Annotated in this window: 40 protein-coding genes and 1 riboswitch; of the genes, 31 read left to right on the top strand and 9 right to left on the bottom strand. The window is 72.4% G+C overall.

Going from position 1 to position 47,692, the window contains the following annotated elements; genetic code table 11:
* Positions 1-172: 172 nt before the first annotated feature.
* From ACIQU6_RS35860 to gcvT, 4 genes are all read right to left on the bottom strand, one after another.
* Entirely contained in the window at positions 173-1,555 is a 1,383-nt protein-coding gene (locus ACIQU6_RS35860) for an L-serine ammonia-lyase (protein ID WP_403485914.1), read from the bottom strand.
* 338 nt (positions 1,556-1,893) lie between these two features.
* On the bottom strand, positions 1,894-3,153 hold the full coding sequence (gene glyA, locus ACIQU6_RS35855) for a serine hydroxymethyltransferase (RefSeq protein ID WP_403485913.1): 1,260 nt from the start codon (positions 3,151-3,153) through the stop codon (positions 1,894-1,896).
* A 75-nt stretch (positions 3,154-3,228) separates the two neighbouring features.
* Positions 3,229-3,606: a glycine cleavage system protein GcvH gene (gcvH, locus tag ACIQU6_RS35850; protein WP_403485912.1), complete on the bottom strand. Its 378-nt coding sequence runs from the start codon at positions 3,604-3,606 to the stop codon at positions 3,229-3,231.
* Between the two features lie 122 nt (positions 3,607-3,728).
* A complete protein-coding gene (gene gcvT, locus ACIQU6_RS35845; protein WP_403485911.1) occupies positions 3,729-4,847 on the bottom strand; it encodes a glycine cleavage system aminomethyltransferase GcvT in 1,119 nt (372 codons plus the stop codon).
* 152 nt (positions 4,848-4,999) lie between these two features.
* Positions 5,000-5,095, bottom strand: a riboswitch (glycine riboswitch).
* A gap of 282 nt (positions 5,096-5,377) precedes the next feature.
* On the opposite strand from gcvT, the gene ACIQU6_RS35840 reads away from it, so the two are divergent.
* The 9 genes from ACIQU6_RS35840 (at position 5,378) to ACIQU6_RS35800 (ending at position 15,983) form a co-directional block, all read left to right on the top strand.
* A complete protein-coding gene (locus ACIQU6_RS35840) occupies positions 5,378-6,088 on the top strand; it encodes an AAA family ATPase (protein WP_403485910.1) in 711 nt (236 codons plus the stop codon).
* A gap of 128 nt (positions 6,089-6,216) precedes the next feature.
* Complete coding sequence (locus tag ACIQU6_RS35835; protein WP_403485909.1) at positions 6,217-7,062, top strand: enhanced serine sensitivity protein SseB C-terminal domain-containing protein; 846 nt, start codon at positions 6,217-6,219, stop codon at positions 7,060-7,062.
* A 53-nt stretch (positions 7,063-7,115) separates the two neighbouring features.
* Positions 7,116-7,904: an enhanced serine sensitivity protein SseB C-terminal domain-containing protein gene (locus ACIQU6_RS35830; RefSeq protein WP_403485908.1), complete on the top strand. Its 789-nt coding sequence runs from the start codon at positions 7,116-7,118 to the stop codon at positions 7,902-7,904.
* 408 nt (positions 7,905-8,312) lie between these two features.
* Positions 8,313-9,311 (top strand): ABC transporter permease, encoded by a 999-nt coding sequence (locus tag ACIQU6_RS35825; RefSeq protein WP_403485907.1) that lies wholly within the window; start codon positions 8,313-8,315, stop codon positions 9,309-9,311.
* Positions 9,312-9,403: 92 nt separating this feature from the next.
* Positions 9,404-11,152, top strand: a complete 1,749-nt coding sequence (locus ACIQU6_RS35820) for an ABC transporter substrate-binding protein (RefSeq protein WP_403485906.1) — start codon at positions 9,404-9,406, stop codon at positions 11,150-11,152.
* A 78-nt stretch (positions 11,153-11,230) separates the two neighbouring features.
* The gene (locus tag ACIQU6_RS35815) at positions 11,231-12,241 is read left to right on the top strand and encodes an ABC transporter permease (protein WP_403485905.1); all 1,011 of its coding nucleotides are present in this window, start codon (positions 11,231-11,233) and stop codon (positions 12,239-12,241) included.
* Entirely contained in the window at positions 12,238-13,344 is a 1,107-nt protein-coding gene (locus ACIQU6_RS35810; RefSeq protein WP_403485904.1) for an ABC transporter ATP-binding protein, read from the top strand. The genes ACIQU6_RS35815 and ACIQU6_RS35810 overlap by 4 nt, the downstream gene beginning before the upstream one ends.
* Positions 13,341-14,453 (top strand): ABC transporter ATP-binding protein, encoded by a 1,113-nt coding sequence (locus tag ACIQU6_RS35805; protein ID WP_403485903.1) that lies wholly within the window; start codon positions 13,341-13,343, stop codon positions 14,451-14,453. Before ACIQU6_RS35810 ends, ACIQU6_RS35805 begins: the two co-directional genes overlap by 4 nt.
* Positions 14,454-14,552: 99 nt before the next feature.
* Entirely contained in the window at positions 14,553-15,983 is a 1,431-nt protein-coding gene (locus tag ACIQU6_RS35800; protein WP_403485902.1) for a M1 family metallopeptidase, read from the top strand.
* Positions 15,984-15,987: 4 nt separating this feature from the next.
* Here ACIQU6_RS35800 and ACIQU6_RS35795 read toward each other — a convergent pair whose 3' ends face one another.
* Positions 15,988-16,623, bottom strand: coding sequence for a trimeric intracellular cation channel family protein (locus ACIQU6_RS35795; protein WP_403485901.1), 636 nt, complete (start codon positions 16,621-16,623; stop codon positions 15,988-15,990).
* A gap of 117 nt (positions 16,624-16,740) precedes the next feature.
* Between ACIQU6_RS35795 and ACIQU6_RS35790 the strand changes: the two genes are divergently transcribed.
* Positions 16,741-17,589, top strand: coding sequence for a thioesterase family protein (locus ACIQU6_RS35790; RefSeq protein ID WP_403485900.1), 849 nt, complete (start codon positions 16,741-16,743; stop codon positions 17,587-17,589).
* A 119-nt stretch (positions 17,590-17,708) separates the two neighbouring features.
* Positions 17,709-18,878 (top strand): cysteine desulfurase family protein, encoded by a 1,170-nt coding sequence (locus ACIQU6_RS35785; RefSeq protein WP_403485899.1) that lies wholly within the window; start codon positions 17,709-17,711, stop codon positions 18,876-18,878.
* Between the two features lie 30 nt (positions 18,879-18,908).
* Here ACIQU6_RS35785 and ACIQU6_RS35780 read toward each other — a convergent pair whose 3' ends face one another.
* Complete coding sequence (locus ACIQU6_RS35780; RefSeq protein WP_403485898.1) at positions 18,909-19,634, bottom strand: N-acetylmuramoyl-L-alanine amidase; 726 nt, start codon at positions 19,632-19,634, stop codon at positions 18,909-18,911.
* Positions 19,635-19,688: 54 nt separating this feature from the next.
* Between ACIQU6_RS35780 and mnmA the strand changes: the two genes are divergently transcribed.
* From mnmA to ACIQU6_RS35705, 15 genes are all read left to right on the top strand, one after another.
* Complete coding sequence (gene mnmA, locus ACIQU6_RS35775; RefSeq protein WP_403485897.1) at positions 19,689-20,846, top strand: tRNA 2-thiouridine(34) synthase MnmA; 1,158 nt, start codon at positions 19,689-19,691, stop codon at positions 20,844-20,846.
* Positions 20,847-21,042: 196 nt separating this feature from the next.
* Complete coding sequence (locus ACIQU6_RS35770; protein WP_403485896.1) at positions 21,043-21,777, top strand: VC0807 family protein; 735 nt, start codon at positions 21,043-21,045, stop codon at positions 21,775-21,777.
* A gap of 186 nt (positions 21,778-21,963) precedes the next feature.
* Positions 21,964-23,340 carry an NADP-specific glutamate dehydrogenase gene (gdhA, locus tag ACIQU6_RS35765; RefSeq protein ID WP_403485895.1) on the top strand — a complete coding sequence of 459 codons (1,377 nt, stop codon included), beginning with the start codon at positions 21,964-21,966 and terminating at the stop codon, positions 23,338-23,340.
* Positions 23,341-23,440: 100 nt separating this feature from the next.
* Positions 23,441-23,983, top strand: coding sequence for a TIGR00730 family Rossman fold protein (locus ACIQU6_RS35760; protein ID WP_403485894.1), 543 nt, complete (start codon positions 23,441-23,443; stop codon positions 23,981-23,983).
* 45 nt (positions 23,984-24,028) lie between these two features.
* The gene (locus ACIQU6_RS35755; RefSeq protein ID WP_403485893.1) at positions 24,029-24,718 is read left to right on the top strand and encodes an SDR family oxidoreductase; all 690 of its coding nucleotides are present in this window, start codon (positions 24,029-24,031) and stop codon (positions 24,716-24,718) included.
* Between the two features lie 60 nt (positions 24,719-24,778).
* Positions 24,779-25,237, top strand: coding sequence for a MarR family winged helix-turn-helix transcriptional regulator (locus tag ACIQU6_RS35750; protein ID WP_403485892.1), 459 nt, complete (start codon positions 24,779-24,781; stop codon positions 25,235-25,237).
* Positions 25,238-25,422: 185 nt separating this feature from the next.
* Positions 25,423-26,811: an MFS transporter gene (locus ACIQU6_RS35745; RefSeq protein ID WP_403485915.1), complete on the top strand. Its 1,389-nt coding sequence runs from the start codon at positions 25,423-25,425 to the stop codon at positions 26,809-26,811.
* Between the two features lie 74 nt (positions 26,812-26,885).
* The gene (locus tag ACIQU6_RS35740) at positions 26,886-27,899 is read left to right on the top strand and encodes a methionine synthase (protein WP_403485891.1); all 1,014 of its coding nucleotides are present in this window, start codon (positions 26,886-26,888) and stop codon (positions 27,897-27,899) included.
* Positions 27,900-27,931: 32 nt separating this feature from the next.
* Positions 27,932-30,148 (top strand): NAD-dependent DNA ligase LigA, encoded by a 2,217-nt coding sequence (ligA, locus tag ACIQU6_RS35735; protein WP_403485890.1) that lies wholly within the window; start codon positions 27,932-27,934, stop codon positions 30,146-30,148.
* 156 nt (positions 30,149-30,304) lie between these two features.
* Positions 30,305-32,413, top strand: coding sequence for a putative bifunctional diguanylate cyclase/phosphodiesterase (locus tag ACIQU6_RS35730; protein ID WP_403485889.1), 2,109 nt, complete (start codon positions 30,305-30,307; stop codon positions 32,411-32,413).
* An 843-nt stretch (positions 32,414-33,256) separates the two neighbouring features.
* The gene (gene gatC, locus ACIQU6_RS35725; protein WP_274913123.1) at positions 33,257-33,553 is read left to right on the top strand and encodes an Asp-tRNA(Asn)/Glu-tRNA(Gln) amidotransferase subunit GatC; all 297 of its coding nucleotides are present in this window, start codon (positions 33,257-33,259) and stop codon (positions 33,551-33,553) included.
* Between the two features lie 5 nt (positions 33,554-33,558).
* Positions 33,559-35,052: an Asp-tRNA(Asn)/Glu-tRNA(Gln) amidotransferase subunit GatA gene (gene gatA / locus ACIQU6_RS35720; RefSeq protein ID WP_403485888.1), complete on the top strand. Its 1,494-nt coding sequence runs from the start codon at positions 33,559-33,561 to the stop codon at positions 35,050-35,052.
* Positions 35,053-35,090: 38 nt separating this feature from the next.
* Positions 35,091-35,333, top strand: a complete 243-nt coding sequence (locus ACIQU6_RS35715) for a hypothetical protein (RefSeq protein WP_274918991.1) — start codon at positions 35,091-35,093, stop codon at positions 35,331-35,333.
* A gap of 31 nt (positions 35,334-35,364) precedes the next feature.
* On the top strand, positions 35,365-36,873 hold the full coding sequence (gatB, locus tag ACIQU6_RS35710) for an Asp-tRNA(Asn)/Glu-tRNA(Gln) amidotransferase subunit GatB (RefSeq protein WP_403485887.1): 1,509 nt from the start codon (positions 35,365-35,367) through the stop codon (positions 36,871-36,873).
* Positions 36,874-37,135: 262 nt separating this feature from the next.
* Positions 37,136-38,062: an LLM class F420-dependent oxidoreductase gene (locus ACIQU6_RS35705; RefSeq protein ID WP_403485886.1), complete on the top strand. Its 927-nt coding sequence runs from the start codon at positions 37,136-37,138 to the stop codon at positions 38,060-38,062.
* An 18-nt stretch (positions 38,063-38,080) separates the two neighbouring features.
* Here ACIQU6_RS35705 and ACIQU6_RS35700 read toward each other — a convergent pair whose 3' ends face one another.
* Genes ACIQU6_RS35700 through ACIQU6_RS35690 form a run of 3 tightly spaced genes read right to left on the bottom strand, consistent with a single transcriptional unit; the run spans position 38,081 to position 40,217 of the window.
* Positions 38,081-39,085: an aldo/keto reductase gene (locus ACIQU6_RS35700; protein WP_403485885.1), complete on the bottom strand. Its 1,005-nt coding sequence runs from the start codon at positions 39,083-39,085 to the stop codon at positions 38,081-38,083.
* On the bottom strand, positions 39,082-39,399 hold the full coding sequence (locus ACIQU6_RS35695; RefSeq protein ID WP_403485884.1) for a DUF397 domain-containing protein: 318 nt from the start codon (positions 39,397-39,399) through the stop codon (positions 39,082-39,084). The genes ACIQU6_RS35700 and ACIQU6_RS35695 overlap by 4 nt, the downstream gene beginning before the upstream one ends.
* Positions 39,396-40,217, bottom strand: coding sequence for a Scr1 family TA system antitoxin-like transcriptional regulator (locus ACIQU6_RS35690; protein WP_403485883.1), 822 nt, complete (start codon positions 40,215-40,217; stop codon positions 39,396-39,398). Before ACIQU6_RS35690 ends, ACIQU6_RS35695 begins: the two co-directional genes overlap by 4 nt.
* 112 nt (positions 40,218-40,329) lie before the next feature.
* Between ACIQU6_RS35690 and ACIQU6_RS35685 the strand changes: the two genes are divergently transcribed.
* From ACIQU6_RS35685 to ACIQU6_RS35665, 5 genes are all read left to right on the top strand, one after another.
* Entirely contained in the window at positions 40,330-40,782 is a 453-nt protein-coding gene (locus ACIQU6_RS35685) for an ATP-binding protein (RefSeq protein ID WP_403485882.1), read from the top strand.
* Positions 40,783-41,004: 222 nt separating this feature from the next.
* Complete coding sequence (locus ACIQU6_RS35680; RefSeq protein WP_403485881.1) at positions 41,005-43,200, top strand: MMPL family transporter; 2,196 nt, start codon at positions 41,005-41,007, stop codon at positions 43,198-43,200.
* A 66-nt stretch (positions 43,201-43,266) separates the two neighbouring features.
* Positions 43,267-43,947, top strand: a complete 681-nt coding sequence (locus ACIQU6_RS35675; RefSeq protein ID WP_403485880.1) for a hypothetical protein — start codon at positions 43,267-43,269, stop codon at positions 43,945-43,947.
* A 257-nt stretch (positions 43,948-44,204) separates the two neighbouring features.
* Positions 44,205-44,393: a hypothetical protein gene (locus ACIQU6_RS35670; protein ID WP_403485879.1), complete on the top strand. Its 189-nt coding sequence runs from the start codon at positions 44,205-44,207 to the stop codon at positions 44,391-44,393.
* Between the two features lie 108 nt (positions 44,394-44,501).
* A complete protein-coding gene (locus ACIQU6_RS35665; RefSeq protein ID WP_403485878.1) occupies positions 44,502-47,558 on the top strand; it encodes an AAA family ATPase in 3,057 nt (1,018 codons plus the stop codon).
* The last annotated feature ends 134 nt before the right edge of the window (positions 47,559-47,692 follow it).

Genomic DNA, 47,692 nt, shown 5'->3' with positions numbered 1-47,692 from the left:
CATAGCTCCGCTATGAAGACATCCCGGCGCCTTGCGATCGCACGCACCAGACGCCGCTCCTTCCTCCACGGAGATCCGTCAGAAGCGCCCTAGGGCGGCGGCCCGGCGCAAACGCCCCGGGCGCCGACGGGGAGGAACTCCCGCCGGCGCCCGGGGCGCGCTGTGCCGTGGGTCAGCACTCGATGATGTTCACCGCGAGGCCGCCGCGGGCGGTCTCCTTGTACTTGACGCTCATGTCGGCGCCGGTCTCCTTCATGGTCTTGATGACCTTGTCGAGGGAGACGTGGTGGCGGCCGTCGCCACGCAGCGACATCCGGGCCGCGGTGACGGCCTTCACGGCGGCCATGCCGTTGCGCTCGATGCACGGGATCTGGACCAGGCCGCCGACCGGGTCGCAGGTCAGCCCGAGGTTGTGCTCCATGCCGATCTCGGCGGCGTTCTCCACCTGCTCGGGGCTGCCGCCCAGGACCTCGGCCAGGCCGCCGGCCGCCATCGAGCAGGCCGAGCCGACCTCGCCCTGGCAGCCGACCTCGGCGCCGGAGATCGAGGCGTTCTCCTTGAAGAGCATGCCGATCGCGCCGGCGGCGAGCAGGAAGCGGACCACGCCGTCCTCGTTCGCCCCGGGGACGAAGTTGACGTAGTAGTGCAGCACGGCGGGGATGATGCCGGCCGCGCCGTTGGTGGGGGCGGTCACCACCCGGCCGCCGGCGGCGTTCTCCTCGTTGACGGCCATGGCGTAGAGGGTGACCCACTCCATGGCGCGGGCCGCCTCGTCGCCCTCGGAGCGCAGCGCGCGGGCGGCGTTGGCGGCCCGGCGGCGGACCTTCAGCCCGCCGGGGAGGATGCCCTCGCGGGACATCCCGCGCTCGACGCAGCCCTGCATGACCCGCCAGATCTCCAGCAGGCCGGCGCGGATCTCGTCCTCGGTGCGCCACGCCTTCTCGTTCTCCAGCATCAGCGCGGAGATGGACAGGCCGGTCTCCCGGGAGAGCCGCAGCAGTTCGTCGCCGGTGCGGAAGGGGTGGGTCAGGACGGTGTCGTCCAGCTTGATCCGGTCCTCGCCGACCGCGTCCTCGTCGACGACGAAGCCGCCGCCCACGGAGTAGTAGGTCTTCTCCAGCAGCGGGGCGCCGGCGGCGTCGTAGGCGAAGAGGGTCATGCCGTTGGCGTGGTACGGCAGCGACCGGCGGCGGTGCAGGATCAACTCGGTGGACTCGTCGAAGTCGATCTCGTGCGCGCTGCCTATCTCGGCGCCGAGGAGGCGCAGCCGGCCGCTGGTGCGGATGCGTGCCACCTCGTCGTCGGCGGACTCGACGTCGACGGTGCGCGGGGAGTGGCCCTCCAGACCGAGCAGCACCGCCTTGGGGGTGCCGTGGCCGTGGCCGGTGGCGCCGAGCGAGCCGAAGAGTTCGGCGCGCACCGAGACCGTCTGGGCGAGCAGACCGTCCTTCTTGAGCCGCCGGGCGAACATCCGGGCGGCCCGCATCGGGCCGACGGTGTGGGAGCTGGACGGGCCGATGCCGATGGAGAAGAGGTCGAAGACGGAGATGGCCACGGGGGCGGTACTCCCTTGTCTGCTCGGGGTTGGACGGTTGCGCAGATCGGGGCAGGACGGGGTGTTTCCGGCCCGACTGTCGAGCGTAACCCGCCCGCCGGGGATTGCCGCCGGACGGGAGGCGGCGGCCGGGAGAAACCGGGAGGGCGGGTGGGGGAACAGAGGGGGCGAAGCCGGACGGGCGGCGGGGCGCGGGGGGCGTCGGGCCGGCGGTCCGGTGAGGGCAACGGCTGCTCCGGGCCGGGTAGTTCGGCCCGGAGCGCGGTGCGGCGGCGGGCCGCGGAGGGGCGGCCCGCCGCAGGGTCACCGGGGGCCGTGGCGCCCCGGTGACCGGTTCGTCACAGCGACGGGTACAGCGGGTACTTCTCGGCCAGGGCCGTGACCCGGGCCTTGAGGGCCTCGCGGTCGTAGCTGGGCTTGAGCGCCTCGGCGATGATGTCGGCGACCTCGCGGAAGTCCTCGGCCGTGAAGCCGCGGGTGGCCAGGGCCGGGGTGCCGATCCGCAGGCCGGAGGTGACCATCGGGGGCCGCGGGTCGTTCGGGATGGCGTTGCGGTTGACGGTGATGCCGACCTCGTGGAGGCGGTCCTCGGCCTGCTGGCCGTCGAGCTGGGAGTCGCGCAGGTCGACCAGGACGAGGTGGACGTCGGTGCCGCCGGAGAGCACCGAGACGCCGTGCTCCCTGACGTCGTCCTGGACCAGGCGCTCGGCCAGGATCCGGGCGCCGTCCAGGGTGCGCTGCTGGCGCTCCTTGAACTCCTCCGACGCGGCGACCTTGAAGGACACCGCCTTGGCGGCGATCACGTGCTCCAGCGGGCCGCCCTGCTGACCGGGGAAGACCGCGGAGTTGATCTTCTTGGCCAGCTCGGCGGTGGACAGGATGACACCGCCGCGGGGGCCGCCCAGCGTCTTGTGGGTGGTGGTGGTCACCACGTGGGCGTGCGGCACCGGGGAGGGGTGCAGGCCCGCGGCCACCAGGCCGGCGAAGTGCGCCATGTCGACCATCAGGTACGCGCCGACCTCGTCCGCGATCCGGCGGAAGGCGGCGAAGTCGAGCTGGCGCGGGTAGGCGGACCAGCCGGCGACGATCAGCTTCGGGCGGTGCTCCTTGGCGAGGCGCTCGACCTCCTCCATGTCGACCAGGTTGGTCTTCTCGTCGACGTGGTAGGGCACCACGTTGTACAGCTTGCCGGAGAAGTTGATCTTCATGCCGTGGGTGAGGTGCCCACCGTGGGCGAGGTTCAGACCCAGGATGGTGTCGCCCGGCTTGATCAGCGCGAACATCGCGGCGGCGTTGGCCTGCGCGCCGGAGTGCGGCTGGACGTTGGCGGCCTCGGCACCGAAGAGCGCCTTGATCCGGTCGATGGCGATCTGCTCGACCACGTCGACGTGCTCGCAGCCGCCGTAGTAGCGGCGGCCCGGGTAGCCCTCGGCGTACTTGTTGGTGAGGACCGAGCCCTGGGCCTCCATGACGGCGACCGGAGCGAAGTTCTCCGACGCGATCATTTCGAGGGTGGACTGCTGACGGTGGAGCTCGGCGTCGACGGCGGCGGCGACGTCGGGGTCGAGCTCGTGCAGGGAGCTGTTCAGAAGCGACATGAGACTTCCTGGAGAGTGACGGAGCGGGCGGGGCGCCGCGGCCCCGGCCGAGCGGTGGCGGCCGGGGCCGGGGTGTCAGCCGGCGGTGAAGGCGGTGTACGCGTCGGCCGTGAGCAGGTCCTCCGGCTCACCGGTGAGCTTCACCTTGAACAGCCAACCGCCCTCGAACGGGGCGGAGTTCACCAGCGAGGGGTCGGTGACGACGTCCTCGTTCACCTCGGTGATCTCGCCGGTCACGGGCGAGTAGAGGTCGCTGACGGACTTGGTCGACTCCAGCTCACCGCAGGACTCGCCCGCGGTGACGGTGGCCCCGACCTCGGGGAGCTGCACGAAGACGACGTCGCCGAGGGCGTTGGCCGCGTGCTCGGTGATGCCGACCGTCGAGACGCCGTCCTCGGCGGCCGACAGCCACTCGTGCTCCTTGCTGTAGCGCAGCTGCTGGGGGTTGTCCATGGCTCGATTCTCCTGTACGCGGGGGTGTGGTCGTGCATGGGGTCTTGCCCTGTGAGACGGGTGGCGCCGGGCACGGTGGCGCGGGTCCGCGGCGAGCACCGCGGACCGGCCGGCGCCGCCCGCTACTTCTGCCGCTTGTAGAAGGGCAGCGCGATGACCTCGTAGGGCTCGTGCGTGCCGCGGATGTCCACCCGGACGCCCTCGGTGCCGGGCGCGGAGTGCGCCGCGTCGACGTAGGCCATGGCGATCGGCTTGCCGAGGGTGGGGGAGGGCGCCCCCGAGGTGACCTCGCCGATCACCGTGCCGTCGGCGGCGACGACCGGGTAGCCGGCGCGCGGCACCCGGCGGCCCTCGGCGACCAGGCCGACCAGCTTGCGCGGCGGGGACTGCTCGGCCCGCTCGGCGGCCGCGGTGAGCGCCGCCCGCCCGACGAAGTCGCCCTCCTTCTCGAACTTCACGACCCGGCCCAGGCCCGCGTCGAACGGGGTGAGCGCGGTGGTCAGTTCGTGTCCGTACAGCGGCATCCCCGCCTCCAGGCGCAGGGTGTCGCGGCAGGACAGGCCGCACGGGACCAGGCCGACGTCCTGGCCCGCCGCGGTCAGCGCGGTCCAGAGGGCGACCGCGTCCGCGGGCCGGACGAACAGCTCGAAGCCGTCCTCACCGGTGTAACCGGTGCGGGCGATCAGCGCCTCGACGCCGGCGACCGTGCCGGGCAGCCCCGCGTAGTACTTCAGCCCGTCCAGATCGGCGTCGGTGAGCTTCTTGAGGATGCCGGGGGACTCCGGGCCCTGCACCGCCAGCAGCGCGTAGGCGTTCCGGTCGTCGCGGACGGCGGCGTCGAAGCCGGCCTGCCGGTCGATCAGCGCGTCCAGCACCGCCTGGGCGTTGGAGGCGTTGGCGACGACCATGAACTCCGTCTCGCCGAGGCGGTAGACGATCAGGTCGTCGAGGATGCCGCCGTCGGCGGCGCAGATCATGGTGTAGCGGGCCCGACCGACCTTCAGGGCGCCGAGGTTGCCGACCAGCGCGTGGTCGAGGAGGGCGCCGGCCTGCGGGCCGGTGACGGTGAGCTCGCCCATGTGGGAGAGGTCGAAGAGGCCGGCGCGGGTGCGCACCGCGAGGTGTTCCTCGCGCTCGCTGCTGTAACGCAGCGGCATGTCCCAGCCGGCGAAGTCGGTCATGGTCGCGCCGAGCGCGCGGTGGGTTTCGTCCAGCGCGGTGCGGCGGGGGGCTTCGGTCATCGCTTTCGGGCTCCCGGGCATGGGTGACAAGACGGTCTCCCCATCTGTCATCGGAACCTGAGAGGTTCACCGGGATCCCGCGGACGGGCCCGGTTTGCACCTTGGGTGGAGCCGTCCCGTCGGCCGGGCCGCGACTCGCTTTTCAGATCTGCCTCGCCCGCGCGGTATAGGGGCCTGAGAGATTCAAGGGAGGACTTGCTCCTTCGGCGCCCCGCCGTGGCGGCCGGGGACTCTCCCGCGCGGATTCAAGCGGCCGGTATGGAATTGGCTGACTGCCCACGAGTTGACGTTCGAGCCCGCCCGTGGCGGCCACATCATTACACGGGATCGCCCGTTATAGGAGCCCCGGCCGGGGCTCCGTTCCCGGTCATCCCGGTCGCGACGTCCCGCCGGCCTCCCCCGCTCCGGTCGTGTCCCTTGCCGCTCCTTGACCCTCCCTTGCTACGGATTACCTTTTCTTGACACTCTGCACGGGCTGCGGGAGGCCGGGGCGGAACCCGGTCCGGGGCCATCGGGGAGGGGCGCGCACGGTGCACGGCGAGGCGACGGACGTCAGGACGGTGGGGGCCGCGCCCCCGGAAACCCCGGTTCCGGAGCCGGCCCTGCGCGGCCCCAGGGAGCCGCGCCCCCGCCGCCCCGCCGACCGGCCGCCCTGCACCGACCTGCGGGGCCCGGGCCGACCCCCGCACCCCGTGCTCCGCTTCCCGCCCGGCGACCTCGTCGTGGTCTCCGGCCTGCCGGGCAGCGGCAAGAGCACCCTGATGCGACGGGTGGTGCCCGCGCGCGACGACCGCGGCGCCCCGGTGCACCGCGTCGACTCCCAGGACGCCCGCGACCACTGGGAGGACGGCCGGCTGCACCGCCTGCCTTACGCCCTCTACCGACCGCTGGTCCGGGTCGCGCACTACCGCGCGCTGCATCGGGCGCTGCGCTCCGGCGGCAGCGTGGTGGTGCACGACTGCGGGACGTGGCCGTGGGTGCGCCGCTGGCTGGCCCGTGCGGCCCGGCGCGGCGGCCGGGGGCTGCACCTGGTCCTCCTCGACGTGCCGCCCGTGGTGGCCCGCGGTGGCCAACGGGCCCGCGGCCGAGGGGTGTCGCGGTACGCCTTCGCCCGCCACCGCCGGGCGGTGCGCCGCCTGGTGGCCCGGGTCGGGGCGGCCCGGCTCCCGAAGGGCGTGCGCTCCGTGGTGCTGCTGGACCGGCGTTCGGCGGGGGAGTTGGCGCGCGTCACCTTCGGTTGACCGGTCGCACCCCCGCCACCGGCTTCGATGACCCGCAGGTCGCCCGTTAGGGTCTGATCCACTGGGCGGGCCCGCGGACCGCCCCTGCGAAGTCGGCCGGGCAGCGCGGCCAGTAATGGGTGGGTGAGATGAACTATCCGGACAATGAACCGCAGCACGGCGGTCCGGTGCCGGGGAACTTCCCGGACGAGGGAATACCGCACGCGGCCTGGCCGGCCAACGAGTTGGAGGAGGTGCTGGCCGCCTCGGTCGGGCACCCCGAGGCCGGCGGCCGGATCGTCGAGGTGCTGGGCCGCAGCCGGGTGTGGGTGCCGCTGCCCGAGGGCGGCGGCCCGGACCGCGCGGGCCTGGGAGCGCCCGGCCTCGACGTGCCGACCGTCGAGATCGGCGGCGCCGCCTACGTCCCGGTCTTCAGCTCCGAGCAGGAGTTCCGGCGGGTCGTCGGCGCGCACCTGTCCTACACCGTCGCGCCCGCCCGGGAGTTCGCCCGCGGCCTGCCGCCGCTGGTCGGCCTCGCGGTCAACCCGGACGGCACCGTCGGCGTCCCGCTGCCGCCGCCCGCGGTCGCCGAGCTGTGCCGCTCCGGACGGACCGACCTGGACGGCCCGCAGACCGCCGGCGCCCGGGTGCGGCTCTTCGAACCGGACTGGCAGGACGAGCCGGTGGACTTCCTGGCCGCCGCCGGCCTGGAGTTCTCCGCCGCCGGCATCGTGCTGGCCGCCCGCCGCGCGCTGGCCGCCGTCGAGGGCGACACGCCGGCGCTCTTCGTCGGCGTCCAACTCGACGTCGCCCCCGAGCGGCTGCACGACGGCACCGCCCGCGACGAGGCGTTGGCCGCCCTCGGGCAGGCCCTCGGTCAGGTCCCGGTGCCCTGGCCGGTCCAGCTCGTCCTGCTCGACGTCGCCCAGGGCGACCCGGTCGCCGACTGGATGCTGGAGCGCGTGCGGCCCTTCTACACCCGGGACCACTCGTAAGCTGGTGGGACGACGGGCGGGCGGGCGCCCGGCCGGGAGGAGGGACGGACCACGTGAGCGCGGGTGCGCAACAGGGAGCGGCGGCGGCCGACCAGGTCGAGCAGATGCTGCGGCAGGTCTCGCCCGGGCGCTACGACGCCTACGAGGCGATGCTGAGTGCCCTCGCGCACGGGCAGGTCTGGATGCTCCTGTGGCACGGCCGGGCCGGTCAACCCGACGCCCAGTACGGGAACATGGAGGTCGACGGGCTGGGCTACGCCCCCTGCGTCACCTCCGCCGCCGAGCTCGCCGCCTCCGGCTGGACCCGCGACCACGAGGTCGTCACCGGACCCGAGATCGCCGCCTCCCTCTTCCCCGACCGCTGGGGCCTGTGGCTCAACCCGCACGCCCCCGGCGGCGGCGTCGGCGTCCCCTGGCTCGACCTGCGCCGGATCGCCGGTGGCCTGGACCGGCTGCCCGCCGGTCCGCTGCGGATCAGCGAACCGGTCATCGACATCCCCCAGTTCTACGCCCTGCTCGCGCAGCACGCCCACCGCACGCCCCCGGTGCGGTCGTTGCGCCGGGCCTGGGTGCAACCCGCCCTCGGCGCGCCCTATTTGGCGATCGGCCTGGACCTCTACGACACCGGGCAGCCGTCGGTGGACGCCGCCCGGATGCTGATCCAGCAGTCGATGGGCGCGGTGCCGGACGGCCTGCCGGTGTCCACCGTCGCCATGAACGACGAGTACGACCCGGTCGGCATGTGGATGCGGGCCTGCGCCCGCCCGTTCTTCGACCGCGACGGCTACGCCCAGCCGGCTCCCGGACCCGCCTACGGCTACGGCTACCCCCGCGCCTACTGAGCCCGGCGGCGCCCGCGCCCCCGCCGGCGCCCGCCTGCTTCCCTCGGTGAATTGGCCTTATTCCACCGGCAGTTGACGCCTTTTCGGCCATCCGGTGCACCGCTCAAACCGCTCCGTTGTTCGCATGACGGAAGGCTGCGGGTCACATCACAGTTGCGCATCCTTTCCCGACCAGGGCTGGTGAGTGATCGCAACTCGGATGAAGACTCCCGCTCCAAGGACTTCGGTCCTGTGTACGAGCGCCATCCCCACCGGCGTCCCTGCGCCAGTAGACGACCCGTCCGCGACGCCAACTCGCCTGTGTACGGTGCGAGATGGCGGCAGGTGAGCACCAGTGGGGTAACCACCAGGCCGCTACCGCGGCGGGCACAGGCCGGCCACCGTCGGCCGGGAGGGGTTCAAAGCACCGTGACCGCACCGATCGAGACCACCGGCGCGGCTGCGCAGGCGCAGCCGGAAGCGGTGCTGGAAGGCGTCGAGAGCAAGCGCATCGAGGGGCGCTCGCTCGGCCAGATCGCCTGGCTGCGCTTCCGCCGTGACAAGGTCGCCATGGCCGGCGGCATCGTCGTCGTCCTGCTCATCCTGGTCGCCGCCCTCTCCCGCCCGCTCCAGCACCTGTTCGGGCTGGACCCCAACCAGCCCCACCAGGACCTGATCGACCCCAACACCACGCTGCCCAAGGGCGACTTCGGCGGGATGAGCCTTACCCACCTGCTGGGCGTGGACCCCAAGTTCGGCCGCGATCTGCTCGCCCGGATCCTGGAGGGTTCCTGGGTGTCGCTGCTGGTGGCGTTCGGCGCGACGCTGCTGTCGGTGGCCATCGGCACCGTCCTCGGCGTGATCGCCGGCTTCTATCGCGGCCGGGTGGACGCCTTCATCAGCCGCCTGATGGACGTCTTCCTCGCCTTCCCGCTGCTGCTGTTCGCCATCGCGATCTCCGCGTCGCTCCAGGGCGGCGCGTTCGGGCTCTCCGGGCTGCCGCTGCACATCTCGGTGTTGATCTTCGTGATCGGCTTCTTCAACTGGCCCTACATGGGCCGGATCGTGCGGGCCCAGACCCTGTCGCTGCGGGAGCGGGAGTTCGTCTCCGCCGCCCGCGGCCTGGGCGCCCGCGGCCCGTTCATCCTCTTCCGGGAACTCCTGCCCAACCTCGTGGGGCCGGTCATCGTCTACTCGACGCTGCTGATCCCCTCCAACATCCTCTTCGAGGCGGCGCTGAGCTTCCTGGGCGTGGGCATCCAGCCGCCCCAGTCGTCGTGGGGCGGCACCCTCACCCAGGCGGTCAAGTACTACGAGGTCGACCCCCAGTACATGATCGTCCCCGGCCTCGCGATCTTCGTCACCGTGCTCGCCTTCAACCTGCTCGGTGACGGACTGAGGGACGCGCTGGACCCGCGCAGCCGCTGACCGGCGCCGGCCTTCATCCCCCCACCTCTGCACCAGTTTTCGAAGCCGTTTCGATCTGACGTTTCTCGACGAACGAAGGGGACACCGAGCACATGCGAAGGTCACTTCCGGTCGCGACCATCGCGGCCGTCACCAGCGCGGGCCTCCTGCTGGCCGGCTGTAGCGGAAAGGGTTCCCCGGAGAGTTCCGCCGGGGCCAACGCCGCCACCAAGGGCATAGTCAACGCCTCGGACGCGAAGGGGGGCACCGTCACCTACGCGATGAGCGACGCCCCCGAGTCCTTCGACCCGGGCAACACCTACTACGCCTTCGTCTACAACTTCAGCCGCCTGTACGCCCGTCCGCTGACCACCTTCAAGCCGGGCCCCGGTACCAAGGGCGAGCAACTGGTCCCGGACCTCGCCGAGTCGATGGGCAAGTCCGCCGACGGCGGCAAGACCTGGACGTACAAGCTCCGCAAGGGCGTCAAGTTCGAGGACGGCACCCCCGTCACCTCGCAGGACGTCAAGTACGCGGTGGAGCGCAGCAACTTCTCCCGCGACACCCTCTCGCTGGGCCCGAACTATTTCCAGCAGTTCCTCCAGGACAACGACGGCGGTTACAAGGGCCCCTACAAGGACAAGAGCAAGGAAGGGCTCAAGTCCATCGAGACGCCCGATGCGCAGACCATCGTCTTCCACCTGAAGAAACCGTTCGCCGAGTTCGACTACCTGGTCAGCGCCCCGCAGACCGCGCCCGTCCCGCAGGCCAAGGACAAGGGCGCGGACTACACCAAGTCCGTGGTCTCCACCGGCTCCTACAAGTTCGCCAACTACCAGGAGGGCAAGCAGCTCACCCTGGTCCGCAACCCGCAGTGGTCGGCCGCGACCGACCCGCTGCGCAAGCAGCTCCCGGACAAGATCGTGCTCAACCTGAAGGTCGCCCAGTCGACCATCGACAAGGACCTCCAGTCCGGCAACACCCTGGTCGACATGGCCGGCCGCGGCGTCGACGGCCAGACCCAGGCGCAGCTGCTGACCGACCCCAGCCAGAAGGCCAACACCGACAACGCGCTCGGTCAACGCCTGGTCTACACCGCGATCAACACCAAGGTCGCGCCGTTCGACAAGCTGGAGTGCCGCAAGGCCGTTGAGTACGCCATCGACAAGAAGGCCGTGCAGACCGCGCTCGGCGGCCCGATCCGCGGTGACATCGCCTCCACGGTCCTGCCCACCGACATCGCCGGCTACCAGAAGTACGACCTGTACCCGCAGAAGTACAACGGCGACAACCTGGACCTGGCGCAGGCCAAGGCGCACTGGGAGCAGTGCGGCGCCGGCAACGTCTCCACCACCATCCTGGCCCGCAACGACCGCCAGGACGAGGTCGACGCGGCCACCTCGATCATCGGCTCGCTGAAGAAGATCGGCATCAACGCCAAGCTCCAGCAGTACCCGACCAGCAAGTACTTCTCGGACTACGCCGGGGTGCCGGCGTTCGACAAGTCCAACAACGTCGGCCTGATGATGATGCAGTGGGGCGCCGACTTCCCGACCGGCTACGGCTACCTCCAGCAGATCCTGCACGGCAAGGCGATCAGCCAGTCCGGCAACTCCAACCTCTCCCAGTTGGACGACCCGGAGATCAACAACCTGCTCGACACGGCCATCGCCAACACCGACCAGGCCGCCCGCGAGAAGGCGTACGCGGACATCGACCGCAAGGCGATGGAGCAGGCGGCGATCGTCCCGCTGACCTACTTCAAGGTCCTGATGTACCGCTCGCCGAAGGCCACCAACATGGCGTCCAGCTCGGCCTGGAGCGGTGAGTACGACTACCTCAACATCGGCGTCAAGAAGTAGCAGCCCTGGAAGGCAGGTGAAGGCATTGGTGTCCGCGGGCCACCCGCTCCCGGCCCGCGGCACCGGCGCCGCATCCCCGTGTTCTCGTACCTCATCCGCAGGTTGATCAGCGCGGTGATCCTGTTGCTGATCGTCAGCGCGGTCACCTTCGGCATCTTCTTCCTGCTGCCGAAACTGGCCGGGCAGACCACCGACCAGCTTGCCCAGCAGTACATCGGAAAGGCCCCCACACCCGCGGACATCGCCGCGGTCAAGAAGAACCTCGGCCTGGACAAGCCCGTGTACGAGCAGTACTGGGAATTCCTCAGGGGCATCTTCGCCGGCGTCGACTACAAGTTCGGCCCGGAGGCGGCCACGTGCCATGTGCCGTGCTTCGGTTACTCCTTCAAGACCCATATCGAGGTCTGGCCGGAGATCCAGTCGCGGCTCCCGGTGACGCTGTCGCTGGCCGCCGGCGCCGCCGTGCTGTGGGTGGTCTCCGGCGTCGCCACCGGCGTGCTCTCCGCGCTCCGCCCCGGCTCGTTCTTCGACCGGGCGGCGATGGGCGTGGCGCTGGCCGGCGTCTCGCTCCCGATGTTCTTCACCGGCGCCCTGGCCCTGGCCCTGTTCACCTACCAGTGGCCGCTCTTCCAACGCAGCGACTACATACCGCTGTTGACGGACCCGGTGGGCTGGGCCCGGACCATGTTCCTGCCCTGGGTCACCCTGGCGTTCCTCTACTCGGCGCTCTACGCCCGGCTCACCAGGGCCGGCATGCTGGAGACGCTGAGCGAGGACTTCATCCGCACCGCCCGGGCCAAGGGCCTGCGGGAGCGCCGGGTGGTGATCCGGCACGGCCTGCGGGCCGCGCTGACCCCGATCGTCACCGTCTTCGGCATGGACCTGGGCCTGCTGCTCGGCGGTGCGCTCATCACCGAACAGGTCTTCTCGCTCAAGGGAGTCGGCGCCTTCGCGGTCGATTCCATCAACGCCAACGACCTGCCGAACATTCTTGGCGTCACCCTGCTCGCCGCGTTCTTCATCGTCCTGTGCAACCTGGTGGTGGACGTTCTGTACGCCGCCATCGACCCGCGGGTGAGGCTCACGTGACCGACTCCTCCGAGGACCAGACCACGGCGACGGGGGAGGCCGCGACGGCCGCCGGGCCCGCCGCCCCCTCCGCCTTCCTCGAAGTGCGCGACCTCAAGGTGCACTTCCCCACCGACGACGGCCTGGTGAAGTCCGTCGACGGGCTCACCTTCAGCCTGGAGAAGGGCAAGACGCTCGGCATCGTCGGTGAGTCCGGCTCCGGCAAGTCGGTGACCTCGCTGGCCATCATGGGCCTGCACCGGGCCTCCCGGCAGCAGCGCAGCAAGGTCCGGATGTCCGGCGAAATCCACCTGGACGGACGGGAGTTGGTCGCCGCCGACCCCGACGAGGTCCGCCGGCTGCGCGGCCGCCAGATGGCGATGATCTTCCAGGACCCGCTCTCCGCGCTGCACCCCTTCTACAGCGTCGGCAACCAGATCGTGGAGGCGTACCGCGTCCACCACGACGTCGACAGGAAGACCGCGCGCAAGCGGGCCGTGGAGATGCTCGACCGGGTCGGCATACCGCAGCCCGACAAACGGGTCGACGACCACCCGCACCAGTTCTCCGGCGGCATGCGCCAGCGCGCCATGATCGCCATGGCGCTGGTCAACAACCCCGAGCTCCTGATCGCCGACGAGCCGACCACCGCCCTGGACGTCACCGTCCAGGCACAGATCCTGGACCTGATCCGCGACCTGCAGAAGGAGTTCGGCTCGGCGGTCATCATCATCACCCACGACCTCGGCGTGGTCGCCGAGCTCGCCGACGACCTGCTGGTGATGTACGGCGGCCGGTGCGTCGAACGGGGCCCGTCGGACCGGGTGTTCGCGTCCCCGCAGCACCCCTACACCTGGGGCCTGCTCGGCTCCATGCCGCGGATCGACCGCGACCAGTCCGACCGGCTGATCCCGGTCAAGGGCTCCCCGCCCAGCCTGATCAACGTGCCGTCCGGCTGCGCCTTCAACCCCCGCTGCCCGTACGCGGACCTCCCCAAGGACAACCTCACCCGCACGGTGCGCCCCGAACTCCGACAGGTCGACGGCCGGCACTTCTCCGCCTGCCACCTCCCGCAACCGGAACGGGACCGCATCTGGACCGAAGAGATTGCGCCGAAGCTGTGACCGAGACGACCCAGAGCACCGAGACGAGCCGGAGCACCAAGACCACCGGGCCCGCCGGGGCACAGGCGCAGCAGGCGCCGCTGCTCACGGTGCGGGGCCTGGTCCGGCACTTCCCGATCACCAAGGGGATCCTCAAGCGGAAGGTCGGCGCCGTGCAGGCGGTCGACGGGATCGACTTCGACGTCTTCCCCGGGGAGACGCTGGGCGTCGTCGGCGAGTCCGGCTGCGGCAAGTCGACGATGGGTCGGCTGATCACCCGGCTCGACGAACCGACCGGCGGCTCGGTCGAGTTCGAGGGCCGGGACATCACCCATCTGTCGCCGGGCCGGCTGCGGCCGCTGCGCCGCGACGTACAGATGATCTTCCAGGACCCGTACGGCTCGCTGAACCCGCGGCACACCATCGGCGGGATCGTCTCCACCCCCTTCCGGCTCCAGGGCGTCACGCCCGAGGGCGGGGTGAAGAAGGAGGTGCAGCGGCTGCTGGAGCTGGTGGGTCTGAGCCCGGAGCACTACAACCGCTATCCGCACGAGTTCTCCGGCGGGCAGCGGCAACGCATCGGGATCGCCCGGGCGTTGGCCCTCAAGCCCAAGCTGGTGGTGGCCGACGAGCCGGTCTCCGCCCTCGACGTCTCCATCCAGGCGCAGGTCGTCAACCTCATGGACGACCTCCAGGAGGAGCTGGGCCTGACCTACGTCATCATCGCCCACGACCTCTCGGTGATCCGGCATGTCTCGGACCGGATCGCGGTGATGTACCTCGGCAAGATCGTCGAACTGGCCGACCGGGACGCGCTGTACGCCTCGCCGCGGCACCCGTACACCAAGGCGCTGCTGTCGGCCGTGCCGGTGCCCGACCCCAGGCGGCGCACCCAGCGCGAGCGGATCCTGCTCAAGGGCGATGTGCCCTCGCCGATCGATCCGCCGTCCGGCTGCCGGTTCCGGACCCGCTGCTGGAAGGCGACGGAGGTGTGCGCCACCACCGAGCCACCGCTGGTGCGCCTGGACACCGGGCACCAGGTCGCCTGCCACCATCCGGAGGAGGCGGCGGACGTCAACTCCGCTACCGAGGGGCAGGGTTCGCCGGGTAAGGGACCAAGTGGTCAGTAACACCTGACGACTTGGCAAAGTCCCGCGTGGCGGGGGACGGGAGCGTGCAGAGTCGGCGCGGTTGTTCATGTTGCATCCGCGTATTCGAAGGGACGGCTCATGGCACTCTCCCGTTCTGCGCGTCGCACCTCCCGACTGCTGGCCCTGGCCACCGCCGTGGCCGCGGCCGCCTCGCTCGCCGCCGCCCCGGGGGCGGTCGGCGCGGCACCGCACCCGACCCCGGGCGCCCCCGGCATCGGTGACCCGTACTTCCCGAACCTCGGCAACGGTGGCTACACCCCGCTCCATTACGACCTGGGCGTCAGCTACCACCCCGACTCCGGCCGGCTCGACGGTCGCACCACCCTGACCGCCCGGGCCACCCAGGACCTCTCGACGTTCGACCTGGACCTCCAGAAGCTGACCGTCGACCGGGTCAGGGTCAACGGCCGGCCGGCCCACTTCTCCAGAACCGGCGACGAACTGGTCGTCCGTCCGGGCCGCGCCCTGCCGCGCGGCGGGCGGTTCGCGGTGACCGTCGTCTACCACGGCGTCCCCGAGCCGCTGAGCGGCCCGATCGTCTTCGGCTCCAAGTACGGCTGGATGAAGACCAAGGACGGGGTGTTCGTCGCCTGCGAGCCCAACGCGGCCTCGACGTGGTTCCCGTCCAGCGACCACCCGGCAGAGAAGGCCACCTACGACATCCACATCGACGCCCCCAAGGGACTGACCGGGGTCTCCAACGGGCGTCTGGTCGGCTCCGGCGAGCGCGGCGGCCGCGCCTGGTACCACTGGCGGGAGAGCCGCCCGATGGCGCCGTACCTGGCGACCGCCACCATCGGGAAGTTCACGGTGCGCACCGGCACCACCCCGGGCGGCACCCCGATCTACGTGGCCATCGACCCGACCCTGCCCACCGGCAAGGTCGACGTCTACGCCGTCACCGCGGCGGCCACCGACTACTGGTCGAAGCTCTTCGGGCCGTACCCGTTCGAGGAGACCGGGGCGATCGTGGACGACATGCCGGAGGCGGGCTTCTCCCTGGAGGTGCAGTCCAAGCCGGCCTACTCCGCGGTCCGCAACGAGACCACCATCGTCCACGAGTTGGCGCACCAGTGGTTCGGCGACTCGGTCTCGGTCAAGCAGTGGAAGGACATCTGGCTCAACGAGGGCTTCGCCAGCTACGCCCAGTGGCTGTGGGCCGAGCACCGCGGCACCAGCACCGCGCACGACGCGTTCCGCAAGGCGTACCGGTCGGTGCCGGCGGACGACCCGTTCTGGAAGATCACGGTCGCCGACCCGAAGCGGGACACGATGTTCTCCCAGGCGGTCTACCAGCGTGGCGCGATGACCCTCCAGGCGCTGCGCGAACGCATCGGCGACCGGGCGTTCTTCCGGCTGCTGCCGGCCTGGACCGCCCGGCACCGCTACGGCAACGCCGACACCGCCGACTTCGTCGCGCTGGCCGAGAAGGTCTCCGGGCGGCGGCTCGGGGCCTTCTTCCACACCTGGTTGGACACCCCGAGCCGCCCGGCGCTGCCGGGGGAGTGACCGGCTAGCCGGCGTCCCGCTCCGCGCCCCGGCCGCGCAGTTGCCGCGGTCGGGGCAGGTGCAGTCCGAAGTAGACCGCGCCCATCCGCAGGCCGAAGACCAGCGCCGCCGAGACCATCGCGGCGACGGAGGCGCCGGTCCCGAGGCGGTACATCAGGAGGTAGCAACAGGCGCCGGCGAGCGCCGCGATGGCGTAGACGTCCTCGCGCAGCAGCAGTGGCGGGAACTCCCCGCACAGCACGTCGCGGATCACCTCGCCGGTCACGCCGGTGAGCACCGCGAGGACGATCACCGCGAGCGGGGTGACGCCCGCCGAGATCGCCGCGCGGGCGCCGATGACGGTGACGACGGAGAGCCCGATCGCGTCCACCACCAGCAGCGACTTGCGCGGCAGGGACCAGAACCGCAGGTACACGATGGTGCCCACGCCGACGCAGATGATCACCGTCAGCAGTACCCAGTCGTGCGTCCAGTACAGCGGCCGGCGGTCCAGGATCACGTCGCGGAGCGTGCCGCCGGAGATGGAGGCGGCGAACGCGAGGACCAGGCCGCCGAACGGATCCATGTTGGCGCGGTAGGCCGCCAGCACGCCGCTCGCGGCGAAGGCCGAGATCCCGACCAGGTAGAGCACATGAAGCATGCGGTCATGATGGCAGCCGCGGAGTGGAGCACTCCGCTCGCGGGCTCCGCCCGACTCCCGTCCCGGTCCTTGAAATTGACACTACCGGTCGGTAATCAATCCGTGTAGCGTGCCGCCATGGCAACGGTGACCGTAGGAAACAGCGAGTTCGACCGCGACACCGCGGTCACCCGACGCGCCCCCGGCGTCTACGCCGCCGACCTCTCCGCGGGCTGGACGATCATCAACGCGGTCAACGGCGGCTACCTCCTCGCCCTGCTCGGCCGCGCCCTGGGCGACGCGCTCCCGCACCCGGACCCGCTCACCGTCACCGCCCACTACCTGACGGCGTCCGTGCCCGGCCCGGCCACCGTCCGCACCGAGGTGGTCCGCACCGGGCGCACCCTCTCGACCGGCACCGCCACCCTCGTCCAGTACGCCGACGACGGCACCGAGGTCGAGCGGATCCGGGTGCTGGCCACCTACGGCGACCTCGCCGCCCTCCCCGACGACGTCCGCACCACCGCCAAGCCCCCGGCCATCCCGCCCTACGAACACTGCCTTGGCACGGACAGCGCCCCCGACGGGCGGCCGGCCATCCCCGGCAGCACCGCGATCGCCGGGCGGTTGGACATCCGGCTCGACCCGGCCACCGTCGGCTGGGCGGTGGGCGCGCCGTCCGGCAAGGGCGAGATGCGCGGCTGGTTCGGCCTCGCCGACGGCCGCGACCCGGACCCGCTCTCCCTCCTTCTGACCGTGGACGCACTGCCGCCCACCGCCTTCGAGTTGGGACTGCGCGGCTGGGTCCCCACCGTCGAGCTGACCTGTCACGTCCGGCACCGGCCGGCCCCCGGCCCGCTCCGGGTCGCCATCACCACCCGCAACCTGGCCGGCGGCTTCCTGGAGGAGGACGCCGAGGTCTGGGACTCCGCGGACCGCCTGGTGGCCCAGTCCCGCCAACTGGCCCGCACGATCCTGGCGAAGTGAGGCGGGGGCGCGCGACGCTTCCGGTCGGGGCGTGCGCCCTGGCCCGGAGCATGCGCCCCGGGGCGATGCGCCCCCGCGCGGGGTACGCGCCCCGGGGCGGCTCGTAGAATCAGCGCACCATGGTTTACCTCGACCACGCCGCCACCACTCCGATGCTCCCGGAGGCGGTGCAGGCGATGACCGCCCAGTTGACCGTCACCGGCAACGCGTCCTCGCTGCACGCCGCCGGCCGGCGCGCTCGGCGCACCGTCGAGGAGGCGCGGGAATCGCTCGCCGCCTCCTTGGGTGCGCGCCCCAGTGAAGTCGTCTTCACGGCGGGCGGCACCGAGGCCGACAACCTCGCGGTCAAGGGCCTGTACTGGTCCCGCCGGGCGGCCGACCCGGCCCGCACCCGGATCCTGGCCAGCCCCGTCGAACACCACGCCGTCCTGGACGCCGTCGAGTGGCTCGGCGAGCACGAGGGCGCCACCGTCGACTGGCTGCCGGTCGACCCGTACGGCCGGGTGTCCGCCGAGGCGCTGCGGGAGGCCGTCGCCCGCAACCCCGACGACGTCGCGCTGGCCACCGTCATGTGGGCCAACAACGAGATCGGCACCGTCCAGCCGGTCCGCGAACTTGCCGAGGTGGCACGGGAGTTCGAGGTCCCGCTGCACGCCGACGCGGTGCAGGCGGTGGGCCAGCTGGAGGTCGACTTCGCCGCCTCCGGGCTCGCCGCGATGACCGTCTCCGGCCACAAGATCGGCGGCCCGTACGGGATCGGCGCGCTGCTGCTCCGCCGGGAGCACGCCCCGGTGCCGGTGCTGCACGGCGGCGGGCAGGAGCGGCACGTCCGCTCCGGCACCCTCGACACCCCCGCCGTCGCCGCGTTCGCCGCCGCCGGTCGGCACGCGGTGGCGCACCGGGAGGAGTTCGCCCGCGAGATCGGCGCGCTCCGCGACGACCTGATCAAGGCGGTCCGGGCGGCCGCGCCCGACGCCATCCTGGGCGGCGACCCGGACCCGGCCGGCCGCCTCCCGGCCAACGCCCACTTCACCTTCCCCGGCTGCGAGGGCGACTCCCTGCTGCTCCTCCTGGACGCCCAGGGCATCGCCTGCTCCACCGGGTCGGCCTGCACCGCCGGCGTCGCCCAGCCCAGCCACGTCCTGCTGGCGACCGGAATGTCCCAGGACCTCGCCCGCGGCACCCTCCGCTTCTCCCTGGGGCACACCTCCACCGCCGCGGACGTGGCGGCCCTGGCCGAGGTCATCGGCCCGGTGGTGGAGCGCGCCCGGGGAGCGGGGCTCAGCTGAGCCGTCCGCCGGGTCCCGTCGCCGGCGCGGTCAGGCACGCCCCGTAGGGCGGCGCAACTCCGCCCGGACCAGGGCGAGATAGCGCGGCCAGTCCCAGTGGGGGCCGGGGTCGGTGTGGTCCGTGCCGGGGACCTCGACGTGGCCGACCAGGTGCTCCCGGTCGGCCGGGATGTCGTAGCGGCGGCAGATCCCGGCCGCCAGCCGGGCCGAGGCGGCGTACATCTCCGGCGTGAAGGACTCCGGCCGGTCCACGAACCCGGCGTGCTCGATCCCCACGCTGCGCTCGTTGTAACCGCGGTTGCCGGCGTGGAAGGCCACGTCCAGCTCCCGGACGGTCTGCGCGACGTGTCCGTCGCCGCGGACGACGTAGTGCGCCGACGCCGCGTGGAAGGGGTCCCGGAAGACCTTCAGCGCGGTGGCGAAGCTGCCCTGGACGACGTGGACGACGATCCGGTCGACGGGGTAGTCGTCCGGGCGGCTGGCCTGCCGGTAGTTCGCCGGGGACGCCGCCGACCACTGCGCGCCGGCGAAGTCGACCTCGCCCTCCTTACGGGGCCGGCTGTTCCCCGGCAGCCGCCACCACCAGCGCACCAGCTCCTCGCGGCCCGCGACCGCCGCCGCCCCCGCGGCCACCACGGCACCGCCGCCGAGCAGCAGCGCCCGGCGCCGGGACGGCCCGGCGCCGCCCGGCCCGCGCCCCCGCTCCGCGCCCGCGGGCCGCCGCGCCCCGCCACCCGCCCCGTCCGTCGCCGTCATGTCTTCCACAACGCTTTCCGGGCGCTCCAGGGTTCCGTCTACTCTTGAGGGGCTATGACTGATGCCGCCGCCCCCCGCCGCCTCCGCGTCCTCGCCGCCATGTCCGGTGGTGTGGACTCCGCCGTCGCCGCGGCCCGCGCCGCCGAGGCGGGCCACGACGTCACCGGCGTCCACCTCGCGCTCTCCGAGAACCCCAAGTCGTTCCGCACGGGCGCCCGCGGCTGTTGCACCATCGAGGACTCCCACGACGCCCGCCGCGCCGCCGACGTGATCGGCATCCCGTTCTACGTCTGGGATCTGGCCGAGCGCTTCCGCGAGGACGTGGTCGAGGACTTCATCGCCGAGTACGAGGCCGGCCGCACCCCGAACCCCTGCCTCCGCTGCAACGAGAAGATCAAGTTCGCCGCCCTGTTGGACAAGGCGCTCGCCCTCGGCTTCGACGCGGTGTGCACCGGCCACTACGCCAAGGTGATCCTCCGCGAGGACGGTTCCCGCGAGCTGCACCGCGCCGCCGACATGGCCAAGGACCAGTCCTACGTCCTCGGCGTGCTCGACGACCGCCAGTTGGCGCACGCCATGTTCCCGCTCGGCGACACCCCCACCACCAAGGCCGAGATCCGCGAAGAGGCCGCCCGCCGCGGCCTGTTCGTCGCCAAGAAGCCCGACAGCCACGACATCTGCTTCATCGCCGACGGCGACACCCAGGGCTTCCTCGCCAAGCGGCTGGGCGCCGCCGAGGGAGACATCGTCGACGAGTCCGGCGCCAAGCTGGGCACGCACGAGGGCGCGTACGGCTTCACCATCGGCCAGCGCAAGGGTCTGCGCATCGGCACCCCGGCCGCCGACGGCAAGCCGCGCTACGTCCTGGACATCTCGCCGGTGGACAACACCGTCACCGTCGGCCCGGCCGCCGCCCTGGACGTGACCGCGCTCACCGCGATCCGCCCCCGCTGGTGCGGCCGCCCGCCGGAGTCCGGCGAGGCCGTCTACACCGCCCAGCTCCGTGCCCACGGCGGCGAGACCGAGGTGCGGGCCGAGGTGGTCGACGGCGCCGAGCTGCGGGTCTCCTTCGCCGAGCCGGTCCGCGGCGTCGCGCCCGGCCAGGCGATCGTGCTCTACGACGGCACGCGGGTGGTCGGCTCGGCGACGATCGCCACCACCACGCGGCGCAGCACCGCCGCCGCGGGTGCCCCGCGGCAGCAGGCCGGCTGACCCACCACCTCCGGAGCCTCCGCACCGGCTGCGCCCGCGGGTCCGTTCACCGCCGCCGACCCGGGTGCCACCCCTGACAAATGTCACGGTCAAGTCGGGACAGTTGGAACTGCCGGCAGGGCCCCGCGGTGCCCGAGGCTTGGGGTGTCCGGCACGGCGCCGCAGTCGCCGTGCACCGCCCAACTCGGGGGAGTCCGTGGTGAGTCGACAACCGTCCGCCGGCGGCCAGCTCGTCAAGACCCTGGCACCGCTGGTCCTGGACCTCGGCATTCCGCTGGCGTCGTACTACGTCCTCAAGAACGGCTTCGGCCTCGGCGACGTCGCCGCGCTGGCCTGGAGCAGCGTCGTCCCGGCGCTGCGCACCGTCTGGAGCCTGGTCCGCGAGCGGACCGTCAACGGCCTCGCGGTGCTGATACTCCTGGTCAACGTCGCGGGGTTGGCGACGAGCACGATGACCGGCGATCCGCGGCTGATGATGGCCAAGGACAGCGGCGTCAGCAGCGTGATCGGGCTCGCGGTGCTGTTCTCGGTGTGGCGGGGGCGGCCGTTGATGACGGCGGGGCTCAAGCCGTGGGTGACCAAGGGCAGTTCGCAGGGGACGGCCGCATGGGACCGGCTCATGGCGCGCGGGGCGCGGTTCCGGCGGCTGGAGCGGCGGTTCTCGGTCATATGGGGGAGCACGCTGCTGGTCGAGTGCGTGGTCAAGGCCGCCGGCGCCTATCTCGTCCCGGTGCACACCATGGTGTGGTTGGGCACGGTGCTGACGGTGGTGGCGCTGCTGTTCGCCATGGTGGTCGCCGGCGGTGCCGCCGCCGAGCCGATGGAGCGGATGGTCAAGGCGGAGGCCGCGGCCGGGGGCGGCGCGGGCGTGGCCCCGGGCGCCGAGGCGGACGCCGGGAGGGACACCGTCGCCCAGGCGGCCGGCGTCTGATGCGGAGCAGCGTCGGGGAGTTGGGGAAATCGCGTGAGGATCGGCGTGCCGAGCCCCCCGCCCTCGATCCGGCGGGCAGCGGCGCATAAGGTCGGCGATGCGACGGGACAACCAAGCCCGCGTCGACGGTTCAACGGCGATCCGGACGGCACGCGGCTTTCGTCGGCCACGAAGGGAACGGAAGTCATGTCGACTGTTCAACCTGAGGTCACGCCCGGCGGTCTCACCGCCGAGTTGGCGTCCCTGCACGCCGAGCTGATCCGTCGGAATCCCGGTGAGGCGGAGTTCCACCAGGCGGCCCTGGAGGTCCTGGAGACCCTGGCGCCGGTGCTGACGGCCCGCCCCGAGTTCGCGGACGCCAAGGTCCTGGAGCGGCTGGTCGAGCCGGAGCGGCAGATCATGTTCCGGGTGCCCTGGCAGGACGACGCGGGCCGGATCCGGGTCAACCGCGGCTTCCGGGTGGAGTTCAACGGCGCGCTCGGCCCGTACAAGGGCGGCCTGCGCTTCCACTCGTCCGTCAACCTCGGCATCGTGAAGTTCCTCGGCTTCGAGCAGATCTTCAAGAACGCGCTGACCGGGCTGAACATCGGCGGCGGCAAGGGCGGCAGCGACTTCGACCCGCACGGCAGGTCGGACGCCGAAGTGATGCGCTTCTGCCAGTCCTTCATGACCGAGCTGCACCGCCACCTCGGCGAGCACACCGACGTACCGGCCGGCGACATCGGCGTCGGCGGCCGGGAGATCGGCTACCTCTTCGGCCAGTACCGCCGGATCACCAACCGCTGGGAGGCCGGCGTCCTCACCGGCAAGGGCCTGGAGTGGGGCGGTTCCAAGGCCCGTACGGAGGCCACCGGTTACGGCAACGTGCTCTTCACCGAGGAGATGCTCAAGCAGCGCGGCGAGGAGCTGGACGGCCAGCAGGTCGTCGTCTCCGGGTCCGGCAACGTCGCGATCTACACCATCGAGAAGGCCCAGGCGCTCGGCGCCCAGGTGCTGACCGTCTCGGACTCCGGCGGCTACGTCGTCGACGAGAAGGGCATCGACCTCGCGCTGCTCAAGCAGATCAAGGAGGTCGAGCGGGGCCGGGTCGCCGACTACGCCGAGCGGCGCGGCGGTTCGGCCCGGTACGTCGCCGGCGGGCGCGTCTGGGACGTGGCCTGCGACGTGGCGCTGCCGTCGGCCACCCAGAACGAGCTCGACGCGGACGCCGCCCGCATCCTGATCCGGGGCGGCGTCAAGGCGGTCTCCGAGGGCGCCAACATGCCCACCACCCCCGAGGCGGTGGCGCTGCTGAAGGAGGCCGGGGTGGCCTTCGGCCCGGGCAAGGCGGCCAACGCCGGCGGCGTGGCGACCAGCGCGCTGGAGATGCGGCAGAACTCCGGCCGCGAGACCTGGTCGTTCGAGCGCGCGGAGGGCGAACTCGCCGCCATCATGCGCGGGATCCACGACATCTGCTTCCAGACCGCCGAGCGCTTCGGGCTGCCCGGTGACTACGTGGCGGGCGCCAACATCGCCGGCTTCGAGCGGGTCGCGGACGCGATGCTGGACCAGGGCCTGATCTGACGGCCGCGCCGGGCCCGGTGGGAGCGCGCCGCACCGCCGGGCCCGGCGCGCTCCCGTGCGCCCGTGGGGTGCCCGCCCGGCGCCCCGTAGGGTGAGCGGCATGAATATCTGCGTCTTCTGCTCCGCCGCCGACCTCGATGACCGTTATGTCAAGCCCGCCCAGAAGTTCGCCGAGTTGATCGGTAAGGGTGGTCACGCCCTGGTATGGGGTGGTTCGGACACCGGGCTGATGAAGGTCATGGCGGACGGTGTCCAGGAGGCCGGCGGCAAACTCCTCGGTGTCTCCGTGGAGTTCCTGGCGCACAAGGCGCGCGCCGACGCGGACGAGATGGTCGTCACCAAGGACCTCGCCGAGCGCAAGGCGCAGCTGCTGGCGCGCGCCGACGCCGTGGTCGTCATGGTGGGCGGCACCGGCACGCTCGACGAGGCGACCGAGATCCTGGAGCTGCGCAAGCACGGGATGCACGGCAAGCCGGTGGTGCTGCTGAACACCGCCGGGTTCTACGACGGCCTCAAGACCCAGTTCGAGCGGATGGAGGCCGAGGGCTTCCTGCCGATCCCGCTGACCGAGCTGGTCTTCTTCGCCGAGGACGGCGCGGGCGCGCTGGCCTACCTGGAAGAACAGGTCGTCGTCGAGGGCTGACCCGGCCCCGCGTCCCGGGGAAGGGCACGCCGTAGGATCGTCCCCATGGGTACGCACTTGATCACAGGCGCCGGTTCGGGCATCGGAGCGGCGGTCGCGCGGCGGCTGGCCGAGCGCGGCGAGGAGCTGTGGCTGCTGGCGCGGGACGTCGGTCGCGCCAAGGAACTGGCCGAGCGGTTCCCGGGCGCCCGCACCCTCGTCGGCGACCTCGCCAACCCCGAGAAGCTGGACTGGGCCTTCGGGCAGCAGGCGCTGCCGGAGCGGCTCGACTCGCTCCAGCACATCGCGGGCGTCATCGAACTGGGCGCGGTCGGCGACCTGCCGGCCAAGGCGTGGCAGCGGCAGCTCGCCGTCAACCTCGTCGCGCCCGCGGAGATCACCCGCCTGCTGCTGCCGCTGGTGCGGGTGGCCCGCGGCGACGTGGTCTTCGTCAACTCCGGTGCCGGGCTGGCCGCGAACGCCAACTGGGGCGGCTACGCGGCGAGCAAGCACGGCCTGAAGGCGCTGGCCGACTCGCTGCGCGCCGAGGAGCACGACAACGGCGTGCGGGTCACCTCGGTCTACCCGGGGCGCACCGCCACGCCCATGCAGGAGGCCACCCACCAGCAGGAGGGCCTGGACTACGACGCGTCCCGGTGGATCGACCCGGAGTCGGTGGCCACGGCCATCCTCACCGCGATCGACCTCCCGCGGGACGCCGAGCTCAAGGACGTGGTGGTCCGCCCCGGCCGTTGACCGCAGCCCCGGCCGCCCCTCGCCCCCGTGCACCGCACGGGGGCGACGTACGCTTCAGGGGTGACCACGTCGAGGCCGAGCACCGAAGCGAAGAACCCCGCCGCGGCCGGGTGCGGGTTCCGGGAGATCCGGGGCCTCGTCACCGAGCTGGGCCGCCGCATGGACGCCCACCAGCGCGGCCGGATCGCGGAGTTGGACCTGACGCCGACCCAGGCGAAGGCCCTGGAGGAGCTGGGCGAGCCGAGGACCGCGCGCGAGTTGGCCGCGGTGCTGTGCTGTGAGCCGCCCAACGTCACCTATGTCATCTCCAAGTTGGAGAAGCAGGGGATGGTGGTCCGCCGGCCGCATCCCGCGGACGGGCGGGCCAAGCAACTGGTGCTGACCGAGGCCGGCCGGGAGCTGCGGCTGGACCTGCTGCGCCGGATGGGCACCGCGTCGCCGTTGGACCACCTCTCCCACGCGGAGCGCAGCGCGCTCCGCGACGAACTCCTCAGGGCGCTGGACCGGACCGCGTCCTAGGGCGCCGATCCGACCGACCCTTCCTACGGCCCCCGGGCGCAACCCGGGGGCCTTTGGCGTGAGTTGTGCCGCTTGTCCCTGGGGGTCGCCGGCTAGGCACCGGCGCTTGGTATCGCTTCCGTAAAGTTATAGCTGTAACTATCGCCCACGGTGAATAGGTACAGCTATAACTAATTCCATGATCACTGAGACCGCCGCGCCGCACGGCGAGCACCCCGACCCGCCCCGCGCCCGCCCGCGGCGGCGTCCAACTCGTCGTCCTGGCCCTCGGGTTCGTGATGGCGAGCCTGGACACCGGCATCATGAACGTCGCCGCGCACGACCTCCGGGACCGGCTCGGGCTGACCATGTCCGGCCTCACCTGGGTCGTCGACGGCTATGTCCTCGCCTTCGCCGCGCTGTTGCTGCTCGCCGGCTCGCTGGCCAGGCGGTACGGCGCCCGCCGGATCTACCTCGTCGGGCTGGCCGTCTTCACCGCCGCGTCCCTGCTCGGCGCCGCCGCACCGGGCGGCACCGCCCTCACGGCGGCCCGCTTCGCGCAGGGGGCCGGCGCCGCGCTCTTCATGCCGAGCTCGCTGTCGCTGCTGATGAACGCCTTCCCGGAGCCGGCCCGCCGGGCGAAGGTGCTCGGCGTCTGGTCCGCGATCGTCTCCACCTCCGTCGCCCTGGCGCCCACCCTCGGCGGCCTGTTGGTGGGCACCCTGGGCTGGCGCAGCATCTTCCTGGTCAATCTCCCCATCGGGATCGCCGGGCTGCTGCTGACGCGCCGGGTCATCGCGCCCACCCCGGGCGGCGGCGCCCCGCTCGGCGGCGCCGGGCACGTCCTGGGCCTGCTCGCCCTCGGCGCGCTCAGCTACGCCCTCATCGAGGGGCCCGCCGCCGGCTGGACCGCGCCCGGCGTGCTGGCCGCGGCCGCCCTCGCGGTGCTCGCCGCCGCCGCGTTCGTGCTCCGCGAGCGCACCGCCCGCACCCCCGTCCTGCCGGTCGCGCTCTTCGCCGACAGCCGCTTCAGCGCCGCCAACGCGGTCGGCTTCCTCTTCAACTTCGCCTTCTACGGCGCCCTGTTCGTCCTCGGGCTGTTCCTCCAGACCGGGCGCGGCGCGAGCGCGGTGGCGGCCGGCCTGGCGATGCTCCCGGCCGTCCTGGTCATCCCGATCGGCAACGTCCTCTACACCCGGATCGCCCCGCGCACCGGCAACCGGGCCGCGCTCACCGCCTCCCTGGCGCTCTCCGCCGCCGGTTACCTCCTGCTCTTCCTGGTGCTCTCCCCGGCGCTCCCGTACTGGACGATCGCGGCGGTGCTGGCCGTCGTCAACCTCGCCAGCGGCGTCGCCTCCCCGGCGATGACCGGCGTCCTGATGGAGTCCGCCGGCCGCGCACACGCCGACATCGGCAGCGCCACCCTCAACGCCAACCGCCAGGTCGGCTCGCTGGTCGGCATCGCCGGCATGGGCGCCGTGCTCACCGGCGCGGGCGACGCCCACCAAGGGGCCGGCCACGCCTTCGCGTTGACCGCGCTGGCCCTGGTGCTCGCCGCGGCGGTGAGCCGGCTGGGCCTGCGCGCACGGGGCTGACCTGCGGGCGGCCGGCGGTGGGCCGGGTAGGGCCGGCAACCCCCGCCCGGCCCGCCGCCGCATACCCTTCCGTGGTGAGCGAGAACAGCAGGCACAAGTGGACCGCGGGCGCGGCCACCGGCATCGGGTCGATGCCGGGCGGTGACGCGCGCGAAGCGGCGAAGACCGTCACCGGGTCGCTGGAGGACTTCCCCTATCTGCCCGAGCTCCCCGCCCGGGGGCCCGGCGCCGACATGATCGGGCGCACCCTCGGCATGCTCGTCGAGCTCTACGCCCATGTGGAGCCCAGCGGTTGGCGGATCAGCGACCGGCCCGGCCGCGACACCCGCCGGGCCCGCTCCTGGCTCGGCGAGGACCTGGACGCCCTGGAGGAGTTCACCCAGGGGTACACCGGCCCGCTGAAGGTCTCCGCGGTCGGCCCCTGGACGCTGGCCGCCAGCCTGGAACTGCGCAACGGCGAGGCGGCGGTCGGCGACCCCGGCGCCTGCCGGGACCTCGTGGCCTCCCTCGCCGAGGGGCTGCGCGGCCACCTCGCGGAGGTCCGGCGCCGGGTGCCGGGCGCCGACCCCGTCCTCCAACTCGACGAGCCGTCGCTGACCGCGGTGCTCCGGGGGCGGATCAAGACCGCCAGCGGCTACCGCACCCACCGGGCGGTGGACCGGGCGGTCGTCGAGGGCGCGCTGCGCGACCTCGTGTCGGCGGCCGACGGCGCGCCCGTCGTCGTCCACTCCTGCGCCCCCGAGGTGCCGTTCGCGCTGCTGCGGCGGGCCGGCGCGGCGGGCGTCTCGTTCGACGCCGGGCTGCTCACCGAGCGTGAGGACGAGGTGCTGGGCGAGGCGGTCGAGGGCGGTACCGCGCTGTTCGCGGGCGTGGTGCCGGGCGTGGACGGCCCATTGTCAGACCCTGCCGGTAGCGTCATGGGTGTTCGGACGCTGTGGCGCAGGCTGGGGCTGGCGCCGGGGCTCCTCGCGGAGTCCGTGGTGGTCACCCCGTCGTGCGGCCTGGCAGGCGCCTCGCCCGCCTATGCCCGCGCGGTCCTCGCCCACTGCGTCCGGGCGGCGAGGTCACTCGCAGACAACCCAGAGTGACCGTTCACGACAGGACACGGGAGGACAAGACGGTGGCTGGCGAACAGCACGCAGCGGCATCGGAGGTGCCGGCCGCGGCGCGGGAGAAGCACGCCCGGCTCGCTGAGGAGGTCGAGGAGCACCGCTTCCGGTACTACGTGAAGGACGCCCCGGTCGTCAGCGACGCGGAGTTCGACAAGCTGCTGCGCTCCCTTGAGGCCCTGGAGGCGGAGCACCCCCAGCTGCGCACCCCGGACTCCCCGACCCAGAAGGTCGCCGGCTCCTACGCCACGGAGTTCACCGAGGTTGCCCACCGCGAGCGGATGCTCTCGCTGGACAACGCCTTCGACGACGAGGAGTTGTCGGCCTGGGCCGACCGGATCGCCACCGAGCTCGGCGGCGACGCCAAGAGCGCCGGCTACCACTTCCTGTGCGAGCTCAAGGTGGACGGCCTCGCGGTCAACCTCACCTACGAGCACGGCCGGCTCACCCGCGCCGCCACCCGCGGCGACGGCCGCACCGGCGAGGACATCACGCCCAACGTCCGCACCATCGCCGAGATCCCACACCGCCTGGCCGGCGACGAGGTCCCCGACCTCGTCGAGATCCGCGGCGAGGTCTACTTCCCGATGGAGAAGTTCCTCGAACTCAACGAGCGTCTGGTGGCCGACGGCAAGCCCCCGTTCGCCAACCCCCGTAACGCCGCGGCCGGTTCGCTCCGCCAGAAGGACCCCAAGGTCACCGCCACCCGCCCGCTGCACATGGTGGTGCACGGCCTCGGCGCCCGCGACGGCCTGGAGATCGCCCGCCTCTCCGAGGCGTACGACCTCCTCAAGGCATGGGGCCTGCCCACCGCCTCGCACAACCGCGCCGTCCAATCCCTCGCCGCCGTACGGGAGTTCATCGCCCACTACGGCGACCCGGAGACCCGCCGCACCGCCGTCGAGCACGAGATCGACGGCGTGGTGGTCAAGCTGGACGAGATCCCGCTCCAGGGCCGGCTGGGCGCCACCTCGCGCGCCCCGCGCTGGGCGATCGCCTGGAAGTACCCGCCGGAGGAGGTCAACACCAAGCTGGTCGACATCCGCGTCGGCGTCGGCCGCACCGGCCGGGTCACCCCGTACGCCGTCGTCGAGCCGGTCACCGTCGCCGGCTCCGAGGTGGAGTTCGCCACCCTGCACAACCAGGACGTGGTCAAGGCCAAGGGCGTCCTCATCGGCGACACCATCGTCATCCGCAAGGCGGGCGACGTGATCCCCGAGATCCTCGGCCCGGTCGTGGACCTCCGGGACGGCACCGAGCGGGAGTTCGTGATGCCGGCCGAGTGCCCCGAGTGCCAGGCGCCGCTGACGCCCGCCAAGGAGGGCGACATCGACCTGCGGTGTCCCAACGCCCGGTCCTGCCCCGCCCAGATCCGCGAGCGGCTGTTCTACCTCGCCGGCCGCAAGTGCCTGGACATCGAGAACTTCGGCTATGTCGCCGCCACCGCGCTGAGCCAGCCGCTGGAGCCCACCGAGCCGCCGCTGCACGACGAGGGCGGCCTCTTCGACCTCTCCGTCGAGGAGCTGCTGCCCATCAAGTCCCATGTCCTCGACCCGGATACGGGCCTGCCCAAGCGCGACCCGAAGACCGGCGAGGAGAAGGTCGTCACCTTCTTCGCCAACCAGAAAGGCGAGCCGAAGAAGAACACCCTCGCCATGCTGGAGAACATCCAGGCCGCCAAGTCCCGTCCGCTGGCCCGGATCCTGACCGGTCTCTCGATCCGCCACGTCGGTCCGGTGGCCGCCCAGGCACTGGCCCGGGAGTTCCGCTCCATCGACCGCATCCGGGACGCTGGCGAGGAGGAACTGGCGGCCGTGGACGGCGTCGGCGGCACCATCGCGGCCTCGCTCAAGCAGTGGTTCGCGGTGGACTGGCACCAGGAGATCATCGAGCGCTGGCGGGCCGCCGGCGTCCGAATGGAGGAGGAGCAGACGGGCGAGGCGGGCCCGCGGCCATTGGAAGGCGTCACCGTCGTCGTAACGGGCACACTTCAGTCACACACCAGAGATGGCGCGAAAGAAGCGCTGCAGGCTCTCGGTGCAAAGGTGACCGGATCCGTTTCCAAGAAGACCGGATTCGTGGTGGTGGGCGACAACCCCGGTTCGAAGTACGACAAAGCCATGCAGTTGAAGGTCCCCGTGTTGGACGATGATGGCTTCGCTGTGCTGCTGGAGCAGGGTCCTGAGGCAGCAAGAGCGGTAGCTGTCACTCCGCCTGAGGAGGAGTGAGGTGTCACCCCATCGGCGCATACCAGATTGATCCGGGAGGCCGGGTCGCATTCGGGCAACCGCTGCGGATCGCTGCCCGTGTTGGCCTTCCGCGGCCTACTGTTGACGTGTGCGCCTGCCGTGGCGCGGGCACCGCCGGCTGTGAGAGGGATCGGAATGAAACCGACCGACAGCGCCGCTCCGGCGTCGCGGCTCCGCCGGCTTGTGGTGCCCGCGCTGCCCGCGGCCATCGTCATGGCGGCGAGCGTGGCGCTCGCCGCCGGTGTGCTGCACACCCTCGGCGGCGGCGAGCCGCTGTTCCCCGTAGGTGCCGTCGGCTGGGCGCTGGCGATGCTGACCGGCGTCCTCGTCGGCCACTTGGTCGCCCTCGGCCGCGACCGCTGGTGGGGCGGCACCGGCTCCGGGGCGGCCCTCGCCCTCGCCGTACTCCTCCTGTACGGCTGGGTGCCGGCCGTCCTGGTCAGCCTCTCCGTCGTGACCCTGGTCGGCGCCGCCCGGCGGCAGCGCTGGCGACAGGCCGTGGTCCACGGCGCCGCTGACGTCCTCGGCATCGGCGCCGCGGCGCTCGGCCTGGCCGCCTGCGGGGTGCACCCCGACGTCCGCCGGCCCTGGGCGCCCACCGCCTGGGACCTCACCGTCCTGCCCCAGGTGATCGTGATGGCCGGGGCCTATCTCCTGGTCAGCCGGGGGCTGTTGTGGGTCAGCAGGCTGCCGCTCGCCGGCGGCCTGCCGGACATCTCCCGCACGGCACTGGTGCGGCAGGCGCTGGTCGGCCTCGCGCTGCTCGGCATCGCCCCGTTGATCGCGGTGTGCGCGGTGGGCGCCCCCCTGCTCCTCCCCCTGTTCGCGGTCCCGTTGATCGCGCTGGACTCCACGCTGTGGATAGCCCGGGCCCGCGCCGAGGAGCAGTTGCGCGATCCGCTCACCGGCCTGCCCAACCGCCAGTGGCTGCTGGAGCGCACCTGGACGGCCCTGGACGAGGCCGAGCGGGCCAGCACCCGAGCCGCCCTCGTCCTGATCGACCTCGACCGCTTCCGTTCGGTCAACGACACCCTCGGCCACCTCGCCGGCGACCGGTTGCTGCTCCAGATCGCCGACCGGCTGCGGCACGCCCTGCCGCGTGGCGCGGAGGCCGCCCGGCTCGGCGGCGACGAGTTCGCCGTCCTGCTGCCGGCCACCGACTCCCTCACCAGCTCCCAGCGGGTGGCCCGCAACCTCGTCGCCGCCCTCGGCTCCCCGCTGGACCTCGACGGACTGACCCTCGTGCTCGAAGCCAGCGCGGGGGTCGCGGTCTATCCCGAACACGCCCTGGACGCCGAGGGGTTGCTGCGCCGCGCCGACGTGGCGATGTACCAGGCCAAGCGGGACCGCAGCGGCGTCGAGCTCTACGAGGCCAAGCGGGACGGCAACACCCCGGACCGACTCGGCCTGTTGGGCGATCTGCGCCGCGCCCTGGACGCCGGCGACGTCGAACTCCACTACCAGCCCAAGGTCCGCTTCGACGGCCATGTCTCGGGCCTGGAGGCGCTGGTCCGCTGGGTCCATCCGGACCGCGGCCGGGTGCCACCGGACGAGTTCATCGCCATCGCCGAGTCCTCCGGTCTGATGCCGCGGTTGACCGAGTACGTCCTGGAGACCGCGCTCGCCCAGGTGGCGCGCTGGCGGGCGATGGGCCTGGAGGTGCCGGTCGCGGTGAACGTCTCACCGCGCGACGTGCACTCCCCGGGCTTCGCCGGCGCGGTCGCCGCCCGCCTCGCCCGACATCGGGTCCCACCCGGAGCCCTCCAACTGGAAATAACGGAACACGTCCTCCTGGAGGACCCACAGCGGGCCGCCGACACCCTCGCCGGGCTCACCGCCCACGGCGTGAAGATGTCCCTGGACGACTTCGGCACCGGATACAGCTCCCTGGTCCACCTGCGACGCCTCCCGGTCAGCGAGCTCAAGATCGACCGCTCCTTCGTCGCCCGGCTGGCCGTCGACACCGAGGACGCCGAGATCGTCCGCTGCACCCTCGACCTCGCCCACTCGCTGGGCCTCCTGGTCGTCGCCGAGGGCGTCGAGGACGACGAGACCTGGGAACGCCTGCGGGACCTCGGCTGTGACGCCGTACAGGGCTGGCTGGTGGCGGCCGCGATGCCACCGGACGAGACCACGGCCTGGCTGAGGGCCCGCGGTGAGCACGGGTGGCACCGTGCGTCGGAGACGTCCGCCCTGGCGGCGGAGAAGGCAGCCGAGCGCCCTTCGGGACAGGTCCTCAACTGACCCGGCCACCGGCCGTCCCGCATCCCCGCTCCGACACCAACGCCCAGGCCCCTTCACCGGATTCGACGCCGACGCCCGGATCGGCGCCTTCGCCGGACCCGACGCCCGGATCGACGCCGTCGGCATCCGGACCTTCGGCGTCCGCTCCCTCGCCATCGGACGAGTCCGCGTCGGATGAGGCCGCACCGGATGAGGCCGCGTCGGCCGAAGTCGCTCCCAACGAGGCGGCAACGAACGAGTCGGCAACGAACGAGTCGGCCCTCAACGGGCCGGGGCCGAACGAGCCGGCCCAGAAGCCGGACGAGCCCTTACCGGAGGAGACGGAAGAGGGGGAGGAGAAGGAACCGGCCGAGCGCGAGGCGTCGGACGCGGCCGTGTCGTCGGATCAGCCTGGCGAGTCGGACGAGCCTGGCGGGACAGAGGAGTCCGCGCTCCGCGGGACCGTGCGGCGCGATGGCGCGGGGCATGGTTCCGGGCGCCGGCGGTCCTTAGGGGGCCGCTCGGCGGGGGCGGGTGAGCCGTCGGCGTCGAGCGGCTCGGGGGAGGGTGGCGAAGCCGTCGGTCGGCCCAGGACAAACGATCCGGCAGACGGCTCGGCGGATGGTCCGGAGGGGGCGGAGTGAGTCCCTCCGGGGTGGGGTGAGCCTGTCCACGGCCGGCCCGTGGGGGGCGCCGCGGGGCCTCGTCAGGGCCCCCGTGGGCGCCCGAAGCGAAAGCGTTTCGCGGCAGCGTTCTCGTACGCCATAGGATTGGGCCGGAATACTCCGCCGGAGAATTCGCCCAGAAATCTCCTTCCGGACACTCCGCCCAGAACACTCCGCCGAAAACCCAGAGGATCGCTGCATGCCTGGCATCACGCGCGAGGAGGTCGCCCACCTCGCCCGGCTGGCACGTCTGGAGCTGAAGGCCGAAGAGCTCGACCACTTCGCCGGACAGCTCGACGACATCATCGGCGCGGTCGCCCGCGTCTCCGAGGTCGCCGATCAAGACGTACCGCCGACCTCCCACCCGCTGCCGCTGACGAACGTGATGCGGCCGGACGAGGTCCGTCCTTCGCTCACGTCGGAGCAGGCGCTCTCCGGCGCTCCCGCTCAGGAGCAGCAGCGTTTCAAGGTGCCGCAGATCCTGGGGGAGGAGTGACCACCATGGCAGACCTGATCAAGCTCACCGCCGCCGAGACCGCGGCGAAGATCGCCGCCGGTGAGATCACCGCCGTCGAGGTGACCGAGGCGCACCTGGCCCGCATCGAGGCCGTCGACGAGAAGGTGCACGCCTTCTTGCACGTGGACCGCGAGGGCGCGCTGGCCCAGGCCCGCGCCGTCGACGAGAAGCGCGCCCGCGGCGAGAAGCTGGGCCCGCTGGCCGGCGTCCCGCTCGCGCTGAAGGACATCTTCACCACCGAGGGCGTGCCCACCACGGTCGGCTCGAAGATCCTCGAAGGCTGGCTCCCGCCCTACGACGCGACGCTGACCAAGAAGCTCAAGGCCGCCGACGTCGTCATCATCGGCAAGACCAACATGGACGAGTTCGCCATGGGGTCGTCGACGGAGAACAGCGCCTACGGGCCGACCGGCAACCCCTGGGACCTCACCAAGATCCCCGGCGGCTCCGGCGGCGGCTCCTCCGCCGCCCTGGCCTCCTTCCAGGCCCCGCTCGCCATCGGCACGGACACCGGCGGTTCGATCCGTCAGCCCGCCGCCGTCACCGGCACCGTCGGCGTCAAGCCCACCTACGGCGGCGTCTCCCGCTACGGCATGGTGGCCTTCTCCAGCTCCCTGGACCAGGGCGGCCCGTGCGCCCGCACGGTGCTGGACACCGCGCTGCTGCACGAGGTCATCGCCGGCCACGACCCGCTGGACTCCACCTCCATCGACGCCCCGGTCCCGGCGGTCGTCGAGGCGGCCCGCAACGGCAGCGTGGACGGCATGCGGATCGGTGTCGTCAAGCAGTTCCGCGGCGAGGGCTACCAGCCCGGCGTGCTCCAGCGCTTCGACGAGTCGGTCGCGCTCCTCACGGAGTTGGGCGCCGAGATCGTCGAGCTGGACTGCCCGTCCTTCGACCTGGCGCTGGCCGCGTACTACCTGATCGCGCCCTCGGAGTGCTCCTCCAACCTCGCCCGCTTCGACGCCATGCGCTACGGCCTGCGGGTCGGCGACGACGGCACGAAGTCCGCCGAGGAGGTCACCGCGCTGACCCGTGAGGCCGGCTTCGGCCCCGAGGTCAAGCGCCGCATCATGCTCGGCACCTACGCGCTCAGCTCCGGCTACTACGACGCGTACTACGGCAGCGCCCAGAAGGTCCGCACCCTCATCACCCGGGACTTCGAGCGGGCCTTCGAGCAGGTCGACGTGATCATCTCGCCGACCACGCCGACCACCGCGTTCCCGATCGGCGAGCGCACCGACGACCCGATGGCGATGTACCTCGCCGACGTCTGCACCATCCCCGCCAACCTCGCGGGCAACGCCGCGATGTCGCTGCCCTGCGGCCTGGCGCCCGAGGACGGCCTGCCGGTGGGTCTGCAGATCATCGCGCCCGCGATGGCCGACGATCGGCTGTACAAGGTGGGCGCCGCCGTCGAGTCCGCGCTCACCGAGAAGTGGGGCCACTCCCTGCTGGAGGAGGCGCCGGCCCTGTGAACGCCGTAGCCAACCAGGACATGCCGAAGGAGACTGCCGTGAGCGGAAAGCTGGCCAAGGCCAAGAACTTCAAGAAGTCCAAGCCCGGCACCTATCTGTCCATCGGCACCACGCTGTTCGGCGCGGTGAGCGTCGTCAAGCAGGCGAAGAAGGCCAAGGGGGAGCACGACACCCTCCAGCTCATCGACGCCGCCATCTCCGCCGCCGCCATCGTCACCGGTGTCGCCCTGCTCGTCCGCGAACTGCGCCGTCTCAACGACGACGACGTCCTCGCGGGCTGACCGGCGCCGGACCTGAGAGGTTAGTTTCACCGTGACTGTCACCGAACTGGTGCCGTACGAGGACGCGTTGGCCACCTACGACCCCGTGATGGGTCTGGAGGTGCACGTCGAGCTCGGCACCAAGACCAAGATGTTCTGCGGGTGTGCCACCACCCTGGGCGCCGAGCCCAACTCGCAGACCTGCCCCACCTGCCTGGGCCTGCCCGGCTCGCTCCCGGTCGTCAACGCGATCGGCGTCGAGTCCGCGGTCAAGATCGGCCTGGCGCTGAACTGCTCGATCGCCGAGTGGTGCCGCTTCGCCCGGAAGAACTACTTCTATCCGGACATGCCGAAGAACTTCCAGACGTCGCAGTACGACGAACCCATCGCCTTCGACGGGTACTTGGACGTTCAGCTGGAGGACGGCGAGGTCTTCCGGGTCCACATCGAGCGGGCCCACATGGAGGAGGACACCGGCAAGTCCACCCACGTCGGCGGCGCCACCGGTCGGATCCACGGCGCGCAGCACTCGCTGCTGGACTACAACCGCGCCGGCATCCCGCTCATCGAGATCGTCACCAAGCCCATCGAGGGCGCGGGCGAGCGGGCCCCCGAGGTCGCCAAGGCGTACGTCGCCGAACTGCGCGAGCTCATCAAGGCGTTGGGCGTCTCCGAGGCCCGCATGGAGATGGGCCAGATGCGCTGCGACGTGAACCTCTCGCTGCGCCCCAGGGGCGTCGAGAAGTTCGGCACCCGCTCCGAGACCAAGAACGTCAACTCGCTGCGCTCCGTGGAGCGGGCCGCCCGGTTCGAGATCCAGCGGCACGCCGCGGTGCTCTCCGCCGGCGGCACGATCATCCAGGAGACCCGGCACTTCCACGAGGACGACGGCTCCACCACCTCGGGCCGGGTCAAGGAGGAGGCGGAGGACTACCGCTACTTCCCCGAGCCGGACCTGGTGCCGGTGGCCCCGTCCCGTGAGTGGGTCGAGGAACTGCGGGCCGAGCTGCCCGAGTTGCCGCGGGTGCGCCGCAACCGGCTGCGCGAGGAGTGGGGCATCGCCGAGCTCGACATGCAGTCGATCCTCAACGCCGGCGCGGTCGACCTGATCGTCGCCACCACCGAGGCCGGTGCGGACGCCGCCGCGGCCCGCAAGTGGTGGATGGGCGAGCTGGCCCGTCGCGCCAACGAGGACGGCGTGGAGCTCGGCGCGCTGCCGATCACCCCGGAGCAGGTCGCCCGGGTCGCCGCGCTGGTCGCCGACGGCTCGCTCAACGACAAGCTGGCCCGGCAGACCATCGAGGGCGTGCTGGCCGGCGAGGGCGACCCGGACACCGTCGTCGAGAAGCGCGGCCTGAAGGTCGTCTCCGACGAGGGTGCGCTGGGCACCGCGGTGGACGAGGCGATCGCCGCCAACGCCGCCATCGCCGACAAGATCCGCGGCGGCAAGGTGGCCGCGGCCGGTGCCCTGGTCGGCGCGGTCATGAAGGCCACCCGCGGTCAGGCGGACGCCGCCCGGGTGCGCGAGCTGATCCTGGAGAAGCTGGGCGTCGAGGGCTGAGAACCTGCCCTTGCCGGCATCTGGCGCGCGAAGCGGCCGTCCCTCCTCGGAGGGGCGGCCGCTTCGTCGTACGGCGGCGGTGCCGGGCGTCCGTACCCCTCCCGGGTGAATTCTCGATCTTCTGTCGCGGTGGTGGAATGCCGCGCCGCCGGCCGGTGCTGTCACGGGAAAGGGCCGGAAGGATCAACGTCGGCAACGGTTGACGACGCCGGCCACGGGGCCCGGCGGGAGCAACGCCCGCCGGAGAGCGGAGGAGTGAGCGATGGCGCAGCAGGGGACGGCCGCACCGGGGGGTCGAAGGGTCGCGGCGCGGATCGGGCGGGTCGGGATCTGGCAGGGCGGGCTGGGCCGGGTGTCGGCCGCGGTGGCGCGGGAGTTCGCGGCCGAGGTCGAGCGGCTGGGCTACGGGGCGTTGTGGTTCGGCGAGGCGCAGGCGACCAAGGAGGCGTTCGCGCAGGCCGGGGTGTTGCTGGCCGCCACCGAGCGGCTGACGGTCGCCACCGGCATCGCCAACATCTGGGTCCGCGACGCCACGGCGATGAACGGCGGCGCGCACACCCTCGCCGAGGCGTACGAGGGCCGGTTCCTGCTGGGGCTGGGCGCCAGCCACGCCCCGCAGGTCAACACGCGGGGCCACACCTACGCCAAGCCGCTCGCCGCGATGCGCTCGTATCTGGCGGCGATGGACGAGTCCGTCTACGAGGGCCCGGTGCCGGAGGCGCCCGCCCGGGTGCTCGCCGCGCTCGGCCCGAAGATGCTGGAGCTGGCCGCCGAGCGGGCCGCCGGCGCGCACCCGTACTTCGTCACGCCCGAGCACACCGCCCGGGCCCGCGAGGTGCTGGGCGCCACCCCGCTGCTCGCCCCCGAGCAGGCCGTCCTGCTGGAGACCGACCCGGCGAAGGCCCGCGCCCTGATCCGCGCGGAGCACCTCGGTCTCTACCTCGCGCTGCCCAACTACACCAACAGCCTGCGCCGGTTGGGCTTCGAGGACGACGACTTCGCGGGCGGCGGCAGCGACCGGCTGGTCGACGCGCTGGTGGCCTGGGGCGATGCGGACGCCATCCGGCGGCGGGTGCAGGAGCACCACGACGCCGGCGCCGACCACGTCGCGCTCCAGCCGATCGCCGCCGAGCGCGGCCTGGGCATAGACCAACTGCGCGAGCTGGCACCGGCGTTGCTGACCGGGTGACCGGGCCGCGGCCGTCGGTCAGTGGCCGAGGCGGGCCAGGGCCGCGTCGGGGTAACGCCCGCCGGCCACCGCGCCGTCGGGCACCGCGGCCCGGAGCCGGTCCGCCTGCTCCGGGCTGAGCACCAGGTCGGCCGCGGCCGCGTTCTCCTCCAGGTAGGCGCGGCGCTTGGTGCCGGGGATCGGCACGATGTCCTCACCCTGGGCGAGCAGCCAGGCGAGGACGGCCTGCGCCGGCGTGCAGCCCAGGAACTCGGCGGTGGTGCGGATCGCCCGCACCAGCGCCAGATTGCGCTCGATGTTCTCGTCCGCGAACCGCGGCCACCGGCGCCGGGCGTCGTCGGCGGTGAGGTCCTCGCGGGAGGCCAGCGCGCCGGTCAGCATCCCGCGCCCGAGCGGCGAGTACGCGACGACCCCGATGCCCAACTCGCGGCAGGTCGCCAGCATTTCGCCCGCCAGCACGTCGCGCGTGAAGAGGGAGTGCTCCAACTGCACGGCGCTGATGGGATGGACGGCGTGCGCCCGGCGCAGCGTCTGCGGGTTCACCTCGCTGAGGCCGAGGTGGCGCACGGACCCTTCGGCGACGAGCTCCGCCAGGGCGCCGACCGTCTCCTCGACGGGGACGTCCGGGTCGCGCCGGTGCATGTAGTACAGGTCGATCCGGTCCGTCCCGAGGCGGCGCAGCGAGGCGTGACACGCCTCCCGCACCCAGGGGGCCGAGGTGTCGACCGCGTTCACCCGTCCCGTGGCCGGGTCGTGCCGCAGCCCGAACTTGGTCGCGACGACCAGTCCGTCCCGCACGGAGGCCGGCCGGCTGCCCAACCACCGGCCGAGGAACTCCTCGTTGGCGCCCCGCCCGTACGCGTCCGCGGTGTCGAGCAGGTTCACCCCGAGCTCGACCGCGCGGTCGAGGGTGCGGACGGACTCGTCGTCGTCCGGCACCCCGTACGAGATGGACATCCCCATGCAGCCGAGCCCGAGCGCGGAGACGACCGGCCCGGCGGCGCCGAGTTGGCGCCGCCTCACGGCTGCGCGACGGCGTCGGCGACCACGTCGGCGAGGAACGTCCCCCAGGCGGCCGCCCCGAGGGTGAGCACGGGTCCGCCGGGATCCTTGGAGTCGCGGATGCGGATGGCGGCGGTGGGGGAGGCGGAGACTTCGAGGCAGGCGCCGCCCTGATCGCTACTGTGGCTGGACTTGCGCCAATTGTTGGCGGCTTCGAGGCAGTTGCCGCCCTCGCTGGCGCTGTAGCTGGACTTGCGCCAGTCGTAGGCAGCTTCGAGGCAGTTGCCGCCTTCGTCACTGCTGTAGCTGGACTTGAACCAGGCCAGATCGCTCATGTCTCTCCCGCCAGCTGATCGAGCAGGCTGATGCTGTCTTCCGGTGTCAGTGCCTGCGATCGCAGCATCCCATATTTCTGTTGGAGCAGACTGACCTCACTCAGGTCATCCACGAGGTAGCTGACGCGTTGGCCTTCGATGTACGCAAGTTGGCCGTGATCGGCCGTTTCCAGCAGCACGATGGGGCCAGCTAGCCCCGCGTGCTTCTGGCGACCCGTAGGCATGATCTGAAGCCCGACGAACGGCAACTCCGCGTGCTCCCGCAGATGTTGGATCTGATGCCGTAGCACCTCGTCACCGCCGATCGGGCGGCGCAGGATCACCTCTTCCAGGATGAAGTTCAGGATCGGTGGCGGGTCCCGTTGCAGGAGTTGTTGACGATCGAGTCGCGCGGTCAGGCGTTCGGCGGTGTCGGCCTCCCTTATGGGCGGGAAGAGGCACGAGAAGACGGCCTGTGCGTAGGCCGGCGTCTGGAGTAGGCCGGGTACGACGTGGTTCTCGTACGAGAGCAGGGAGATCGCCTCTGCCTCGTACTCGACGAAGTCCTGCACGAAGGCCGGAAAGCGCTCCTTGTTGGGAACCTGCCGCACCGCGACCGCCAACGCCCCCTTCGTGTCGAGGAGTTCGTCCAGCGTTTCGGCCAGGTCCAGCTTCAGGGCTCTGCGGCCCTGCTCGATGGAGCCGATGGTGTCCTCGTGCAGGCCCACCGCCTCCGCCAGGGCCGGTTGCGTGAAACCGGCCGCCCTGCGGAAGTGGCTCAACTGGGCGCCGATCACATGCCAGGACGTGATCCGCTTCGGTTTGTTCGGCTGGTGCATGCCGCTTGCCTTCCCCCCGTCGTGCCCGGCTGATGCGGCGGAATGTCGTACATCGCATCTGTACGACATCACGCTGTGGTTCAGCGTAATCACGACCAGTGACATTGGGTGCATGTACGAGGAAGAGGGGATTCAGGCCGTGCGGGTCCGGACGGCGTTCTACCGGCGCGAGCGCCGTTCCGTGGCGCTGGCAAGGGAGTTCGCGCGGGTCGCGCTCGCCGACTGGGACCGGAAGCGGGGCGCGGACGACGTGGTGCTCTGCGTGAGCGAGCTGGCCACCAATGCGCTGCTGCACGGCGTCCCGCCGGGACGCGGATATCGGCTGTGGCTGGCGTTGGGGACGGGGGACGGGGTGCTGCGGGTGGAGGTGCATGACAGCGGGGACGGTGAGCCGCGTGTGTCGGAGGGGGGTGGCGTGGCGGATGAGGAGTGCGGGCGCGGGCTGTGGCTGGTGTCCGCGTTGGCGGACGCGTGGGGCGTCGAGGAGCGGGTGCCCGGCAAGATCGTGTGGTGTGAGTGGCGACCGGAGGGGGAGGGCGAAGAAAGTCCGTTAAGGGGGTTTTGACGGGATTAACCGCCCAATAAGGAAAGCGGGTTGCCTTTGGGGGTCTGGCTGTGGGGAAGTCCACAAAGGGGACAAAGGATCTTTTCGGGCTGACAGTCTGCACCTGCCCGGCCCGTCCCCGACCTCATCTCCGTTGTCCTCCCCCTCCCCGTCCTCCCCTGTTCGTCCGCGTTCGGCTCCCCCGCTGCCGGGAGATATCGGCGCACGACCCGGAAGCAGCCCGTGACCGCTCTGGCCCGTTGGTGCCTCAGGCGCCGCCTCGTGGTGCTCCTCCTCTGGCTCGCCGCGTTGGCCGGCACGGCCGCGGCCGCGGGACTCGCCGGCTCCGCGTACTCCACCGACTACGGGGTCCCCGGTACCGAGTCCGGCCGGGCCGGCGCCCTGTTGGCCAAGGCGTTCCCGGACCGTGCGGGCGACGCCGACACCATCGTCTGGCACACCGGCGACGGCAGCGTGCGCGTCGCCGAGGTCCGCACGACCATGACGCGGACGTTGGCCGAGGTTGCCAAACTGCCCGGCGTGGCCGACGTCCAGGGCCCCTACGTGGCGGGCGGCGGCGAGCAGATCAGCCGGGACGGGCGCACCGCCTACGCCTCGCTGACCTTCCGGAGTTCGCCGGACGACCTGCCGGCGTCCCAGGTGCGGAAGGTGGTGGACACCGCCAAACGGGCCGCCGGGAACGGCCTCCAGGTGGAGTTGGGCGGCAGCGGGGTCGCGCTCACCCAGGCCCCGCACGATCAACTGCCGGAGGCGATCGGGGTGGCCGCGGCGGCGGTGGTGCTCTTCCTCGCCTTCGGGTCGCTGGCCGCGACCCTGTTGCCGATCGTGACGGCGCTGGCCGCCGTCGGCACCGCGGCCGCCGGGATCAGCCTGCTCGGCCACGTCATGACGGTCGCCGACTTCGCCCCGATGCTGGGCATGTTGATCGGCCTCGGGGTCGGTATCGACTACGCGCTCTTCATCGTCACCCGGCACCGCAAGGGGCTCCGCGCGGGGCTCTCCGTCCAGGAGGCCGCGGAGCGCGCGGTGACGGTGTCCGGGCGCGCGGTGGTCTTCGCCGGCGCCACCGTCTGTATCGCCCTGCTCGGCATGCTCACCCTGCGGCTCGGCTTCCTCAACGGGGTCGCGCTGGCCGCCTCGCTCACCGTCGTCCTCACCGTGGCCGCCTCCATCACGCTGCTGCCGGCGCTGCTGGGGTTCATCGGGATGCGGGCGTTGGGGCGGCGGGAGCGGCGCCGGTTGGCCGAGGAGGGGCCGGTGACCGCCACCGGGACGGGCCCGGCCGCCCGTTGGGCCGGCTTCGTCGAACGCCACCCCAAGCTGCTCGGCGCCGCCGCGGCCGCCGTGATGCTCACCCTGGCGCTGCCCACCCTCGGCCTCCACCTGGGCACCTCGGACCAGGGCAACGACCCGGCGACGGCCACCACGCGCAAGGCGTACGACCTGCTGGCGGACGGCTTCGGGCCGGGCTTCAACGGGCCGCTGACGCTGGTCGGTTCGCTCGACGGCGCCCCCGACCGGCTCGCCTTCGACAGGCTGCCGCAGGTCCTCCGGGACACCCCCGGCGTGGCGCAGGTCAGCGGGCCGGACTTCGACGGCGGCCACGCCACCGGGGTGATCACCGTCGTCCCGGACAGCGCGCCGCAGTCGCAGCGGACCTCCGACCTGGTCAGCAGGTTGCGCACCGAGGTGCTGCCGCACGCGGCGGACGGCACCTCGCTCCGGGTGCAGGTCGGCGGGGTCACCGCCGGCTACGACGACTTCGCCGCGGTCATCGTCGGCAAACTGCCGCTCTTCCTGGGCGCGGTGATCGGCCTGGGCTCCGTCCTCCTGCTGCTCGCGTTCCGCAGCATCGGCATCCCCCTCAAGGCCGCGCTGATGAACCTGGCGGCGGTCTCCGCCTCGTTCGGGATCGTCGTCGCGGTCTTCCAATGGGGGTGGGGGAGCGAGGCGTTGGGCCTGGGGCGGGCCGGTCCCATCGAGCCGTTCCTGCCGGTCATCATGGTCTCGGTGCTCTTCGGGCTCTCGATGGACTACCAGGTCTTCCTGGTCAGCAGGATGTACGAGGAGTGGCAGCGGACCGGGGACAACCGGCGGGCGGTGCGGGTCGGGCTCGCCGAGACCAGCCGGGTGATCAACTCGGCCGCGGTGATCATGATCGCGGTGTTCGGGGCCTTCGTCCTCAGCGGCGACCGGATCATCGCCATGTTCGGCATCGGGCTGGCCGCCGCCGTCGCACTGGACGCGTTCGTGCTGCGCACGCTGCTGGTGCCGGCCCTCATGCACCTGCTGGGTGGCGCCAATTGGTGGCTGCCGGTCTGGTTGGAGCGGCGGCTGCCGCGGCTGAGCATCGAGCCGCCCGAGGAGCCGGCCGCGCCCGCGCCGTCGGCGGAGGACCGACCGTCGGTGACGGTCTGACCGCCTGACGTAGCCGCCGCGCCGGTTCTCATCTGGCTCTCAGACGCGGCACCTACGGTCGCGCCCATGGGAACGACGACCGACAAGCGCGACGACGCGAAGACGACCACCACTGACCAGGGGGCCAAGGACGCGACCGAGGCCGCGGAGCGGACCGAGGAGACGGCGGCTGCCGGCGGCGAGGAGAACGGGGAGAAGGCCGGAGAGAAGGTCGTAGAGACGGCCAAGGCGCAGGCCGACGGGGGCACCGAGGCGGGGGAGAAGGCCGCGGGCGAGGCCGATGGCGCCGACGCCGCTGCCGACGTGGACGCCGACGACGAGACCGACGTTGAGGCGGACGCCTCGGAGGCGCCCGCCCGTTCCGGTGCGGCCGCCGGCGCCGGGGCCGTCGTGGCCGCCGGGCTCGGCCTGGCCTCCATGACCGGCACCTGGCTCGGCACCCTGCTCGCCGAACGGCAGACCCTGGTCGGCCAGATCAAGGTCCAGTCCGGCAAGGCCACCGACCAGATCGCCACCGTCTACGGCGCCCCCTGGCACACCACCGCCCTGGTCAACGGGGTCTTCGCGGTGCTCGCCATGGTCGTCGCCGCGGTGGTGCTGACCGGGCGCCGCCCCACCTGGGTGCGCGCCGTCGCCTGGGGCGGGCTGGTGCTCGGCTTCCTCGGGCTGCTGATCTCGGCGGGCATGTACCTCGACCTGTTCGCGAGCCTGCCCAGCCTGCCTAAGGTGCCGGGCGCCGGCTCCTGAGCCCCCATGAGGCCCCCGGCGTCCGCGCCTAAGGCCCCTGGGGCGTAACGCGGCGTCGTGCCGTACGGGAACGGGCGGGAGCAGGGGGCTCCTAGGCCCCCGACCGGCCCGTCGTCCCGTATGGCGGACGCCGGCGGGGGCCGGGGATCGGGCACTCTCCCGATGTGCCGGACCCTCCTTGGAGGCGAGAGTGGAGGCCATCGGCGCCCGGCGAACGGCCGGGCGTCGCCACCGCCTCATCCCAAGGGGGAGAGCCCATGTACGTCTCCGAGTTGGAGCTCCGGGTCCGTTACGAGGAACTGCGCCGCGAGGCCGACCGCCGCCGGCTGGTGCGCGAGGCCACCCACGCGGCGTGGGACGCCGGCCGTTCCGGAAGTGAGGAGTCCGGAAGGCGGGTGAGGGCGGACCGGGGCCGGCGGGGGCGGGCCCGGCGCGCCACCGCCTGACCGCCCAACGGCCTTGTGACCGGGGACGTTCGAGGACCCGGGGGTGTCCCGCGGCGGCGCCCCCGCGGTGTGCCCGAAAGCACTGCCGCATTGTCAGACCCCTGTGCGATGCTCGGCATCGTGGAGACCAGAGCGATCAGTCCCGTCTTCGTCGGCCGTGCCGCCGAGCTCGCCGAGTTGGGCGACGCGCTGGCGCGGGTCGCGGCGTCCGGCGAGCCCCAGGCCCTGCTGATCGGGGGCGAGGCCGGGGTCGGCAAGACCCGCCTGATCGAGGAGTTCTGCGAGACGGCCCGCGACCGCGGCGCGCAGGTCGCGCTCGGCGGCTGCATCGAAATCGGCTCCGAGGGCCTGCCGTTCGCCCCCTTCTCCGCCGTCCTGCACACCCTCAACGCCCACCTGCCCGACGAGCTGGCCGCGGCCGTCGCCGGCCAGGAGGGCGAACTGGCCAGGATCCTGCCGGAGTTGGGCGAGACCGCGGGCGAGAGCCGGGACGAGGAGACCGGCCGCGCCCGGCTCTTCGAGCTGACCGCCCGCCTCCTGGAGCGGCTCGCCGCCCACCGCACCCTCGTCCTCGTCGTCGAGGACCTGCACTGGGCCGACCGCTCCACCCGCGAACTGCTCGCCTACCTCCTGCGCGCCCTCCACGACGCCGGCATCCTCCTGGTCGCCACCTACCGCTCCGACGACATCCACCGCCGCCACCCGCTGCGCCCCTTCCTCGCCGAGATCGACCGGATGCGCACCGTCCGCCGCATCGAGCTGGACCGCTTCAACCGCGACGAGGTCCGCACCCAGATCGCCGGCATCCGGGGCAGCGAGCCCGCCGAGGAGATCGTCGACCGGGTCTTCAAGCGCTCCGAGGGCAACGCCTTCTTCGTCGAGGAGCTGGCCCGCAGCCTCGCCGACGGCTGCCGCTACGGCCTCAGCGACCCGCTGCGCGATCTGCTGCTGGTGCGCGTCGAGGCGCTCCCCGAGGACGCCCAACGGGTGGTGCGGATCGCCGCCGAGGGCGGCTCCACCGTCGAGCACGAACTCCTCGCCGCCGTCTGCCGGATGCCCGAGGACGACCTCATCGAGGCGCTCCGCGCCGCCGTCGGCTCCAACACCCTGCTGCCCACCCAGGACGGCACCGGCTACCGCTTCCGACACGCCCTGGTCCGCGAGGCCGTCGTCGACGACCTGCTGCCCGGCGAGCGCACCCGCCTCAACCGCCGCTACGCCGAGGCACTTCAGGCCGCCCCGGCCCTCGTCCGCTCCGAGGTCTGCGCCACCCGGCTGGCCAGCTACTGGTACAAGGCCCACGACGCCGCCAAGGCACTGCCCGCCGTCCTCGCCGCCTCCGTGCAGGCCCGCCGCCGGCACGCCTACGCCGAGCAACTGCGGCTGCTGGACCGCGCCCTGGAGCTGTGGGACGACGCGCCCGTCGAGGTCCGCCAGACGGTGCGCCCGGTCGACTACGCCGAGGCGTACCCGGCCTGCGGCTGCGACGACGAGGCCCTCCGCTTCCTGGACCTGCTCGCCGAGATCGCGGTGGCCGCCCGGTTGTCCGGCGACGGCGAGCGGGCCTTCACCATCACCAAGCGCGCCCTGCGCGCGCTGCGCACCGAGCACGACGCCCAGCGCACCGCCTGGTTCCTGGTGCAGCGCTCCAGGCTCTGCCAGTCCACCGGCCGCGGCGACGGCTGGGAAGACCTGGGCAAGGCGCAGGAGTTGATGCGCGGACTGCCGCCGTCGTCCGTGCACGCCACCGTCACCGCCGCCGTCGCCAGTTGGCAGATGCTGCACGAGCCGGGCCCGGGCGCCTTCGCCACCGCCGAACGGGCCGTGGAGCTGGCCCGTACGGTCGGCGACGAGGAGGCCGAGCTCAACTCCCGGGTGACGCTGGCCGGGCTGCGGGTGGATGCCGGCGACGTCGAGGAGGGCCTCGCAGAGTTCCGTGCCGTCCTGGACCGTGCCGTCGACCGGGGCTACTTCGCCGTCATCGGCCGCGGCCACGTCAACCTCCCGGGCACCCTGGAGGGCGTCGGCCGCTCCCGCGAGGCGGTGGACGTCACCGACCAGGGCGTCGCGCTCACCACCCGCTACGGCCTGACCAACAGCACCAGTTGGGTGCTGAGCAACCGCGCCGAATCGCTCCAGTCGCTCGGCCGCTGGGAGGAGGCCGGCCGGGCCGCCGCCGAGGCCCGCCGCCTCGCCCGGGACCCGCGCGCCGTCGCCCTGGCCGCCAGCCGCCTCACCGCGCTGGCCCTGGACACCGGCGATCTGGCCGCCGCCGAGCGCGAACTGGCCGTCGCGCAGGAGCACTACGGCACCCACGACCCCCAGCCGCAGCACGCCCTCCCCATGGCGCGGCACGCGCTGCGGCTCGCCGCCCGCCAGGGTCGGATCCTCGACGCCCGGGCCGTCCTCCTCCAGGTCGTGCCCGGCACCGGCTTCGCGCCCGGCCTGCACCGCTACGCCTGGCCGCTGCTGTGGTCGGCCACCGCCGTCGAGTCCGACGCCCGCGGGCTGCCCGCCGCCGAGCCCGGCCGGCCCGGGGTCCTGGCCCGCATCCGGCAGGCCGCCAAGCGACTGCCGCGGCTCTCGCCGGTGTGGGACGCCTACGGAACGGCCGTCGAGGCCGAACTCCGCCGCGCCGAGGGCCGGGAGTCCCCCGACGCCTGGGCCGCCGCCGTCGCCGCCTTCGAACGGCTCGCCCGGCCACACGAGTTGGCCTGGTGCTGCGGGCGCTGGGCCGAGTCACTGCTGCACGGCACGGAGCGGGCCGGCGCCGGCCTCGACGGCCGGACCCCGCGCGAGGCCGCCGTCCTGGTGCTCGGCCAGGCGCACGCGGTCGCGGTCCGCACCGGCGCCCGACCGCTGACCGGCGAGCTCGAACTCCTCGCCCAACGCGCCCGCATACCCCTCCCCGGCCGCGGCCCGGTGCCCGATGCGCCCCGCCCACCGGCGCCCGCCACCCCCGTCGAGTCCCTGGGCCTCACCCCCCGGGAACGCGATGTGCTCCGCCTGGTCGCCGATGGCCGCAGCAACCGTCAGATCGCTGACGAGTTGTTCATCTCCCCGAAGACGGCCAGCGTCCATGTCTCCAACATTCTGGCCAAGTTGGGGGTGTCGGGGCGCGGCGAGGCCGGTGCGGTTGCGCACCGGTTGAGGCTCTTCGCCTAACGGTGGGCCGCCCACGCTGCCGGTCCGCTTGCGCGGGGCGGGTCGAGTTGTCCGCTGCGCGGGGCTGTCGGCTGCGGTGACGGGTCTCCGGGGGTGGTAGGCCAGACTGCTTCGCTTTACGTCTGGCCTACCAC

Origin of the sequence: Streptomyces sp. NPDC090442, from assembly GCF_044769405.1 — a bacterium.
Lineage (GTDB): Bacteria > Actinomycetota > Actinomycetes > Streptomycetales > Streptomycetaceae > Streptomyces.
Note: the sequence above shows the minus strand (reverse complement) of the source record. Positions and strands in the feature narration are given on the sequence as shown.

Excerpts from the sequence above, each read along its gene's own strand:
- ACIQU6_RS35665 (WP_403485878.1), top strand. The coding sequence starts at position 44,502 with ATGCTCGGCATCGTGGAGACCAGAGCGATCAGTCCCGTCTTCGTCGGC.
- ACIQU6_RS35785 (WP_403485899.1), top strand. The coding sequence starts at position 17,709 with ATGGTTTACCTCGACCACGCCGCCACCACTCCGATGCTCCCGGAGGCG.
- gcvT (WP_403485911.1), bottom strand. The coding sequence starts at position 4,847 with ATGACCGAAGCCCCCCGCCGCACCGCGCTGGACGAAACCCACCGCGCG.
- gatC (WP_274913123.1), top strand. The coding sequence starts at position 33,257 with ATGCCTGGCATCACGCGCGAGGAGGTCGCCCACCTCGCCCGGCTGGCA.
- ACIQU6_RS35705 (WP_403485886.1), top strand. The coding sequence starts at position 37,136 with ATGGCGCAGCAGGGGACGGCCGCACCGGGGGGTCGAAGGGTCGCGGCG.
- ACIQU6_RS35760 (WP_403485894.1), top strand. The coding sequence starts at position 23,441 with ATGAATATCTGCGTCTTCTGCTCCGCCGCCGACCTCGATGACCGTTAT.
- gatA (WP_403485888.1), top strand. The coding sequence starts at position 33,559 with ATGGCAGACCTGATCAAGCTCACCGCCGCCGAGACCGCGGCGAAGATC.
- ACIQU6_RS35690 (WP_403485883.1), bottom strand. The coding sequence starts at position 40,217 with ATGCACCAGCCGAACAAACCGAAGCGGATCACGTCCTGGCATGTGATC.
- ACIQU6_RS35730 (WP_403485889.1), top strand. The coding sequence starts at position 30,305 with ATGAAACCGACCGACAGCGCCGCTCCGGCGTCGCGGCTCCGCCGGCTT.
- ACIQU6_RS35795 (WP_403485901.1), bottom strand. The coding sequence starts at position 16,623 with ATGCTTCATGTGCTCTACCTGGTCGGGATCTCGGCCTTCGCCGCGAGC.
- ACIQU6_RS35670 (WP_403485879.1), top strand. The coding sequence starts at position 44,205 with ATGTACGTCTCCGAGTTGGAGCTCCGGGTCCGTTACGAGGAACTGCGC.
- ACIQU6_RS35780 (WP_403485898.1), bottom strand. The coding sequence starts at position 19,634 with ATGACGGCGACGGACGGGGCGGGTGGCGGGGCGCGGCGGCCCGCGGGC.
- ACIQU6_RS35790 (WP_403485900.1), top strand. The coding sequence starts at position 16,741 with ATGGCAACGGTGACCGTAGGAAACAGCGAGTTCGACCGCGACACCGCG.
- mnmA (WP_403485897.1), top strand. The coding sequence starts at position 19,689 with ATGACTGATGCCGCCGCCCCCCGCCGCCTCCGCGTCCTCGCCGCCATG.
- ACIQU6_RS35695 (WP_403485884.1), bottom strand. The coding sequence starts at position 39,399 with ATGAGCGATCTGGCCTGGTTCAAGTCCAGCTACAGCAGTGACGAAGGC.
- ACIQU6_RS35675 (WP_403485880.1), top strand. The coding sequence starts at position 43,267 with ATGGGAACGACGACCGACAAGCGCGACGACGCGAAGACGACCACCACT.
- ACIQU6_RS35800 (WP_403485902.1), top strand. The coding sequence starts at position 14,553 with ATGGCACTCTCCCGTTCTGCGCGTCGCACCTCCCGACTGCTGGCCCTG.
- ACIQU6_RS35755 (WP_403485893.1), top strand. The coding sequence starts at position 24,029 with ATGGGTACGCACTTGATCACAGGCGCCGGTTCGGGCATCGGAGCGGCG.
- gcvH (WP_403485912.1), bottom strand. The coding sequence starts at position 3,606 with ATGGACAACCCCCAGCAGCTGCGCTACAGCAAGGAGCACGAGTGGCTG.
- glyA (WP_403485913.1), bottom strand. The coding sequence starts at position 3,153 with ATGTCGCTTCTGAACAGCTCCCTGCACGAGCTCGACCCCGACGTCGCC.
- ACIQU6_RS35835 (WP_403485909.1), top strand. The coding sequence starts at position 6,217 with ATGAACTATCCGGACAATGAACCGCAGCACGGCGGTCCGGTGCCGGGG.
- gdhA (WP_403485895.1), top strand. The coding sequence starts at position 21,964 with ATGTCGACTGTTCAACCTGAGGTCACGCCCGGCGGTCTCACCGCCGAG.
- ACIQU6_RS35820 (WP_403485906.1), top strand. The coding sequence starts at position 9,404 with ATGCGAAGGTCACTTCCGGTCGCGACCATCGCGGCCGTCACCAGCGCG.
- ACIQU6_RS35685 (WP_403485882.1), top strand. The coding sequence starts at position 40,330 with ATGTACGAGGAAGAGGGGATTCAGGCCGTGCGGGTCCGGACGGCGTTC.